Origin of the sequence: Pantoea agglomerans (assembly GCF_020149765.1) — a bacterium.
GTDB lineage: Bacteria > Pseudomonadota > Gammaproteobacteria > Enterobacterales > Enterobacteriaceae > Pantoea > Pantoea alvi.
The window spans coordinates 1,078,592-1,134,952 of the sequence record NZ_CP083809.1 but is presented as its reverse complement, the minus strand read 5'-3'; the positions used below and the strand labels follow the sequence as shown (position 1 = coordinate 1,134,952).

Here is a 56,361-nt window from a genome sequence, read left to right as displayed (position 1 = left end):
AGGCTGGCTTTCATTTTGCTGGTGGAAAAAGCCCAGTCATGGTTGGTCATTTCGACCCAGTCTTCCGTGATAGGGCAAGCAATGGCAATGCAGCCGTCTTTAACGTTCTGCAGCTGCTCGCCAAGATAGTGGCGGATGACGGCTTCGAGGCTGTCATAATCTGATGTTGAGAATGTTTGGGCCTGGGAGATGCTGCCGGTTTCCACCTCACACAGGGCGAGTCGGGCGTTGGTGCCGCCGACGTCGCCGACCAGGGCATAAGTTGTCATTCTTTTGTTGCTCCGCTTGGGGTCCCTAAGATGCAGGACACTATAAAAGTCTGCCGGTAAAACAACAACGCTCGCCGTGACAAAAGAGGAGCGTTGAAGGTGGTGAGCACAGCCTACCCGTCCGGCAAGCCGCTTGACAGCGGCAACACTCCGAATCTTATTCTCCGTTGCGCTGCGCCAGGCAAGCCGTCACCTTGTGCAACAGCGGCGGCAGATCGTCTTTGGGCATCACGACCTCGACCAGCGTCAGGTAGTCGGGCGCCTGCAGACGCGCCATCACCTCTTCCAGCTGCACGCATTCGGTGACGCGCCAGCTCTGCGCCTGCCCGTGCAGACAAAGCGCCTGCGGCAGCGCGGTCCAGTTCCACTGCGCAATATCATTATACCGCTGCGTCGCGCCGTGGATGGCGCGCTCCACCGTATAGCCCTCATTGTTCAACAGGAAAATAATCGGCGTTTGCCGGTCGCGCAGCATCGAGCCCAGCTCCTGGATCGTCAGCTGAGCCGAGCCGTCGCCGGTAATCAGGATCACCCGCTGCGCAGGCGCGGCGGTCTGCGCGCCGAAGGCTGCCGGAAGAGTATAGCCAATAGAGCCCCAGAGCGGCTGCACCAGCAGCTGTGCGCCGGACGGCAAGCGCAGCGCCGCCGCGCCAAAGGCGGCGGTGCCCTGATCGGCGAGGATAATATCGCCCGGCTGGAGAAAGCGCTGCATCGCCTGCCAGAAGGCGCTCTGGCTGATATCGGCGCGCGCATCCGCCGTTTCGACCGGCTGCGGCTGCGGCGCCAGCGCCCAGCCTGCGCCGTAGCGCCCAAACAGCGCCTCCAGCTCGCCCAGCGCATCCGCCATGTTGAGCGGCGCAAAGCGCTCGCCCGCAACGCTGGCGGCGAAAGGCTGCAGATCGATCAGCTGCGAAGCGGCAAAGTTTTGGGTAAAGCCCGCCGTCAGGGTATCGTTGAAGCGCACGCCGACGCAGACAGTGACGTCGGTCTGCTCAATCAGCTCGCAGATGCCGGGCTCGCTGCCCGCTGCGGCGTAGGTGCCGACGTAGCCAGGCTGGCGCTCGTCCAGCACGCCTTTGCCCATCAGCAGCGTGGCGCAGGGAACGGCGCGCAGCCGCCGTAGCTGCGCCAGCGCCGCCTGCTGCTGCCAGCGTCCGGCGAGAAAGTCCGCCAGCAGCGCGACCCGGCGCGCCGGCGCCAGCAGCTGTTCGGCGGCGGCGCGAAACGCGCGGCGCGCCTGCTCGCTGGATCCCGGCGCAGCGTCAAGCGGCGCGGCGGGCGGCGCCACCTCAGCCTCGGCGACATCAACCGCCAGCATCAGGTAGCCCGGCCGCTTTTCACGCATCGCGGTGGCCAGCACCCGATCGATTTCCGCCGCGGCGTTGCCCGCGCTGAGCTGCGCCGTCGCCGCGCTGACTTCGCCCGCCATGCGCAGAAAGTGACGGAAATCGCCATCCCCCAGCGAATGGTGTACGCAGTCGCCGCGCTTTTGCGCCCCGCTGGCGGGCGCGCCCACAATATGGATCACCGGCAGATATTCGGCGAAGCTGCCGGCAGTGCCGTTGATGGCGCTCAGCTCGCCGACGCCGAAGGTGGTCAGCAACGCCGCCGCGCCGCGACAGCGGGCGTAGCCGTCTGCGGCGTAGGCGGCGTTGAGTTCGTTGGCGCAGCCTACCCAGCCGATATCGCGATGGGCGATCACCCGATCAAGAAACTGCAGGTTATAGTCGCCCGGCACGCCAAACAGATGGCCGACGCCCATTTCCTGCAGACGCGTCAGCAGATAATCTCCTACGGTAAAGCGTTGCATATGCCACTCCTTTCACCCGATGTCTGGTTTGAGTATCCGCTATGCTGCAAAAGCGGCGAGAAAGCAGCGCAATCGGCTGAACAAAAAAGTGGCAACCCGGCGTTACGATGGGGGATTATTCTGTAAGTATGCGTTTTGCAGCCCAGTGTGACTGTGTGTAAGCGCATACACTGCTATTCTTGCGCTTTAAAATTCTTCCCTCTGACAGGAAAGCCGTATGACCTACCTTCCGCATCCCGGTCGTTATCAGCAAATGGAATATCGCCGAAGCGGCCGCAGCGGGCTAAAACTGCCCGCGATTTCGCTTGGCCTGTGGCATAACTTTGGCGACAACACGCGCGTCGACAACAGCCGCGAGCTGCTGCGCCACGCGTTCGATCGCGGCATTACCCATTTTGATCTGGCCAATAACTATGGCCCGCCGCCGGGCTCGGCGGAAGAGAACTTTGGCCGCATTCTGCGCGAAGATTTCCGCGCGTTTCGCGATGAGCTGGTGATCTCCACCAAAGCGGGTTACACCATGTGGGATGGCCCCTATGGCGACTGGGGCTCGCGCAAATACCTTATCTCCAGCCTCGATCAGAGCCTGAAGCGCATGGGGCTGGAGTATGTAGATATTTTTTATCACCACCGCCCCGACCCGGAAACGCCGCTGGAGGAGACCATGCGCGCGCTGGATCAGGTGGTACGTCAGGGTAAAGCGCTCTATGCCGCCATCTCCAACTATCCGGCGGAACGTGCGGCGGAAGCGATCGCCATTCTGCGCGATCTCGGCACGCCCTGTCTGATCCATCAGCCGCGCTATTCAATGTTTGAACGCGGCCCGGAAAATGGCCTGCTGGAAACCCTGGGCGACAACGGCGTCGGCTGCATCGCCTTCTCTCCGCTGGCGGGCGGCGTACTGACCGACCGCTATCTGCAGGGTATTCCCGAGGATTCGCGCGTGGCGAGCGGCAGCAAGTTCCTGCGCGAAGATCAGCTTACCGACGAGAAAATGGAAAAAGTGCGCAAGCTGAATGAGATTGCGCAGCAGCGCGGCCAGAAGCTGGCGCAGATGGCGCTGGCGTGGACGCTGCGCGACGCGCGCGTCACCTCGGTGCTGATCGGCGCAAGCAAAACCGCGCAGATCGACGACGCGGTGGAGATGCTGGCTAATCAGCATTTTACCATCGCCGAACTCTCCGCTATCGAAGGCGTACTGCTCTAATCCCTGCCCGCCCGGCCGCCGCGCCGGGCGTTTCTGCAGACAGAATTGTCTCAATCCCCTTTTTCTTCCAATTTTCCTCACAATTGTCAGCGACACTCTGAATCGCTACACAAGCAATGCGCGGGTATAACGCCTGCACCACAGCGGCGCTGTCGCTGATAAGGAGAAGAAGATGAAATTTGCTGTTTTTGCTGCTTTGCTGACCTGCCTGTCGCCATTGGCGATCCACAACGTTCAGGCTGCCGGCGCTTCTATCAGCCTGGCGCCGGGCGTGACCCTGAATCTGGGAGACCAGGATCGTCGCGGCTATTACTGGGACGGCGGCCGCTGGCGCGAGCCGCGCTGGTGGCACGACCGCTATCAGTATAATAACCATCGCTGGTGGCGCCATGAAGAGTGGCGCCGTCATCAGCAGTGGGAGCGCGAGCGACGCTGGCATGAGCGCGAGCGTCGCCACCACTGGCGCGAAGCGCAGCGCCATCACGATCGCCACGATCGCCATGACCACCACCATCACTGATGGCGCGGCTAAAGGCCGCTGCGCAATACCGGCGCTGAGCGGCCTTTAATCAGCAAACAGCCGACGTCCCGTTTGCCGCGCCGTTGCCAGACGGGCTTCCGGCGAGTCGGCGTCAGGCAGCAGGATCAGCTCCGAGGTTTTCACCGGCGCGCCGACATAGTCAAAAATGCCCTCGTCGATCTGCGTGCGCATCGCGGCATAGTAGCCGCGCCGCGCATAGGTGCGCAGATTTGCCCCGCCAATTCCCAGCAGATGCACCTGCAGGCGGCCCAGCTTCTTGTCGATTTTGCCGTCGGGACTCTCCTGATATGCCCAGCCGTGAGTAAAGACGCGATCGATCCAGCCCTTCAGCACGCCGGGAAATGACCACCAGTAAACGGGATAAACCAGCACCAGCGCGTCGGCGCCATCAATGCGCTTTTGCTCGGCCAGCACATCGGCGGGCGGCGCGGATTCATTGCGGAACAGCGCCAGATCGGCGGCGGCATAGCGCGGATCAAACCCCTCCGCTATCAGATCGGCTATTTCAAAGGTGTGCGGCGCGCGAATCTCGCTGGTTAGCGCCCGCGCGACGGCGTGAGTAAAAGAATCTTGATCGGGATGGGCGACCACTACCAGTGCATGCATAACCTGACTCCTGTGTGAAAAGAGAAAACGGCTGCATATCGAGAGTAAATGAGCTGAGGCGGGCCGCCAGCGCGGCAGCACAGGCGGTTAAAAGCGCGGCTGGCCCGGCATACGCGGGCCAGCCTGTGAATTACCTTTACAGGCCGAGGATTTCGCCAACAAGCAGATAGGCGTTGAGCGCGACTACCAGCACCACAATGGCGCGGCCAGCGTTCTGCATCAGGCGTGAATTGACCATCTCGCCCATAATCTCGCGATTGCCGGTAAAGGAGAGCAGCGGCATCAGCGCCAGCGCAATGCCGAAGCTCAGCAGCACCTGACTCATAACCAGAATGCGCGTCGGATCCCAGCCCGCCATAATCACGATAAACGAGGGCAGCATAGTCACCAGACGACGCACCCAGAGCGGAATATGAAAGCGGATAAAGCCCTGCATCACCACCTGACCCGCCAGCGTACCTACAACGGTAGAGGAGAGGCCCGCCGCCACCAGGCTGAGGCCGAACACCGTCGCCGCCGCATGGCCTAGCAGCGGCGTCAGCGTCAGATAGGCCTGATCCAGCTCGGCGATGCCGCTGTGGCCGCTAAAGTGAAACGCGGCGGCGGCGGTCGCCATCATCGCCAGATTAACAAAGCCGGCGATAGTCATAGCGATCGCCACGTCCAGCTTGGTCGACGAGTAGCGCTGGCTCTTATTGCCGCTCTCGCCGCCCTGCGTCAGCGCCGAATGCAGGTAGATAACGTGCGGCATAATCGTCGCGCCCAGCACGCCCGCTGCGAGGAAGACCGCATCCGACGTCGGCAGCGACGGCAGCGCCATGCCGGTCACCAGTTCGCTAACCTTCGGCTGCGAAAAGAACAGCTCAACGATATAGGCGGCCGCCACAAAGAGCAGCAGGCTGCCTATCACTACCTCCAGCGGCTTCTGACCCCGGTTTTGCAGCATCAGGATCAGGAAGGTCGCCACGCCGGTCAGCACGGCGCCCTGCAGCAGCGAAATGCCGAGCAGCAGCTTAAAACCGAGCGCTGCGCCGATAAACTCCGCCAGGTCGGTCGCCATGGCGATAATCTCCGCCTGCACCCAGTAGAACCAGACCGCCGGGCGCGGAAAGCGGTCACGAATATGCTCAGCGAGGTTTTTACCGGTGGCGATGCCGAGCTTGGCGGACATCAGCTGAATGATCATCGCCATGATATTGGCCCACACCACGACCCACAGCAGCTTATAGCCGTAGGCCGCACCGGCCTGGATATTGGTGGCGAAGTTACCTGGATCGATATAGCCGATGGCGGCGATAAAGGCCGGCCCCAGCAGCGCGAGCTTGATTTTTCTGACTCCGCGAGCGGCACGCTCGGCGGTACGGCTCTCAAACATATCTCTCTACCTGTCTGAACGCGTTTTTACCATGGCAGCTTATGGTCTGATCGCGGCAAGTGAAATGAGGTTATCGTTATCGTTGTGATAGATAGTGCTATAAAGTATAGCCATTGCTATACCTTACGGTAAAGCGAGACTTGCTAAAAAATGTGCAACGCACCTCACTCTACGCTTCGGACATATTATAGACAATGAATTTGTGGATATTAGGTGTGAACATTTTGTGAACAGGCTGTGACTGGTAAGAGTTTTCTGAGAAAAGGGGTGATAGCGAATCCTTATAATGTGGAATTGATCTCGTTTTTAAGTAACGCGTTACATAGAATACGCAGCAAATTACAACCCTCCTCAAATCTGGAGCAAGCATGTCCCATATTTTGCACTTCCTTTTAGCACTGGTGGTGGTAGGCGTGCTGGCGTTACTCGTCAGCCACGACCGTAAAAGTATTCGTATTCGCTACATTGTCCAGCTTCTGGTCATTGAAGTGCTGCTGGCGTGGTTCTTCCTCAACTCCGAGGCGGGCCTCGGGTTTGTAAAAGGCTTCGCCGGCCTGTTCGATCATCTGCTCAAGTATGCGGCCGAAGGCACTAACTTCGTGTTCGGCAACATGAATGAGAAAGGCCTGGCCTTCTTCTTCCTCAACGTGCTGTGCCCGATCGTCTTTATCTCCGCGCTGATCGGCATCCTGCAGCATTTCCGCATTCTGCCGTGGGTGATCCGCGGCATCGGCACCGTGCTCTCTAAAATCAACGGCATGGGCAAGCTGGAATCCTTTAACGCCGTCAGCTCTCTGATTCTGGGACAGTCAGAAAACTTTATCGCCTATAAGGATATCCTCGGCAAAATGTCGCAGCGCCGCATGTACACCATGGCCGCGACCGCGATGTCGACCGTATCCATGTCGATCGTCGGTGCCTATATGACCATGCTGCAGCCGAAGTATGTGGTCGCCGCGCTGGTGCTTAACATGTTCAGCACCTTTATCGTGCTGTCGCTGATCAACCCTTACCGCGTCGACAGCGAAGAGGATCTGCAGCTGCAGGATATTCATAAAGGCCAGAGCTTCTTTGAGATGCTGGGCGAATATATCCTCGCCGGCTTCCGCGTGGCGATTATCGTCGCGGCGATGCTGATCGGCTTTATCGCGCTGATTTCCGGCCTGAACGCGCTGTTCGATTTTATCTTCGGCATCAGCTTCCAGGGCGTGCTGGGCTACGTCTTCTATCCGTTCGCCTGGGTAATGGGCGTACCGGCGCACGAAGCGCTGCAGGTCGGCAGCATTATGGCTACCAAGCTGGTTTCCAATGAGTTTGTGGCGATGATGGATCTGCAGAAGCTGGCGGGCCAGCTGTCGCCGAACTCTGAAGGCATTCTGTCGGTCTTCCTGGTCTCTTTCGCTAACTTCTCCTCTATCGGCATCGTCGCTGGCGCGATCAAAGGCCTGAACGAAGAGCAAGGCAACGTGGTGTCGCGCTTCGGCCTGAAGCTGCTCTACGGTTCAACGCTGGTCAGCGTGCTCTCCGCCGCCATCGCCGGTCTGGTGCTGGCGTTCTGATAATAAGGGGCGAGACAGGTTCTCGCCCTGCAGACGGCACATAAATTCAGGACGTGAATGACACCTGCGCAAGGGAGTGCGCGGGACGAGCCGCCAGCGAGGGCGCGAGGGTTCCCTGTCATTCACGTCAGCACGGCTTCTCTCCGCTTATTCTTAATTATTCCTGACTGATATAACGCCTGTCGCACCGCCTCAGCCGCGCGGCGTCGCCCTTCCCCGATTCCCGCAAATCCTTTGCACAATATCGAATTTCATCTCAGGCCCGTCGCCCCGTAGTTTTTTCATTACTCAACATCGGGAGAAGCGCATGAGCATTCAATTTCTGGGTATGATCGGCCATCGTCTGGCCTCTGAAATCATTCCGGCCAGCGGGCCGTTATTCGATAAAAATTATATTGCTGATTTTGCCCGCGCCCACGAAGAGGCGGGATTTGACCGGATTCTGGTGGGCTACTGGTCCGATCAACCAGACGGTTTTCTGGTAACAGCGCACGCCGCCGCCAGCACGTCACGCATTAAGTTTCTGCTGGCGCACCGTCCCGGCTTTGTCTCGCCGACGCTGGCGGCGCGCAAGCTGGCGTCGCTCGATCACCTGACCGACGGACGCCTGGCGGTGCATATTATCAGCGGCGGCAGCGACAGCGAACAGCGCCGCGACGGCGACTTTCTCAACAAGGCGGAACGCTACGCGCGTACCGACGAATTTCTCCATGTACTGAACCAAAGCCTGACCTCCGCGCAGCCTTACGATCATCAGGGCGATTTTTATCAGGCCGAGCAGGCCTTCTCGGCGATCAAGCCGCTGCAAAGCAAACTGCCGATCTACTTCGGCGGCTCTTCGCCCGAGGCGATAGAGGTCGCCGCGCGCCACGCCGATGTCTTCGCGCTGTGGGGCGAGCCGCTGCAGGGCGCGGCGGAAACGGTGCAAACCGTGCGCGCCGCCGCGGCGAAAAGAGGACGCGACATTAAATTCAATATCTCTTTCCGCCCGATTATCGGTAAAACCGAGAAAGAGGCCTGGGAACGCGCGGAACATATTTACCAGACAGCGCAGAAGCAGCTGGCTGAATCGGGCTATACCTTCGGCCTGCCGAAGCCGCAAAGCGTCGGCGCGCAGCGCTTGCTGGCGGCGGCGAACGCCAGCGACCGCCACGATAAAGTGCTGTGGACCGGCGTGGCGAAGCTGGTCAGCGGCGGCTACAACTCCACCGCGCTGGTGGGAACGGCCGATCAGGTCTCTGACGCGCTGCTGGATTACTACAACCTTGGCATCGACAGCGTGCTGATCCGCGGCTTCGATCCCCTCAACGACGCGAAAGAGTATGGCCGCGAGCTGCTGCCGCTGACGCGCGAAAAAGTCGCCGCTCTGACGCGCGTCAAAAGGAGCGCCTGATGCGTCTCGCCGCCTTATTTGCCGGAATCGCGCTGGCGCTCACCCTTAACCACGCGCTGGCCGCTGAAAAAGTGTCGCTGCGCCTCGGCGATGTCAAAGGGGATCGCTTCGCCTCGCTGAAAGCGTCCGGCGAACTCGATAATCTGCCCTACGATTTGAAGCTCACCGCCTTTGACTCGGGCGCGCCGGTGCAGGAGGCGCTGAACGCGGGAGCGCTGGATGTCGGCTTTACCGGCGATCTGCCCTTTCTGTTTGTCTATGCCGCGGGCGCACCGGTAAAAGCGGTGGGTGCCTGGCAGAACAATCCCGACAGCATCGCGCTGCTGACGCGCCCTGACGCCGGCATCCACAGCCTGCAGGATCTGAAAGGCAAACAGATCGCCGTCAACCGCGGCGGCTGGGGCCATTATCTGATCCTGGGCCTGCTGGAGCGCGCCGGACTGAAACCGGACGAGGTGACGCTGCGCTTTCTCGGCCCGGTGGATGGCCGCGCGGCGCTGACCTCCGGCGCGGTTTCCGCCTGGGCGCCGTGGGAGCCCTATATCGCTACCTCAACCCAGGTTGACGGCACGGTGCGCGTGCCGCAGGGCGGCGGCAGCGGCATTATGTCGGGCTACTCCTATGCGCTGGCGCGCAAAGAGGCGCTGGCCGACCCGGCGAAACGCCAGGCCATCGCCGATCTGCTGACGCGGCTGGCGAAGGCGCAGGTCTGGGCGGCGCAGCATCCGCAGCCGTTCGCGCAGGCGCTGGGCAAATCGCTGAATATGCCGACCACCATCACCAGCAGCTGGATTGCCGACGCGCGCATTCGCCCGCTGGTGTTCGATTCCTCTCTTATCGCGACGCTGCAAAAATCCGCCGACTTCTTCCATCGCTATCAGGTGCTGCCAAAAGCGGTCGACGTCAGCGGCGCCTTCGATTTCAGCCTGGCCAGCGGTGCGAATCAGGTGGCGCGGCACTATCAGGAGAACAAATCGTGAGCGTTCTGAACTATCAGCGGCTGCGCGACTTTGTGGCGCAGCTCGCCGCCCTGCTCGATCGGCAGCCGGACGAGGCGACCATTCTGGCGCGCGGCAGCGAGCTGCTGCGTCCGCTGCTGCAGCACGACGACTGGCTGGATGAGGCGTTCGCCCAGCCGCATCCGCAGCATTATCAACAGTATCTGCTGCATGCCGACGCGCAGCAGCGCTTCTCGGTGGTGAGCTTTGTCTGGGGGCCGGGCCAGCAGACGCCGGTGCACGATCATCGCGTCTGGGGATTAATCGGCATGCTGCGCGGCGCAGAAGTGTCGCAGAGCTTCCGGCCGGCGCAGGGCGGGCTGGCGGCGGCGGGCGCACCGGTTCGTCTCGACCCCGGCCAGATCGAGGCAGTATCGCCGCGCGTCGGCGATATCCATCGCGTCAGCAACGCTTACGACGATCGCGTCTCTGTCAGCATCCACGTCTACGGCGCCAATATCGGCGCGGTAAAACGCGCGGTCTACCGCGATGACGGCAGCGAAAAGCCCTTTATCTCCGGTTACAGCAACCGCTACTTACCTAATATCTGGGATCTCTCACATGGCTAAAACTTTTCCTCTGCGCGACGCCGCAGAGATTCAGCAGGCGCTGCGCCAGCAGCAGGAAGTGGCGCTGGTCGACGTGCGCGACGAGGCGCGCTATGCGCAGGGGCATCCGCTGTTCGCGGTGAACATTCCGCTCTCGAAGCTGGAGCTGGAGTGGCTGGATCGCCTTCCTCGCCGCGATACGGCGATTACACTTTACGACAACGGCGAAGGGTTGGCGCAGGCGGCGGCGGAGCGCGTGGCGGCCTGGGGTTACACCGCTATCAGCCTGCTTAAAGATGACCTTGCCGGCTGGAAGGCGGCGGGCGGCGAGCTGTTTATCGATGTGAATTCGCCGAGCAAAGCGTTTGGCGAGCTGGTGGAACACCACAACCATACGCCATCGCTGGCGGCTGAAGAGGTCAACGCGCTGCTGCGCGACCAGGCTGACGTGGTGGTGCTCGACGCGCGCCGCTTTGATGAATACCACACCATGTCGATTCCCGGCGGCATCAGCGTGCCGGGCGGGGAACTGGTGCTGCGCGTGCGCGATCTCGCCCCCTCCCCCGATACCACGGTGATCGTCAACTGCGCGGGCCGCACGCGCAGCATTATCGGCACCCAGTCGCTGGTTAACGCCGGCATCCGTAATCCGGTTTATGCGCTGCGCAACGGCACCATCGGCTGGACGCTGGCGGGATTCGCTCTGGAGCAGCATCAGGCGCGCCGCTACGGCGAGACCAGCGAAACCGCCCGTCGTCATGCGGCAGCGGCAGCGCGGCAGGTGGCGGATCGCGCTGGCGTGGCGCGCATCGATAAGGCAACGCTGGCCCGCTGGCAGCAGGCGCCACGCACAACTTATCTGTTCGACACGCGCGACGCCGACGAGTACGCCGCCGGGCATCTGCCAGGCAGCCGTCACGTGCCGGGCGGCCAGCTGGTGCAGGAAACCGATCACTACGCCAGCGTGCGCGGCGCGCGAATCGTGCTGATTGACAACGACGGCGTGCGCGCCAGCATGACGGCCTCCTGGCTGGCGCAGATGGGCTGGGAAGCCGCCGTGCTGGAGGGGCTGCAACCCCAGGACTTCAGCGCCACGGGCGGCTGGTCACCGCAGCTGCCCGCAGCGCCTGCGGCCGAAGCGATCTCTCCCCAGCAGCTGAACGACTGGCTACAGCAGGGCGATACCCAGGTGCTGGATTTCACCACGCGCGCCAACTATATAAAAAGCCATATTCCTGGGGCCGCCTGGCTGCTGCGCTCAACGCTGCAGCAGCAGGGCAGCGCGTTACTGCCCGAGGCCGAACGCTATGTGCTGACCTGTGGCAGTAGTCTGCTGGCGGGCTATGCGGTGCAGCAGGTAGCAGCGCTAACCGGCAAGCCGGTCTGGCTGCTGCAGGGCGGCAATGCCGCCTGGCGCAACGCCGGGCTGCCGACGGAAGCTGGCGAACAGACGCTGCTCTCCCCCGCCATCGATCGCTATCGTCGCCCGTATGAAGGTACCGATATCGAACCGGCGGTGATGCAGGCCTATCTCGACTGGGAGTATGGGCTGGTGGCGCAGCTGGATCGCGACGGCACGCACGGCTTTCTCGTGCTGCAGCCGGAGAAGCAAAGCGTAACGGCGTAGGCAAACAGGGCGGCAGCAATGTCGCTCTTTTTTTGCGCGCGGCAAGGCTTTCGTTGATTTTTTGGGATTATTTGAGACGCTGCCTGAGGGATCAGGCGTGAGATAATGGTGGAGATAAGCGGGATCGAACCGCTGACCTCTTGCATGCCATGCAAGCGCTCTCCCAGCTGAGCTATACCCCCACATCTGGAATCGTTTTTTCAGTGCCAAATCGTTGGGATTCGATTTGGTGGAGCTAAGCGGGATCGAACCGCTGACCTCCTGCATGCCATGCAGGCGCTCTCCCAGCTGAGCTATAGCCCCGAACCGAAAAAACCGTCGGATGTTCTCGACGGACGGCATAATATGAAACCGCCCTCGGGGTGTCAACGGCAAAATCAAAAACTGCGTTTGATCGCTGAAAAAGGCGGCAAATACCGGATCGCGTTGTTTTCAGCGGCGTTTATTCAGCGTGAAAGAAGCGCTCAGCCGATACCGCGGCGTCGCCTTTTTTCTCCGCTGCGACAGGTTAAATTACGGTTAAACACCCTTTAGGATTTTTCTTGTTTTCCGTTAAAAGCCATGTAAAACTTAGCCCGCTAATCAAGTGGACATCGCTGCCCACGCCTTATAACAACACCATCCCTGTCACAGCTATCAATACTATTAGAGATACTATGTCGCTGCATTCACCTAAAGAGATCGCTCAACTGGCGATTCAGGCTGGCGTCACTAAAAGCCGCGCCTCCATTCCGACGTTATTAATTCTGGGTTTTATGGCTGGCGCCTTTATCGCTACCGGCTTCCTGCTTGACCTGCACGTGATTAACTCGCTGCCGGCCGACTGGGGCTCGTTCGGCGGTCTGCTGGGCGCTGCCGTTTTCCCGGTGGGCTTGATCCTGACCGTACTGGCGGGCGGCGAACTGCTGACCGGCAATATGATGACGATGCCGGTCGCCTGGTTTGCACGCCGTATCAGCGGTTTCGCCGTGCTGCGCAACTGGTTCTGGGTCACCATCGCCAACTTTATCGGCAGCCTGGCCATCGCCTGGTTTTTCGGCCATATGCTCGGCATGACCGAAGGCGACTACCTGAAGAAAACCGTGGCTATCGCCAGCGCGAAAGTGCATGCGGACTTCCTGCACGCCTTTATCTCCGGCATCGGCTGCAACTGGCTGGTCTGCCTGGCGGTGTGGCTCGCTTTCGCCAGTAAAGATGTGGTAGGGAAAATCTTCGGCATGTGGTTCCCGGTCATGGCCTTCGTCGCCATCGGCTTCCAGCACGTTGTTGCCAACATGTTTATCGTACCTGCGGCTATTTTTGCCGGTCAGCTGAGCTGGGCGGAGTATCTGCCGAACTTCGTCGCTGTCTTCCTGGGCAACGGCGTCGGCGGCGCAGTATTCGTCGGCCTTGCCTACTTCCTCGCTTTCCGTCCTTCCGCCGAAGCGGTAGGCACTGCGCAGTAATTTTTTATTGCCTTTTGTCGTGAGGCAAAAGGCAATTTGCCTTCCTGTTACTTTCACGCGTAACGATTTGCTGTAATATGTGGAACTAATGTATTTAACAGGGACAGCATCGTGAAAAAGGAATGGTTAACCCCAGAAGAACTCGCGAAAGAAACAGGCTACAGTCGGCAAACAGTTAATAAATGGATCAAGCGCGAAAACTGGACCACCACGCCGAAGCCCGGCGTACAGGGAGGTAAGGCGCGACTGATCCATATCGACGAACGTGTGAAAAGCTTTATCCAGTCCATGCGTAACCTGAGCGAGCCGAACGCTTCCTACACCGCACAACAAAATTCCTTACCTGCGTTACTATTAAGTTCTGTACAACAAATGACGCAGAATGAGCAGGATCAACTTGCCGCGATGATTTTACGCGAAGGGATTAAAGGCGTGCTGCAGCGGCTGGGAATCAGCGAAGAATAAAAAAACCGGAAGCCTCGCGCTTCCGGTTTTCGTTTATCAGGCCTGCGCGTCGCGCTCAGCGATCTCAGCCAGCGCCTTTTCACTACGCGCTACGCTACGGCGCTGTCCAATGGCTTCCACAGTTCCTGTAACTTTTACGCTTAACGATTTGCTGTAATATGTGGAACTAATGTATTAAACAGGGACAGCATCGTGAAAAAGGAATGGTTAACCCCGGAAGAACTCGCGAAAGAAACAGGTTACAGCCGGCAAACGGTGAATAAATGGATCAAGCGCGAAAACTGGACCACCATGCCGAAGCCCGGCGTACAGGGAGGTAAGGCGCGCGTGGTTCTTATTGATGAACGCGTGAAAAGCTTTATCCACTCCCTACGTAACCTGAACGAGCCGAACGCTTCCTACACTGCACAACAGAACGCCTTACCGGCGTTACTATTAAGTTCTGTACAGCAAATGACGCAGAATGAGCAGGATCAACTTGCCGCAATGATTTTGCGTGAAGGGATAAAAGGTGTGCTGCAGCGGTTGGGAATCAGCGAAGAATAAAAAAAACCGGAAGCCTTGCGCTTCCGGTTTTCGTTTATCAGGCCTGCGCTTCGCGCTCAGCGATGTAAGCCAGCGCCTTTTCAATACGCGCTACGCTACGGCGCTGTCCGATGGCTTCGACGGTAACGTCCAGGCCCGGCGACTGGCCGGCGCCGGTCACGGCGACGCGCAGCGGCATACCGACCTTGCCCATCCCCACTTCCAGCTCGTCTGCCGTGCTCTGAATCGCCTGGTGCACGTTTTCCGCCGTCCAGTCAGTAAGGCTGGCCAGTTTGTCACGCACCACTTCCAGCGGCTGGCGAGCCACCGGGCGCAGATGTTTTTTCGCCGCGTCGGCATCGAACGCGTCAAATTCCTCATAGAAGTAGCGGCAGGAAGCCGCCATCTCTTTCAGCGTCTTGCAGCGCTCGCCCAGCAGCGTCACCAGCTTCGCCAGTTCCGGGCCGGTGCGGGTGTCGATGTTCTGCTGTTCAATGTGCCACTGCAGATGCGTTGCCACATATTCTGGCGGCATGCTGTTGATATAGTGGTGGTTGAGCCACTGCAGCTTTTCGGTGTTGAAGGCGCTGGCGGATTTGCTCACGGCATCAAGCGTAAACAGCTCTTTCATCTCTGGCACAGAGAAGATCTCCTGATCGCCGTGGGACCAGCCCAGACGCACCAGATAGTTGAGCAGCGCTTCCGGCAGATAGCCGTCGTCGCGGTACTGCATGACGCCAACAGCGCCGTGACGTTTGGAGAGCTTTTTGCCGTCGTCGCCCAGGATCATGGAGACGTGCGCGTAGACCGGCACCTGTGCGCCGATCGCCTCCAGGATGTTGATCTGGCGCGGCGTATTGTTGATATGGTCTTCGCCGCGAATCACATGGGTGATACCCATATCCCAGTCGTCGACAACGACGCAGAAGTTATAGGTTGGCGAACCGTCGGTGCGGCGAATAATCAGGTCATCCAGCTCCTGGTTGCTGAACTCAATCGGGCCGCGGATCTGGTCGTCAAAAATGACCGAGCCTTCCTGCGGGTTGCGGAAGCGCACCACGCAAGGCTCATCCGCCGCGTGATGCTCATGGCTGTCGCGGCAGTGGCCGTCATAGCGCGGCTTTTCGCCGTTCGCCATCTGGGTTTCGCGCAGCTGTTCCAGGCGCTCTTTAGAGCAGTAGCATTTATAGGCGGAGCCCGCTTCCAGCATCTCGTCGATAACCGCGTTATAGCGGTCGAAGCGTTTGGTCTGATAGTACGGGCCTTCGTCCCAGTCCAGGTTCAGCCAGTTCATGCCGTCCATAATAGCTTCGATGGCTTCCGGCGTTGAACGCTCGAGATCGGTGTCTTCGATACGCAGGACGAATTCGCCCTGGTGATGGCGAGCGAAGAGCCAGGAGTAGAGCGCGGTACGTGCGCCGCCGACATGCAGGTAGCCGGTTGGGCTGGGCGCGAAGCGAGTTTTGATTTTCATTCAGCAGTGCCTTAGATGCGCAGGTTCTTTGTCTGGATGACAAAAAATGGGTTAGACGCGAAAAAACGGTGCGCACATTCTAGCACCTGGCGTTGAATCCTCAATGACTGTGCGCCAGCGCAAAGGGGGAATGCCCCGGGTTTCTGCTAATAAAACCAGCATATTGGCTAAAAGCAGCGCGTGATGTCTAATTTTAAAGCGAACGCGCATTTTAGTTTTAAAAAGCGTTGACTCACTTCGAAGGATCCCTATAATGCGACTCCACACAGCGGGGGTGATTAGCTCAGTTGGTAGAGCATCTCCCTTACAAGGAGGGGGTCGGCGGTTCGAGCCCGTCATCACCCACCACTCTAAAGGTGGCCCGCAGTGAACAAGAGATAAGATATGGGTGATTAGCTCAGTTGGTAGAGCATCTCCCTTACAAGGAGGGGGTCGGCGGTTCGAGCCCGTCATCACCCACCATATCTCAGTCAGATGACGCTCTTGTTAAGCAGTACCGAAGTGGGTGATTAGCTCAGTTGGTAGAGCATCTCCCTTACAAGGAGGGGGTCGGCGGTTCGAGCCCGTCATCACCCACCACTTCGGGTCGTTAGCTCAGTTGGTAGAGCAGTTGACTTTTAATCAATTGGTCGCAGGTTCGAATCCTGCACGACCCACCAATTCAGAGAAAAGCGCCTTATGGCGCTTTTTTCGTTTCTGTGCGTCGCGGCTTAGCGTGCAGGATGAGAACCTGCGCAGGTTCGACTGAATCGCTGGAGCGATTCAGGCTGATGCGCAGCATCACCCGCAGGGCGAGGCCCTGGATGGGCCGAGGCGTATCCTGCACGACCCACCAATTCAGAGAAAAGCGCCTTATGGGCGCTTTTTTCGTTTTTGTGCGCCGAGTGTTAACGTGCAGGATGAGAACCTGCGCAGGTTCGACTGAATCGCCGGAGCGATTCAAGCTGATGCGCAGCATCACCCGCAGGGCGAGGCCCTGGATGGGCCGAGGCGTATCCTGCACGACCCACCAATTCAGAGAAAAGCGCCTTATGGGCGCTTTTTTCGTTTTTGTGCGCCGAGGGTTAGCGTGCAGGATGAGAAACTGCGCAGGTTCGATTGAATCGCCGGAGCGATTCAGCGCCTTTATCTGGCATCGTGAGGCGTTTGAGAAAAATCAGGGGTAGTTTTCCCTGTCTTTTACAAACCTTAACGCTTTCCTGCCTCAAGGCTTTTTCTCCCCAACCGATAACGTTTTTGTCTACTTAAAAGGAGAAAACCGATGTCATCAATATCCGCTTTATTAGCCAGCACGGTTAGTAGCAGCGGCGGGAGCGACGGCAGCGTGTCGTCGCAGATTTCCGCGCTAAATAAACAGATCCAGAGCATCACCAGGCAGGTTAAAGAGCTTGCAGATAATCAGGAGCTGACCGACGAGCAGAAGTCGGAAATGGAACAGATGTACCAGTCACAGATCGCAATGCTCGAAGCGCAAATCGCCCAGCTTGAACAGAAACAAAACGAGCAGGCACAGCAGAAAAGCGAACCGGCGAATCAGATGAGCGACGCCCAGAGCGCCGACGGCATCAATCGCCCGACCGCAACCAATCAGCTAAACGTTTATATCTAAAACGGCGGATTACTCACACGTTGTTGCGTCAGCAGCATCGCCTGCTGACGCGCTTCCTGCCAGATGGCCTGCGCCGCCGGCGTCAGCGAACGGTTTTTGCGCTTGACCAGCATCAGGCTGCGGTTGATTTCGGGATAGAGTCGACGCACCGTCAGCGCCCTGCCCGCCGGGAGCGGCAGCGCCAGCGCCGGCAAGATACTGATGCCAATGCCCGCATCGACCATGGGAAACAGCGTTGCCGGATGCCCGATATCCTGCACCACCTTAATCTCCACCTGCTGCTGACGCAGCGCTGCGTCAATCAACACGCGACTGCCGGAGGCGTAATCCTGCAGCACCATGTCGCGTCCCGCCAGCATGCGCCACTGCGCCTTATCCACCGCGGCGAGCGGATCGTCGCTGCGGCACAGCAGTAAAAAAGGCTCTTCCAGGATCGGCTGGCAGTCGAGATCGCTGTCGCTAAGCGGGCCGATAACAATGCCAAAATCGACTTCGGCATTGCGTACGCTCTGCAAAACCACCTGCTGCATCCGGTCGTGCAGAATAACGTGAATATCTGGATAGCTTTTCTGGCTGGCAGCGAGGCATTGCGGCATCAGATGGGCAGAGATGGTCTGACTGGCGGCGATGCGCACCGTGCCGCTTCGCTGTTCGCCGTAGCTGCGGATATCGAGCAGCGTCGAGTCCATCTCCCCCAGCAGACCCGCCATGCGCGACGCCAGCTGCCGCCCCGCTTCCGTCAGCATCACTTCGCGCGTGGTGCGATCGAGCAGCCGCACGCCGATAACCGCCTCCAGCTCTTTAATGCTGTGGCTGACGGCCGACTGGCTGAGGCCGATCGCCTGTCCGGCCTGGCTGAATCCGCCGTGATGGGCGACGGCGACAAAGGTGCGCAGCTGGCGCAGGGTATAATTCATCTAAATCGCTCATAGATTGATGCAATAAATCAATTTTATTTCTAAACCCGCATCGCGCACAATCACAGCATGTAACTTTTAACCGGATTTTAACAATGGGATTTCTGCGACTCGATCCGATGATGATCAAACTGATCATCACGGTGCTGCTGGCCACCTTTCTGCCCGCCAAAGGCATTTTTGTCGATATCTTTGACTATCTGACCACGGCCGCTATCGCCCTGCTCTTTTTTATGCACGGTGCCAAGCTGTCGCGGGAAAAGATCATCGCAGGCAGCAGCCACTGGCGACTGCACCTGTGGATTATGTTCAGCACCTTTGTGCTCTTTCCGATCCTCGGCCTGCTGATCGTCTGGTGGCATCCGGTTAACGTCAGCGCCGAGATCTACACCGGCTTTCTCTATCTCTGCATTTTGCCCGCCACGGTGCAGTCCGCTATCGCCTTTACCTCGATGGCTGGCGGCAACGTTGCGGCGGCGGTATGCAGCGCCTCGGCGTCGAGCCTGCTGGGCGTCTTTATCTCCCCGCTGCTGGTGAACCTGGTAATGGATGTTCACAGCAGTACGCCCACCGACGGTTTTGAGCAGGTCGGCAAGATTATGCTGCAGCTGCTGGTGCCGTTTATCCTGGGTCATCTGTCGCGTCGCTGGATTGCGGGCTGGGTGGAGAGACATCGCAGCCTGATCGGTAAAACCGATCAGACCTCGATTCTGCTGGTGGTTTACTCCGCCTTTAGCGAAGCGGTGGTTAACGGTATCTGGCATCGCGTCGGCATCGATACCCTGCTGTGGATTCTGGCGGGCTGCATCCTGCTGCTGGCACTGGTGCTGGTGATTAACCTCTGCGCTTCGCGCCTGTTCGGCTTTAACCGCGCCGATGAAATCGTGGTGCTGTTCTGCGGCTCGAAAAAGAGCCTGGCGAACGGCGTGCCGATGGCCAATATTCTGTTCCCGGCCAGCGCGGTGGGCATTATCGTGTTGCCGCTGATGATCTTTCATCAGGTGCAGCTTATGGTCTGCTCCTGGATCGCCCAGCGCTATAAAGTCAGCCACGAGAAGAAGCTGGCGCAGCAGGTGAAGCCGACCGTTGTCGAGTCGCAAAAATAACGAAAAGCCCGCCGAAGCGGGCTTTTTTATGCGTTGCGTTTAAGCGGTTTAACCAGCCCTTCCAGGCCTTCGATCTTGATGGCGAGCGTCATCTGCATCAGCTCGCCCAGATGACCCGAGGGGAACTCCGCTTTGCGCGCGAACCACAGCAGGTAAGGCTCCGGCAGATCGATCAGCAGGCAGCCTTTATATTTGCCGAACGGCATCACCGTATTGGCGATCTCCACCAGGTGCGCTTTGTCCATATCAGGCATCCAGCCGCCGGATCATTTCGGCTTCGTCGATTACCTCAATGCCCAGCTCCTGCGCTTTGACCAGCTTGGAGCCTGCCGCTTCGCCTGCGATAACCAGATCGGTTTTCTTTGATACGCTGCCGCTGACTTTCGCGCCGAGGGCGGTCAGGCGATCTTTCGCCTCGTCGCGCGTGAGCTGGGTCAGCGAACCGGTCAGCACCACGGTTTTTCCGGCGAACGGGCTGTCGATCTCTTCCGCCTTAACCACGTCGATTTTCGGCCAGTGTACGCCTGTCTCCTCCACCAGCTGGCGAATGATTTCGCGGTTGCTCTCTTCTTCCATAAAGTTGCGTACGTGGGTGGCAACAACGGTACCGACGTCCTGCACTGCGATCAGCGCCTCCAGGTCGGCGTCCATCACTTTTTGCAGCTCGCCAAAGTGGTTAGCCAGGTTAGCGGCGGTCGCCTCGCCCACTTCGCGAATGCCGAGCGCGTAGAGAAAGCGCGCCAGGGTGGTCGACTTCGCTTTCTCCAGTGCGTTCACTACATTTTGCGCGGACTTCGGTCCCATGCGATCCAGACCGAGTAGCTTCTCCGGCGTCAGCCTGAACAGATCCGCCGGCGTTTTGACATATTCGGTTTCTACCAGCTGGTCGATGATTTTATCGCCCAGGCCGTCAACGTCCATGGCGCGACGCGAGACAAAGTGCTTTAGCGCCTCTTTGCGCTGCGCGCCGCAGATCAGCCCGCCGGTGCAGCGCGTTACGGCTTCCCCTTCGACGCGCTCAACGTCGGAGCCGCACACCGGACAGTGGGCAGGAAACACCACTTCACGCGCATCTGCCGGGCGTTCGGAGAGCACAACGTTAACCACCTGCGGAATAACGTCACCGGCGCGGCGGATAACCACTTTGTCGCCGATGCGCAGGCCGAGACGCTCGATTTCGTCCGCGTTGTGCAGGGTCGCGTTGCTGACCATGGCGCCCGCTACCAGCACCGGCTCAAGACGCGCTACCGGGGTAACGGCGCCGGTGCGGCCTACCTGAAATTCAACGTCGCGCACAAACGTCATCTGCTCCTGCGCCGGGAACTTAAAGGCGACCGCCCAACGCGGCGCGCGCGCCACAAACCCGAGGCGCTCCTGCAGTTCCTGCGAGTCAACTTTGATTACCACGCCGTCGATATCAAATCCCAGCTCTGGACGCGTCTCCTCAACCTGACGGTAGAAGGCCAGCGCCTCGTCCGCGCTGTGTACCAGCTTAATACGATCGCTGACCGGCAGTCCCCAGGCTTTAAACTGCTGCAGACGCGCATAGTGGCTGCCCGGCAGCTCGCCGCCTTCCAGCAGCCCGAAGCCGTAGCAGAAAAAAGTAAGCGGACGCTTCGCGGTGATGCGCGGATCGAGCTGGCGCAGCGAGCCGGCGGCGGCGTTGCGCGGGTTGGCGAAGATCTTGCCGTCGGTGCGGCGCGCTTCGGCGTTCAGCTTCTCAAAGCCGCGCTGCGTCATAAAGACTTCGCCGCGCACTTCCAGCCGCGCGGGAACATCGTCACCCTTCAGGCGCAGCGGGATGGCGCCGATGGTGCGAACGTTGGCGGTGATATTTTCGCCTGTGGTGCCGTCGCCGCGGGTGGCGGCACGCGTCAGCAGGCCGTTTTCATAAAGCAGGCTCACCGCCAGGCCATCCAGCTTGAGTTCGCAGCAGTAGGCGATATCGTCGCTGTTTTTCAGCCGATCCTGCACGCGCTTGTTAAAGGCGAGGAAACCGGCTTCGTCGAAGGTATTGTCCAGCGAGAGCATCGGCACCTCATGGCGCACCTGCTCGAATACCGTCAGCGGCGCGGCGCCGACGCGCTGGGTCGGCGAGTCAGGCGTGATAAGTTCGGGATGCTGCTCTTCCAGCGCGCGCAGCTCGCGCATCAGGCGGTCATATTCGGCGTCCGGTATTTCGGGCGCGTCCATGACGTGGTAAAGGTACTCATGATGGCGCAGCGTGGTGCGCAGTTCGGTGATCTGGTCCTGAACGGATTTCATATTGCCCCATCAGATAAAAAACCCCCGACAGGCGGGGGTTTGGTGAATCAGGATTAACGGTTTGCCCTATTCTCGCGATTCAATAACTTCGCGTATGCGGTTCTTGTAGGTTTCCAGCTTCTGCGGCGTCATCATGCGACGCTCGTCGTCGAGCACCACGCCGCCGACGTCATCGGCGATACGCTGCGCAGACTGCAGCATCAGCTTAAAGTTTTGGTTCGCGTCGCCGTAGGAAGGCACCATCATAAAGATTGAGATGCCAGGCGTGGAGAAGTCAGACATCTCATCCGGATTGAACGAGCCAGGCTTCACCATATTCGCCAGGCTGAAAAGCACCGGTCCGCTGCCCGCCGGGCTGAGATGGCGATGGAAAATATTCATTTCGCCAAACTGGAAGCCCGCCTGCAGAATGCCCTGCAGCAGCGCTTCCCCGTTCAGCGTACCGCCAGTATGGGCGGCGACGTGCAGCACCAGCACCGTCTCTTTCGGCTTGCCTGGCGCTTTAGGCGCTTCCTGGCGAACCGGCTCAACCTGCTGCGGCTCATGCTGCTCCGCCGGATGGCGTACAGGCTGCTGCGGCTGCGGCTGCGGCTCTGCCTGGAACTGCGGCTCGGGCTGCGCGGCTTCCAGCGGATCTAAATCGAGCAGCGGATCGGCCTGAATCGGCTGCGCTGGCGCAAAACGCGGCGCAGGTTCCTGCGGCGCTGGCGCCTGAACAGGCTGAGGTTGCGGACGCGGCGGCTGAGGACGCGACTGCTGCGGCGTCAGCAGCGGATCGTCTTCCTGCTGAGGCTGCGGGCGCGCGGCGGACTGACGCGGCTTCTCCGGCGTTGCGCTGAAGAGCGGCGCATCATCCTGCTGCTCGTCGCGGAAATTGTCGATACGCGGCTCCTGATGCGGCCGCTCATGGCGCACACGCACCTCGCCAACGCTCTCTTCATCGTCGGTCAGGCTGTCTTCATCGTCGCGCTGGTCGCGCTGTTTGAGCCGTTTGTGCGGGCGATCGCGAAACACGGACGAGCGCTCTTTACGGCTGGTCCACAGCCCGTGAAGAAGGAGCGCTATAATGGCGATCGCGCCAACAACGATTAATATCAGACGCAAATCCTGCATCATTGTATTCTCTGTTGTTCCAATACCTTGCCACCGCGGCAAACTTTATCCTCTAACTGTATTTGCCCAGCTAAACAAGTGCAAGCTCGTGCAGTATTTTCTGACAAATAAGATAGTCACCCCACGGTTTTTTGCTGTTTTTTCACACAATCGCCTCATAGTCAGGAGAAAAAGCCAGGTTATCATGGTCTCGCCTGATTATTTCCTGGAGAGTTGCCTGTATGGCCCACGAGAACACTGTCTCAAGTTTCAACGGCGTGCACTATTTTAGCGAAGGCTGGAGACTGATCCGTCTGCCAGGCATTCGGCGCTTTGTCATTATTCCGCTGCTGGTCAATATCCTGCTGCTGGGCGGTGCATTCGCCTGGCTGTTCACCCAGTTGGGCAGCTGGATCCCGCAGCTGATGGCGCATATTCCCGACTGGCTGCAGTGGCTAAGCTACCTGCTCTGGCCGCTGTCGGTCGTCTCCATTGTGCTGGTGTTTAGCTACTTCTTTTCTACTATTGCCAACTGGATCGCCGCGCCCTTTTGCGGCCTGCTGGCGGAGCAGCTGGAAGGTCGCCTGACGGGCAAGCCGCTGCCGGACAGCGGCTGGATGGCGATGCTGAAGGATGTGCCGCGCATTATGAAGCGCGAGCTGCAAAAGCTCGGCTACTATCTGCCGCGCGCACTCGGCCTGCTGCTGCTCTACTTTATTCCCGGCTTTGGCCAGACGGTGGCACCGGTGCTCTGGTTCCTGTTCAGCGCGTGGATGCTCTCGGTGCAGTATTGCGACTATCCGTTCGATAACCATAAAGTCAGCTTTCAGCAGATGCGCAGCGCCCTGCGCCAGCATAAAAGCGCCAATATGCAGTTCGGCGCGCTGGTCAGCCTGTTCACCATGATCCCTATTCTCAACCTGGCGATTATGCCGGTTGCAGTCTGCGGCGCGACGGCCATGTGGGTCGATCGCTATCGCGCGCAGCTGGCCCGTGCTGAGCTACGCTAGTACTTATCAGAGCGCCTTATGCATTTTTTAGCGAGGCTTATTGCGTGGGGACATATAGATATGCGTTTTCTTTCCTTCCGCGCGTAGACAGAAAGGGTATGCTCATTGGGTTCCCAATAATTCATACAGTTAAGGACAGGCTATGAGTAAGATCTATGAAGATAACTCGTTGACCATTGGTCATACGCCCCTGGTTCGACTGAACCGCATCGGTAACGGCCGCATTCTGGCGAAGGTAGAATCCCGTAACCCCAGCTTCAGCGTTAAATGCCGTATCGGTGCCAATATGATTTGGGACGCAGAGAAACGCGGCATTTTGAAACCGGGCATTGAGCTGGTCGAGCCGACCAGCGGCAATACCGGTATTGCGCTGGCCTACGTCGCCGCCGCGCGCGGCTACAAGCTGACGCTGACCATGCCAGAAACCATGTCCGTCGAGCGCCGCAAGCTGCTGAAAGCGCTGGGCGCCAATCTGGTCTTGACCGAAGGGCCGAAAGGCATGAAAGGCGCTATCGCCAAGGCGGAAGAGATCGTCGCCAGCAATCCCGATAAATATGTGCTGCTGCAGCAGTTCAGCAACCCGGCGAACCCGGAGATCCATGAAAAGACCACCGGCCCGGAAATCTGGGAAGATACCGACGGCGCGGTTGATGTGTTTATCGCGGGCGTCGGCACCGGCGGTACGCTCACCGGCGTTTCTCGCTATATCAAGAACACCAAAGGCAAGAAAGATCTGATTACCGTGGCGGTGGAGCCGACCGACTCCCCGGTTATCGCTCAGGCGATCGCGGGCGAAGAGATCAAACCTGGCCCGCATAAGATCCAGGGCATCGGCGCTGGCTTTATTCCTGGCAACCTCGATCTCAATCTGGTGGACCGCGTCGTAGCGATCACCAACGAAGAGGCGATCAGCACGGCGCGTCAGCTGATGGAAGAGGAAGGCATCCTCGCCGGTATCTCTTCCGGCGCAGCGGTCGCGGCGGCGCTGAAGCTGCAGGAAGATGAGGCGTTCGCCAATAAGAACATCGTGGTTATTCTCCCCTCCTCCGGCGAGCGCTATTTAAGTACCGCGCTGTTTGCCGATCTTTTCACCGAGAAAGAGCTTCAGCAGTAACGCCAGATTCCGAAAACGTCGAAAAAAGCACCCAAATGGGTGCTTTTTTGTGGTGCAGATCCCACTTTCGCCACCGGCCAGATTGATTTCAGTGACTCAGCTCTGGTATTTAAGCTGCCAATTATTTCGGTGCCTGAAATTAATCAGCCTTTGAAGTGGATCAAGCTGAATCGATTTACGCATTTGGCGATACGGCGAATCACGGCATAATTAGCAGCTGAAGCGCTCGACAGGGATTTTGACCCTTCAACTGGAATGACGCACTCATTCAAGCGCATTTAATGGTCAGCGTAACGCTATACCCGCGCACCTACACAGGCTAAAGTTACGGCTCCAGGCTAGACTTTAAGTCCATAACACCAAACCTGATAACGTTGGGGAAACAGAATGTTCCAGCAAGAAGTTACTATCACCGCGCCTAATGGTCTTCACACTCGTCCTGCTGCGCAGTTCGTTAAAGAAGCGAAAGCCTTCCAGTCAGAAATCACCGTTACCTCTAACGGTAAATCCGCCAGCGCCAAGAGCCTGTTCAAACTGCAGACGCTGGGCCTGACTCAGGGCACGGTTGTGACGCTCTCCGCAGAAGGTGAAGATGAGCAGCAGGCCGTGGAGCATCTGGTTAAACTGATGGCTGAACTGGAGTAATTCAGTCAGCTTTTGCTGTATACCGACTCCTTTGCTCCATTGAGTGCAAACATCTTGATCGCGGACAACTTGTCCGCGTTATCACATCCGTAGAGTACAGCTCCCGCGACAATGGCAACGCATTGGGTCTAAGAGCCATCGTGATTAAAAGGTAGGGTTATGATTTCAGGCATTTTAGCATCACCAGGTATCGCTTTCGGCAAAGCTCTGCTGTTGATTGAGGATGAGATCGTCATCAACCGCAAGAAAATTTCTGATGACCAGGTCGAGCAGGAAGTAAAACGCTTCCTCGACGGCCGTGCTCAGGCTGCGCAGCAGCTGGAAGCGATCAGAGTGAAAGCGGGTGAGACGTTTGGTGAAGAGAAAGCAGCTATCTTCGAAGGCCACATTATGTTGCTGGAAGATGAAGAGCTGGAGCAGGAAATCATCGACCTGATCAAGAAAGATCACGCTTCGGCCGACGCTGCTGCCTACTCCGTGATTGACGGTCAGGCGAAAGCGCTCGAAGAGCTGGACGACGAATACCTCAAAGAACGCGCCGCTGACGTTCGCGATATCGGTAAACGTCTGCTGCAAAACATTCTCGGTCTGCATATCGTCGACCTGAGCGCTATCCAGGAAGAGTCGATTCTGGTAGCCAAAGATTTAACGCCGTCGGAAACCGCACAGCTGAACCTGAAAAAGGTGCTGGGCTTTATCACCGACCTCGGCGGCCGCACCTCGCACACCTCGATTATGGCGCGCTCGCTGGAGCTGCCGGCGATTGTCGGTACCGGCAACGTCACCGCCACGGTGAAAAACGGCGATTTCCTGATTCTGGACGGCGTGAACAACAAAGTTTACGTTAATCCGTCAGAGAGCGAGCTGGAAGAGCTGAAAGCGGTGCAGACTCAGTATCTGAGCGAAAAACATGAGCTGGCCAAGCTGAAAGATCTGCCGGCGATTACCCTGGACGGACATCAGGTTGAAGTATGCGCCAACATCGGCACCGTGCGCGACGTCGCAGGCGCTGAGCGCAACGGCGCAGAAGGCGTCGGCCTCTACCGCACCGAGTTCCTGTTTATGGATCGCGACGCGCTGCCGACCGAAGAAGAGCAGTTCCAGGCCTACAAAGCCGTCGCTGAAGCTGTCGGCTCGCAGGCGGTAATCGTGCGTACTATGGATATCGGCGGCGACAAAGATCTGCCTTATATGAACCTGCCGAAGGAAGAGAACCCGTTCCTCGGCTGGCGCGCAATCCGTATCGCCATGGATCGCAAAGAGATCCTGCATGCTCAGCTGCGCGCTATTTTACGCGCCTCCGCCTTCGGCAAGCTGCGCATTATGTTCCCGATGATCATCTCTGTTGAAGAGGTGCGCATCCTGAAAGCCGAACTGGAAACCCTGAAAGCGCAGCTGCGCGAAGAAGGCAAAGCGTTCGACGAAACCATTGAAGTCGGCATTATGGTGGAAACCCCGGCTTCAGCGGTGATTGCGCGTCACCTGGCTAAAGAAGTCGACTTCTTCAGTATTGGGACAAACGACCTGACGCAGTATACTCTGGCGGTCGATCGTGGTAATGATTTGATTTCCCACCTGTATAACCCGATGACCCCGTCGGTGCTGAATTTGATCAAGCAGGTGATCGATGCTTCTCATGCCGAAGGTAAATGGACCGGCATGTGCGGTGAGCTGGCCGGTGATGAACGTGCTACACTACTGTTACTGGGTATGGGGCTGGACGAATTCAGCATGAGTGCCATTTCAATCCCAGGCATTAAGAAAATTATTCGCAATACTAATTTCGAAGATGCGAAGGCTCTGGCGGAGCAGGCTCTGGCTCAACCTACAGCGGAAGACCTGATGAACCTGGTTAACAAGTTCATCAAAGAGAAAACACTCTGCTGATCCACGAGACGCTGGCCCAACAATACTGTTTAGGAGAAGAATATGGGTTTTCTTGACAAGCTTTTTGGCAATAAATCAGAAAGCACATCTGGGACGATTGATATTGTTGCGCCTCTGTCAGGCGAAATCGTAAACATTGAAGACGTACCGGATGTGGTGTTTGCCGAGAAGATCGTCGGCGACGGTATCGCCATCAAGCCAACCGGCAACAAAATGGTTGCGCCGGTCGATGGCACCATCGGCAAGATTTTCGAAACCAACCACGCGTTTTCAATCGAGTCTGACAACGGCATTGAGTTGTTTGTGCACTTCGGTATCGACACCGTCGAGCTGAAAGGCGAAGGCTTCAAGCGCATCGCGGAAGAAGGCCAGAAGGTCAAGAAAGGCGATGTTGTGATCGAGTTTGATTTGCCGCTGCTGGAAGAGAAAGCGAAATCTACGCTGACGCCTGTTGTGATCTCCAACATGGACGAGATCAAAGAGCTGGTTAAGCTCTCTGGTCAGGTTACCGTTGGCGAGACGCCGGTGATCCGCATCAAGAAGTAACAGATTCAGCTAAGAAAAACGGCACCCACTGGGTGCCGTTTTTGTTTCTGTTCTCTGGCGCACAGCGTCAGGCCTTATCCTGCGCCTGCCAGCGCGGCAGACGAATGGTCAGCTCCAGCCCCCCCTCAGGGCGGTTCACCGCCTGCACCTCGCCGTGATGCGCCAGCACCACCTTGCGTACGATAGCCAGCCCCAGACCATAGCCTTTGCCCAGCAGCGGCGAGTTGACCCGCACAAAGGGATCGAAGATGCTGGAGAGCTTCTCCTCATCGACCCCAGGCCCCTGATCGCGTACGCGAATCGCCAGCCACTGCTGCTCCGCCTGAAGCCTGACCTGAATATGCTGACCGGGCAGCGAGAAACGCAGCGCGTTGCGCAGCACATTCTCAATGCCGCGGCGGATCAGCTCGGCGTTGCCGCGCACGGTGTAATCAGCGTTTTCATCAACCAGGAAATCGACCTGCACGCCGGGAATTTGCGCCTCGTAGCGTACGTCGGTTACCACCGCATGTACCAGACCGGTCAGATCGAAATACTGCTCGTCGGGCATGCACTCATGCTCGGCGCGCGACAGCGTCAGCAGCTCGCCAATCATCTTATCCAGCCGCCGCGCCTCTTCGTCGATGCGATCCAGAGAGGCGCTTACGCTGGCCGGCGTCTGACGCGCCAGGCCGGTGGCCAGCTGCAGGCGTGCCAGCGGCGAACGCAGTTCATGGGAAATATCATGCAGCAGCTCCTCACGCGCGCGCACCAGGGTATCGAGCCGCTCAACCATGGCGTCAAACGCCTCCGCTACGTTGGAAAGCTCATCATGGCGCTTACGCATCATGGGATAGAGCCGCACGCTGAGATCGCCGTTAGAGACGCGAGAAAAGCCCTCGCGCAGCTGACGCATCGGCCGCGTCAGGTTCCACGCCAGCAGCAGACTAAACAACAGCCCGACCGTCCCGGCGAAAATAAACATCGGCTCAGGAATATTAAGAATGCGGCGCGGCCCGTCCATGCCCATCGAACTGTCTTCGCGCAGCCCTTTGACGTTATAGCGCAGCTCATACTCTTTTCCGTCCGCGCCTTTTACCCAGCGTACGATCACATCAGGGAATTTGCCCTGAAACGGCGGGCTAAAGGTTGCCGGCAGCGTTTCAGAATGGGCCGGGCGCGCATGCTGGATCACCGAAAAGAACTGACGATCGTTAGGCTCCCAGTCCGCCATCATATCGTTCAGCGAGCCAGGCCCGCCCCGCTCCAGCACCGATACGGCGGAGGCCATCTGCAGATTAACGATGCGGCGCGTGGCAATAATCTCCGGCGGCTCGTGGCGATTGCCGGCGATGCTGAAGCCGAGCCAGAGCAGCTGGCTGATAATAACGAACACGATCCAGAAGCCGATTAAAATCTTCCAGAACATGCGCCCACGGTAGTTCTGCTTCATCGAATGCGGTAACCGATGCTGCGCACCGTTTCGATATTCACGCTGTCAGCCGTAAGCGCCGCCAGCTTCTGACGGATGTTGCTGATATGCACGTCAACGCTGCGATCGTAGGCTTCACGCGGACGGCCGAGCCCTTTCTCCGACAGCTCATCTTTCGACACCACGCGGTCCGGCGCGCGCATCAGCAGATCCAGCAGGTTAAATTCCGAGGCGGTAAGATCGAAGGTTTTACCCTGCCATTCAGTAATGCGCGTGGCGGGATTGAGGGTGAGTTCGCCCCAGCGCAGCAGCTCTTTTTTATCTGGCTGCGGCGTCTGCTCCTCAAAGCGGCGCAGCACGGCGCGCAGCCGCGCAACCAGCTCGCGCGGATAGCAGGGTTTGGGCATATAGTCGTCCGCGCCCATCTCCAGTCCAATAACGCGATCGATATTGTCCCCTTTGGCGGTCAGCATGATTACCGGCAGGCGACTGTTCTGTCGCACCTGCCGCAGCACATCGATGCCGCTCATATCGGGCAGCATAATATCGAGGATCATCGCGGTGTAGCGGCCGGAGAGCGCGCCTTCGATCCCGGCGCTGCCGGTGAGCACCAGCTGGGTTTCAAAGCCTTCAGCAATAAGGTACTGGCTGAGCATGGTGCCCAGCTCCGCATCGTCATCAACTAATAAAATTTTCATAGGGGTCTCTCGCCTGAATTGCCGCTATTTTCTCCTGAGCAGGCGTCGGACGCAGCCGGTTTTACGCGTTCCTTACAGATCAGACGTCAGACGATGCTCAGGATGACTATAGACAAAAACGGCCCGGCAGCAGCGGTCAGCTGCATCCGGGCCGTTTAAGAGAGAGATTAGCGATAGACGCCAGTCGAAAGGTAGCGGTCGCCGCGATCGCAGACAATAGCGACGATAATGCTGCCGGGACGCGCCTGAGCGATACGCAGCGCGCCCGCCACGGCGCCGCCCGAGCTGACGCCGCAGAAGATGCCTTCACGCCGCGCCAGCGCCCGCATCGTCTCTTCCGCCTCGGACTGCCCCATATCGATTACCTCATCCACCAGCTCGGGCCGATAGATGCCCGGCAGATAGGCCTGCGGCCAGCGGCGGATGCCGGGTATGGCGCTGCCCTCTTTCGGCTGCAGGCCAACAATGGCGACGCTGTCGCTTTGCTCTTTCAGATAGCGGCCAACGCCGGTAATGGTGCCGGTGGTGCCCATGCTGGAGACGAAGTGGGTCAGGCGGCCGGCGCTCTGCTGCCAGATTTCCGGGCCGGTGGTCTGGTAGTGGCCAAGCGGATTGTCGGGATTATTAAACTGGTCGAGCACATGCCCTTCGCCGCGCGCCATCATCGCCAGCGCCATATCGCGCGCCCCCTCCATGCCCTGCTCGCGGCTTACCAGCACCAGTTCGGCGCCGTAGGCGCGCATCGCGTCCTGCCGCTCCTGGCTCATATTCTCAGGCATCAGCAAGCGCAGCGCGTAGCCCTTCATCGCGGCGATCATCGCCAGCGCGATACCGGTATTGCCGCTGGTGGCCTCAATCAGGCGGTCGCCAGGGGCGATATCACCTCGCCGCTCCGCCTGATTGATCATCGACCAGGCCGCGCGATCCTTGACGGATCCAGCGGGATTATTGCCTTCCAGCTTGAGCCAGATTTCGCTGCCGTTGGCGGGCGTCAGGCGCTGGAGTTTGATCAGCGGCGTATTGCCGATGGTATTTTGCAGAGTGGTCAAGGTGCGTTTCCCGGCGAAGCTAAGCGAACAAAAAAAGGGCGGGATAATTCCCGCCCGCTGTCGCGTGAGAAAATATCAGGCGCTCTCGGCAAAGGCAACAGCGCGCAGCGGCGTTGCCCCCTGATAGAGGCGCGCCTGCTGTAGGCCGACGAACAGCCGTTCGCCGCGCACCGGCGCGCTTCTTTCGCCGTCAAACACCAGCGAAAACGGCTCGCTCTGCCAGCCGGTCGGCTGAACCACCAGCTGCCAGAAGTGGCCGCGCGGGCTCACCTCAAGGATCTGGACCGGCAGCGGCGTCTCCAGGCTGCTCTGACGGGAGACGTCAATTTCCCACGGGCGCAGGAAAAGTTCGACCGCGCCCTGATGAGCCGGGGTGTAGCCCAGCGGCCAGTGGTGCGCGCCAACGTGGAACTGCGAGCCGTGGACTTCGCCGTCGAAGCGGTTCACTTCGCCGAGGAACTCCAGCACAAAGCGGGTGGCGGGATCGCGCCACACCTCATCCGGCGTGCCTACCTGCTCGATATTGCCCTGGCTCATCACCACCACGCGGTCGGCCACTTCCATCGCCTCTTCCTGATCGTGGGTGACGAAGACGCTGGTGAACTTCAGCTCTTCATGCAGCTGACGCAGCCAGCGGCGCAGCTCTTTACGCACCTGCGCGTCCAGCGCGCCGAAAGGTTCGTCAAGCAGCAGGATCTGCGGTTCAACCGCCAGCGCACGCGCCAGCGCCACGCGCTGCTTCTGGCCGCCCGACAGCTGCGCCGGGAAGCGGTTCGCCAGATGCGCCAGCTGCACCATCTCCAGCAGGCGGGTGACGCGCTGTTTAATCTCTGCGGAAGAAGGACGTTCACGGCGCGGCAGCACCGTCAGGCCGAAGGCGATATTGTCAAACACCGTCATATGGCGGAACAGCGCATAGTGCTGAAACACGAAGCCGACCTGGCGGTCGCGGGCGTGCAGCGCGCTGACGTCTTTATTGTGAAAGCGGATCTGCCCGCTGTTCTGGTGCTCCAGCCCGGCGATAATACGCAACAGCGTGGTTTTCCCGGAGCCGGACGGGCCCAGCAGCGCCACCATCTGGCCAGAAGGAATATCCAGAGAGATATCGTTCAACACCGGGGTGCGGCCGAAAGATTTGTTGATCTGTTTAATCTCAATGCTCATGATTTTCCTCCTGTTGCAGGCGATGCTGCTGTTGTTCTAAACGCCACTGCAGCATGCTTTTCAGAAACAGCGTCACAATTGCCATCAGCGTCAGCAGCGCGGCGGCGGTAAAAGCGCCCACCACGTTGTAATCCTGATGCAGTAATTCAATTTGCAGCGGCAGCGTATAGGTTTCGCCGCGAATCGATCCCGACACCACCGAGACCGCGCCGAACTCGCCCAGGGTGCGCGCGTTGGTCAGCACCACGCCGTAGAGCATCGCCCAGCGAATGTTCGGCAGCGTTACGCGGCGGAACATCTGCCAGCCGGAGGCGCCGAGCAGGATCGCCGCCTCATCTTCCTGGCTGCCCTGGCTCAGCATCACCGGCACCAGCTCGCGCACCACAAAAGGACAGGTTACGAACACGGTGGCCAGCACCATGCCGGGCCAGGCGAACATCACCTGAATGTTATGCGCGTCGAGCCAGCTGCCTGCCGGGCCGTTGACGCCCCAGAACAGCAGATACATCAGCCCTGCCACCACCGGCGACACGGCGAACGGGATATCAAACAGCGTCAGCAGCAGCTGGCGGCCGGGAAAGTTAAAGCGCGTAACCAGCCAGGCGAGCAGCGTACCGAACACCAGATTGACCGGCACGGTAATCAGCGCCACCAGCACCGTCAGCCAGATGGCGTGCAGCATGTCGCTGTCGCCGAGGTTCTGGAAGGCGACGCCCAGTCCCATCTTCAGGGCTTCGTAGAAGATAGAGATCATCGGCACCACCAGCAGCAGCAGCGATACCAGCACGCCGATGCCGATCAGTAGCCATTTGCTCCAGTTAAACGGCTGGCGGTCGGTGGCGTTGATGTGCGAAATATGCGCCATTAGTGACCTCCCAGTCGGCGGCCGAAGCGGCTCTGCAGGGTGTTAATGGCAAACAGCAGCACCAGCGACGCGGCCAGAATCACCGAGGCGATAGCGCTGGCGGCCGGATAGTCGAACTCCTGCAAACGCACGAAAATCATTAGCGAGGTGACCTCGGTTTTCCAGGCGATATTACCGGCGATAAAAATCACCGCGCCGAACTCGCCGATGCTGCGGGTAAAGGAGAGCGCGGTGCCCGCCAGCAGCGCAGGCGCCACTTCCGGCAGCACCACGCGGCGGAAGCTCTGCCAGGGAGTCGCACCCAGCGTCTGCGCCGCCTCTTCATATTCCGGCCCCAGCTCTTCCAGCACCGGCTGAACGGTGCGCACCACGAAGGGAATGCTGGTAAAGGCCATGGCGACGGCGATGCCGAGCCAGGTATAGGAAACTTTGATGCCGAAGGCGTTATAGATCCACTCGCCGTACCAGCCGTTCACCGAGAAGAGACCGGCCAGCGTCAGGCCCGCCACCGCCGTAGGCAGCGCGAACGGCAGATCCACCAGGCCATCCAGCAGCGTGCGGCCGGGAAAGCGATAGCGCGTCAGGATCCACGCCATAATCATGCCGAACACCGCGTTAAACAGCGACGCGACGCCCGCCGATAGCAGCGTCACTTTATAGGCCGCTACCAGCTGCGGATTGCTGATCACTTCCCAGTACTGCGCCAGCGTCATCTTCGACAGCTGCATCAGCAGCGCGCTGATCGGCAGCAGGAGAATTAAACAGGTAAACAGCAGGCTGGTGCCGAGGCTAAGACCAAATCCCGGCAGGACGCGCTTCTGAGTTAAGGCAAACATTATCCACGCCCCGCTGATAACAGTTGATCCAGCTCGCCACCGCTGGCGAAGTGGGTTTTCATCGCCTTATCCCAGCCGCCAAACTGATCTTCTACGCGAAACAGCTGCGTCTGCGGGAAGCGATCCTGATGCTCGCCCATCAGCTGCGGGTTGTTCACGCGGTAGTAGAAATCAGTGACGATTTGCTGCGCCTGGGGCGAGTAGAGGTAGTTGAGATAGGCTTTCGCCGCGTCGGCGGTGTGATTATGCTCGACGTTTTTATCGACCCAGGCCACCGGAAACTCAGCGAGAATATCCGTTTTCGGCACCACGACTTCATACTCATCTTTGCCGTACTGGTTACGGATATTGTTAACCTCAGATTCAAAGCTGATCAGCACGTCGCCGAGGCCGCGTTCGGCGAAGGTCGTGGTCGCGCCGCGTCCGCCGGTGTCGAACACCTCGACGTTCTTCAGAAACTGCGCCATAAAGGCGCGGGTTTTCGCTTCGTCTCCGCCGTTGGCTTTGCTGGTCGCGCCCCAGGCCGCCAGCCAGGTATAGCGGCCGTTGCCGGAGGTTTTTGGATTCGGGAAGACCAGCTTCACGCCGTCGCGGCCCAGATCGGCCCAGTCGTGAATCTGCTTCGGATTGCCCTTGCGCACCAGAAACGCCATGGTGGAGTAAAAGGGGGAGCTGTTGTTCGGCAGGCGGCTTTGCCAGTCGGCCGCGACCAGATTGCCTTTATCGTGCAGCACCTGCACGTCGGTAACCTGGTTATAGGTGACGACGTCAGCGCGCAGCCCCTGCAGGATCGCCAGCGCCTGTTTCGACGAACCGGCGTGTGACATTTTAATGGTGAGTTTATCATCGGGATGGCTGGCATCCCACTCTTTCTGGAACGGTGCATTCAGGGCGACAAACAGCTCGCGCGCAACGTCATACGAGCTATTAAGCAGTTCGGTGGCACCGGCCGCGCCCGCAAGGCTAAGCGACAAGGCGATACCGCCAACGATATTTTTCATCGTTCTTTTGGTCATTGGGCACCCTGAGAAAACAAGAGATCCGGCTTATGCCAGCCGTTCGCCCAGTGTATTTATAACCCCATGAAAAGCAGTAGCGGTTTTATATATCGTTTGATGATTTCAAAGTCGAAAATGGCATAAGCGGGCGCAAGAGTTTATGCGTCAGGCGGGAAAGCGCTGACGCTCAGGACGTTAGCGCTGCCAGATAATTTTACTCAACTTCCAGCTTTTCAGCACGTCGTCTGACGGCATCAAACCGTCCGGGCCGTGCCAGTCGCCGCTGTATACGTAGGAGAGATGCTGGCTGCCCGGCGCGCGGCACTCTACGTCGTGATTGCCAGCGCCGCCCGCCAGCCTGCAGTTGTTAAAGGCCTTACTGAAACGGTCGCTAAAAGCGTCGCCGATTTTAGCGCCGTCCTGCGCGCTGATATCGCTGTCGGTTACCTCAATACGCTCTACGCTGCTGCCGCCGCTGATCTGGAGTTTCACCTGTCCGTCGTCGAGCGCCTGCCAGAAAGCGATAACGTCGCCGTTCTCGCTGCGCATGCCCTGACGCAGCTTGTAGTTGCCTTTCAGGCCGTCGCTGATGGCGCTTTCGCTCATCGCGGTGGCGCTGCCGACGCCGCCGACGCCCTGCTCGGTGGCGGTCAGCGATGAACCAAACCAGTTCCACGGCAGCGCCGACGACCAGTGATAGCTCAGCGGGTTGTACCAGCTTACGTCGGATGCGGAGGCGGAACCCGACCCTGAACTGGCGCAGCCGCTAAGCAGCGCGGCGGCCGCCAGCAGCGAAATAGGTAAAACTTTCATGAAAACTCCTGTTAACACTGTGCCAAACGGCAGAACTCATTGGAGTCGCCAGCAGCAAAAAAGTTTATTCCGCCAGCTGATGTTCCGGCAGAAAGCAGTCGCGCAGCCGGACGTTGACCAGCAGCCACAGCAGCGCCAGGCCGTCGAACAGCGTCAGCAGCAGCGGCCAGGGCGACGCGAGCAGATCGCCAGACGCAAACGTTGCCCCCTGCCACGCCAGGTTTACCGCCAGCGACAGCGACAGCACCCAGCGCCACGCCTGCCAGAGCCGCGGCCAGCGCGCGCGATAGCCGGTCAGCAGCAGGCCGATCAGCGCGGGCGCGCCGAGCGCCAGCCCGAGCCAGAACGCCTGGCGATCGGGATAGAACAGCCCCAGCAGATCGCTGCCCTGCTGGCGCGACGCGCCCGCCATCACCAGCAGGATCCAGGTGCGCGCCAGCAGCAGCAGGGTCAGCCAAAAAAGAAACGGCAGCCGCAGCTGCCCTTTCCCGTCATATTCATCCGGCAGATACTTCACCGCATCAATACTCCCGATCTTCAATCAGGCGTTTGCCAAGCAGCACCGAATCCACCGGTTCGTAATCCAGCTTTTCGTAGAACGCCACCACCTGATCGTTCTCTTCGCGCACCATCAGGTTGATTTTGGGACAGCCGCGCGCGATCAGCTTTTTCTCCAGCCGGTTCATCAGCGCGTTGGCGAAGCCGCGGCCCTGATAGTCGGGATGCACCGCCAGATAGTAGGCGGAGCCGCGGTGGCCGTCATAGCCGCCCATTAGCGTACCGACCACTTCGCCGCCCACTTCCGCAACCAAAAAGAGGTCCGCGTCGTGGTTCATCTTGCGTTCGATATCCAGCTCTGGATCGTTCCACGGACGTAACAAATCGCAACGCTCCCAGAGCGTAATGACCTCTTCAAAATCTTCCTGGCGGAAGGGGCGGATTTCCATCTTCTTTACCTTGCAAATAAGCACAATTTGCTGATTATCACGCATTCGGCGCCGCGTGCAACCCCGGCTAGCGCAGCGCGGAACAAAAACCGGCAATTTTTCTGTTAGCAACCTGACATACAAAGTAATGGGCTGAAAGGGTTCCGCCCTCGCCGCGAGCATACTGTTACGATATAACACTGTGCACATCATCCGCTAATGGACCAGCCTATGCCCACACTTTCTCTGCTCAAGCGCCTTACCAATCGCCGTCAGCTGCTGCTCTCCGGCCTGGCGCTGGCCGTACTCTCTCCACGCGCGATTCAGGCGAAAGAGGAGAACGCCCCGCTGCGCGTCAGCCCGCGCCATGCGCAGCCTGCGCCGCCGCAGAAAAACGGCAAACGCATCGTGATGATCGATCCCGGTCACGGCGGCATCGACTCCGGCGCCGTCGGCAGTGAAGGCTCGGAAGAGAAACATATCGTGCTGGCGATTGCCAACCGGGTGCGCGAGCTGCTGCAGGCGCATCCGCGCATTGAGGTGCGGCTGACGCGCGACAGCGACCACTTTATTCCGCTCTACCAGCGGGTCGAGATCGCCCACCAGCACGGCGCGAACCTGTTTATGTCGATTCACGCCGACGGCTTTACCAGCCCCGAGGCCAGCGGCGCTTCGGTGTTCGCCCTCTCTAACCGCGGCGCCAGCAGCGCCATGGCGCGCTATCTCTCCGATAAAGAGAACGCGGCAGATAAAGTGGGCGGCGCGAAAGTCGAGGAGCAGGATCACTATCTGAACCAGATTCTGTTCGATCTGGTGCAGACCGACACCATCCGCAACAGCCTGACGCTGGGCAAACATGTGCTGGATCAGATCCGCCCGGTGCATCGTCTGCACAGCGAACACACCGAGCAGGCGGCCTTCGCCGTGCTGAAATCGCCGTCGATACCGTCAGTGCTGGTAGAGACCTCCTTTATTACCAATCCGCGCGAAGAGCAGCTGCTCGGTACCGACGCTTTCCGCCGCAAAATCGCCACGGCGATCGCCGACGGCATTACCCGCTACTTTGATGAGTACGATCGCCGCAATGGTCAGGTATAATTGCGCCACTTTTTTGTAATGAGTCCAGTGCCATGCCCGATATTTCCCGCGTTAAAGCCTTTCTGCTGAACCTGCAGGAGACAATCTGTAATCAACTGGCGGCAGCTGACGGCGGCGCACAGTTTATTGAAGACAGCTGGCAGCGTCCGGGCGGCGGCGGCGGACGCAGCCGCGTGCTGCGCGACGGTGCGGTGTTTGAGCAGGCAGGGGTTAACTTTTCCCACGTACACGGCGATCAAATGCCCGCCTCGGCGACGGCGCACCGTCCAGAGCTGGCGGGCCGCAGCTTTGAGGCGATGGGCGTCTCGCTGGTGATCCATCCGCACAGCCCCTACGTGCCGACCAGCCACGCCAACGTACGCTTTTTTATCGCCGAAAAGCCGGGTGCCGATCCGGTGTGGTGGTTCGGCGGCGGTTTCGACCTGACGCCCTACTACGGCTTCGAGGAGGATGCGGTACACTGGCATCAGACCGCCTTCGACCTCTGTCAGCCCTTTGGCGACGAGGTTTATCCGCGCTATAAAAAATGGTGCGACGACTACTTCTACCTGAAACACCGCGACGAGCAGCGCGGCATCGGCGGCCTCTTCTTTGACGATCTCAATACGCCGGACTTCGACACCAGCTTCGCCTTTATGCAGGCGGTGGGCCGCGGCTTCCTCGACGGCTACCTGCCAATCGTTGAACGCCGTAAGGCGCTCACCTGGGGCGAGCGCGAGCGTCAGTTTCAGCTCTATCGTCGCGGACGCTACGTCGAGTTCAATCTGGTATGGGATCGCGGCACGCTCTTCGGTTTGCAGACCGGCGGCCGCACGGAGTCCATTCTGATGTCGATGCCGCCGCTGGTGCGCTGGGAGTATGACTACCAGCCAAAGCCTGACTCGCCGGAAGCCGCGCTGACGCGCGACTTTTTGCCGGTGCGCGACTGGCTATAACGGCGCGGTTTGCGCCTCGACGACCGCCAGCGCCACCATATTCACGATTCGCCTGACCGACACGATGCGCGTCAGCACATGCACCGGCTTGCTGATGCCCATCAGCACCGGGCCGACGGTGACGCCCTCCGAGCTGGAGACGCGAAGCAGGTTGTAACTAATGCGCGCTGCTTCGACGTTGGGCATAATCAGCAGGTTCGCCGCCCCTTTCAGCGGGCTGTCCGGCATCAGCTCGCGGCGAATGCTCTCGACCAGCGCCGCATCGCCGTGCATCTCGCCATCCACTTCCAGTTCCGGCGCGCGGCGCTGAATAATCGCCAGCGCCTCGCGCATCTTACGCGCCCCCGGCGCGTTCGAGGTGCCGAAGCTGGAGTGCGACAGCAGCGCGACGCGCGGCTCGATGCCAAAGCGACGCACCGTTTCCGCCGCCAGCAGCGTCAAATCGGCCAGCTGTTCCGCCGTGGGGTCTTCGTTGACGTAGGTGTCGGTGATAAAGGTATTGCCGCTGGGCAGCAGCAGCGCGTTCATCGCGCCCGCAACCTTGACGTCGTCGCGCAGGCCGAACACTTTTTCCACTACGTCATAGTGCTCACGGTAGTCGCCGATGGTGCCGCAGATCAGCGCGTCCGCCTCGCCGCGATGTACCATAATGGCGCCGATTAGCGTCGGATTGCCAATCACCGCGCGCTGCGCCTGCTCGGGCGTAACCCCGCGCCGCTTCATTATCTGGTAATACTCGTTCCAGTAGGCCTTGAAGCGCGGATCCGATTCGTTGTTGACCACGTCGAAATCTCTGCCCGCCTCGATCTTCAGCCCCTGCTTCTGCAAACGCATTGCGATAACGTTGGGGCGGCCGATCAGAATCGGGCGCGCCAGCCCGAGCGTCACCAGCTCCTGGGTGGCGTGCAGCACGCGCGCCTCTTCACCTTCCGCCAGCACCACGCGCTTCGGCGCTTTGCGCGCCTGAGAGAAGATCGGCTTCATAAACAGATTGGTTTTATAGACGAACTCGGTCAGCTTCTCGCGGTAGGCGTCGAAATCCTCGACGGGACGGGTCGCCACACCCGACTCCATCGCGGCGCGCGCCACCGCCGGGGCAATCTCCACGATCAAGCGCGGATCGAAAGGTTTAGGTATCAGATAGTCCGGGCCGAAGCTGAGATCCTGATCGTCATAGGCGGAGGCGACCACATCGCTCTGCTCCGCCTGCGCCAGCGCGGCGATGGCGTGTACCGCCGCCAGCTTCATCTCCTCGTTAATGCTGGTCGCCCCGACGTCGAGCGCGCCGCGAAAGATAAAGGGGAAGCAGAGCACGTTGTTAACCTGATTAGGAAAGTCGGAGCGGCCGGTGCAGATAATGGCGTCGGGGCGCACCGCCTTCGCCAGCGGCGGCATAATTTCCGGCTCGGGGTTGGCCAGCGCCAGAATCAGCGGATCGCGCGCCATCTTTTGCACCATCTCCGGCGTCAGCACGCGCGGCCCGGAGCAGCCGAGGAAAATATCCGCGTCCGCTATCACCTCCTCCAGCCTGCGCGCGCCGCTATCCTCGACGGCGTAGGCGGCTTTAGTGGGCGTCATGCCCGCATCGCGATCGCGGTAGATCACCCCTTTCGAATCGCAGACCACAATGTTGCGCTTCTGCATGCCGAGCGCCACCAGCAGATTGAGACAGGCGATGGCCGAGGCGCCTGCGCCTGAGACCACCAGCCGCACCTCGCTAATCGCTTTCTTTACGATGCGCAGCCCGTTGAGCACGGCGGCGGTGCAGATAATCGCCGTGCCGTGCTGGTCGTCATGGAATACCGGGATCTTCATGCGCTGGCGCAGCTGCTGCTCAATATAGAAGCACTCCGGCGCCTTGATATCCTCGAGGTTGATGCCGCCAAAGGTCGGCTCCAGCGCGGCGATAACGTCGATTAGCCGATCGGGGTCCTGCTCGTCGATTTCGATATCGAAGACGTCGATACCGGCGAACTTCTTGAACAGCACCCCCTTGCCTTCCATTACCGGCTTGCCCGCCAGCGCGCCGATATTGCCCAGCCCCAGCACCGCGCTGCCGTTGGAGATCACCGCCACCAGATTGCCGCGCGCGGTATATTTATGCGCCGCCAGCGGATCCTGTGCGATCTCGAGGCAAGGGGCCGCGACGCCGGGCGAATAGGCCAGTGCCAGATCGCGCTGGGTGGCGAGCGGTTTGGTGGGGGAAACCTGGATTTTGCCCGGGGTGGGAAACTGATGAAAATCGAGCGCGCTCTGCTTGAGTTGGTCGTCCATTGTCGGTTCCTTTTTCAGCTTCGGTGCGCTGGCAGTATAAAAGGCTGGCTGAAAGGAAAACGTTGGGGCGATCGCGATAAGAGAGTTCGGTGCGTAAAGGTGGCACAGGGCGGAAAGTGCGGTTAACCCGGCAGAACCCGTCAGTTCTGCTAACCTTTGTGATGCGCGATTTTCGCCCCCCGGCTGGCTGACAGGATGTTGCAGCAGGCTCTCCCTGTTTGACGTCACGCTGTTTTCGTCGCGCGGGGCCCCGATGAGTTCAACCCATCGCAATAATCAGAAAAAGAGTATTTTCATCATCGAACGCCTGATGCACTGTGTTGCAGGGTGAAATCATTCGCAATAAAGAATTGCTCATCAAGGAGTTAAAAGATGAACCAGCTAGAGGCATTAAAACAGTTTACAACCGTTGTGGCGGACAGCGGCGATATCGAATCCATTCGCAACTACCATCCTGAAGATGCGACCACCAACCCTTCCCTGATCCTGAAAGCTGCCGGCCTCGAAGGCTACAAGCACCTGATCGACGACGCCATCGACTATGCGAAAAAGCAGGGCGGCAGCAAAGAGACGCAGATTATCAACGCCAGCGACAAAGTCGCTATTAACCTCGGTATGGAGATCCTGAAAAGCGTACCGGGCCGTGTTTCGACCGAAGTAGATGCGCGCCTCTCTTTCGATCGTGGCATGTGCGTGACCAAAGCGGAAAAACTGGTTCGCCTGTATGAAGAGCACGGCATTGACCGTTCGCGCATTCTGATCAAGCTGGCGTCTACCTGGGAAGGCATTAAAGCGGCCGAAGAGCTGGAGAAAAACGGCATCCACTGCAACCTGACGCTGCTCTTCTCCTTTGCCCAGGCGCGCGCCTGCGCGGAAGCGGGCGTCTTCCTGATTTCGCCGTTCGTTGGCCGTATCTATGACTGGTACAACAGCCGCAAGCCGCTCGATCCCTATGTGGTCGATGAAGACCCGGGCGTGAAATCTGTGCGCCGCATCTACGACTACTACAAAAAGCACCGTTACAGCACCATCATCATGGGCGCGAGCTTCCGTAAAGTAGAGCAGATTATCGCGCTGGCGGGCTGCGACCGTCTGACCATCTCCCCGAACCTGCTGGAAGAGCTGCAGAACAGCGATGCGCCGGTTGAGCGCAAGCTGGAGCCCTCCACCGAAGGCTTCCACCAGCCCGCCTCGCTCTCCGAAGCGGAGTTCCGCTGGGAGCACAACCAGGATCCGATGGCGGTCGAAAAACTTTCCGACGGCATCCGTCAGTTTGCCGTCGATCAGCAAAAACTCGAAGACGTGCTGGCCGCGCGCCTGTAGTTTTTGTCTGTTTCATTTCGTCGGGCGGGTTTCCCGCCCGCACTTCCGCTCAATGAAGGGAGAACCCTATGTCATCACGCAGAGAGCTGGCGAACGCAATTCGTGCGTTAAGTATGGATGCGGTACAGAAAGCGAACTCAGGTCACCCGGGCATGCCGATGGGCATGGCGGACATCGCCGAAGTGCTGTGGCGCGACTACCTGAAACACAACCCGACTAACCCGGCATGGGCCGACCGCGACCGTTTTATTCTCTCTAACGGCCACGGCTCGATGCTGCTCTATAGCCTGCTGCACCTCACCGGCTACGATCTGCCGATGGAAGAGCTGAAGAACTTCCGTCAGCTGCACTCTAAAACCCCAGGCCACCCGGAAATCGGCTATACGCCAGGCGTGGAGACCACCACCGGCCCGCTGGGCCAGGGGCTGGCTAACGCCGTGGGTCTGGCAATTGCCGAACGCACGCTGGGCGCGCAGTTTAACCGTCCGGGTCACGATATTGTCGACCACTTTACCTATGTGTTTATGGGCGACGGCTGCCTGATGGAGGGGATCTCCCACGAAGTCTGCTCGCTGGCGGGCACGCTGGGTCTCGGCAAGCTGATCGGCTTCTACGACCACAACGGCATCTCAATCGACGGCGAAACCGAAGGCTGGTTCACCGACGACACCCATAAGCGCTTCGAAGCCTATAACTGGCACGTCGTCGGCGAGATCGACGGTCACGACGCCGAGGCGGTAAGCCGCGCCATTAAAGAGGCGCAGAGCGTTACCGACAAGCCGTCGCTGATTATCTGCCGCACCATTATCGGGTTTGGTTCCCCGAACAAAGCCGGTAAAGAGGAGTCGCACGGCGCGGCGCTGGGCGACGCGGAAGTGGCGCTGGCGCGTAAAGAGCTGGGCTGGACCTCTGCTCCCTTTGAAATCCCGCAGGAGATCTACCAGCAGTGGGACGCCAAAGAGGCGGGTGCCGAGCGCGAGCGCGCCTGGAACGACAAGCTGGCAGCCTATAAACAGGCGCATCCGGAGCTGGCTGAAGAGTATCAGCGCCGCATGAACGGCGAAATGCCGTCGACGTGGGAAAAAGAAACCCACAAATTTATCACCGAGCTGCAGGCTAATCCGCAGAAGATCGCCAGCCGCAAAGCGTCGCAAAATACGCTGGAGCATCTCGGCTCGCTGCTGCCGGAGCTGCTGGGCGGTTCAGCGGACCTTGCGCCAAGCAACCTCACCATCTGGTCAGGTTCGAAGCCGATTAAAGAGGATCCGGCGGGCAACTATATTCACTACGGCGTGCGCGAGTTCGGGATGACCGCTATCGCCAACGGCATCGCGCACCACGGCGGCTTCGTTCCCTATACCGCAACCTTCCTGATGTTCGTGGAGTATGCGCGCAACGCCGCGCGTATGGCGGCGCTGATGAAGGCGCGCCAGATTATGGTCTATACCCATGACTCCATCGGCCTCGGCGAAGATGGCCCGACGCACCAGCCGGTTGAACAGCTCGCCAGCCTGCGCCTGACGCCGAACTTCAGCACCTGGCGGCCCTGCGACCAGGTAGAGACGGCGGTGGCGTGGAAAGCCGCGATTGAGCGCCATCACGGCCCGACCGCGCTGATCCTGTCGCGCCAGAACCTGCTGCAGCCGGAACGCAGCCCGGCGCAGGTGGAGAATATCGCCCGCGGCGGCTACGTGCTGAAAGACAGCGACGGCACGCCGGATATCATCCTGATCGCCACCGGTTCCGAAGTGGAGATCACCCTGGGCGCGGCGGAGAAGCTGACCGCCGACGGGCACAAGGTACGCGTGGTATCGCTGCCGAGCACCGACGTATTCGACAAGCAGGATATCGCCTATCGCGAATCGGTGCTGCCGTCGACGGTGCGCGCGCGCGTGGCGGTTGAGGCGGGCATCGCCGATTACTGGTTTAAATATGTCGGCATCGACGGCAAAATCGTCGGCATGACCACCTTTGGCGAATCCGCGCCGGCGGGCAAACTCTTCCCTGCCTTCGGCTTCACGGTGGAAAACGTCGTGGCGCAGGCGGAGTCGTTACTCAAGCCAGCGTAATGCTTCAGGCCCTTCCTCTCCTGCGGGAAGGGCCATTCTCTTTTATAGCCTGAAACGGAAAAAAATCTTTCTCGCCCCCTTCACCGCTTGCGTAAACCCATTACTATAGGATCTTTCCCTTTTTCCTCTCGCTGGATGCTTCTCCGTTGAAAAAACGTACGCCCTATTTACTCGCCTTAATGGTTTCGCTGATGCCACTGGCAGGCAAGGCGCAGATCGCGCCCGATCCTCTGCTCTCTTCCCAGATCGTCGATCGCTACGCTGAACATATTTTTTACGGCAGCGGCGCGACCGGCATGGCGCTGGTGGCTATCGACGGCAACCAGCGCGTTTTCGCCAGCTTTGGCGAAACTCGCCCCGGCAACAACGTCCGGCCGCAGAAAGATTCCCTGATCCGCATCGCCTCGCTCAGCAAGCTGCTGACCAGCGAAGTGATGGTGAAGATGGCGGAACGCGGGCAGATCCGCCTTGACGATCCGCTGAGCAAATATGCGCCGGCTGGCGCGCGCGTGCCGAGCTACGCCGGGCAGCCGATTCGCCTGATCAACCTCTCAACCCACACCAGCGGCCTGCCGCGCGAGCAGCCCGGCGGCAAAGCGCATCGTCCGGTGTTTGTCTGGCCGACGCGCAGCGACCGCTGGGCGTGGCTGTCGGGTGCGAAGCTGAAAGCGGCGCCGGGCACCAACGCCTCCTATTCGAATCTGGGCTACGATCTGCTGGGCGATGCGCTGGCGCGCGCCGCCGGTATGCCCTATCCGGCCCTGCTGCAGCAGCTGATCACCCGCCCGCTCGGCATGAAAGACACCACCTTTACCCCCTCGCCAGAGCAGTGCGATCGCCTGATGGTGGCGGAGAAAGGCGCCAGCCCGTGCAATAACACGCTCGCCGCTATCGGCAGCGGCGGCGTCTACTCGACGCCGGAGGATATGGGCCGCTGGATGCAGCAGTTCCTCGACTCGGCTATTAACCCGCGTTCGCCGCAGGTCGACCGCATGCAGACGCTGATCTATCGCCGCGATCAGCTGGCGAAGGTAGAAGGCATGGACGTGCCGGGCAGAGCCGACGCCATTGGCATGGGCTGGGTCTATATGGGGCCGAAAAACGGTCGCCCCGGCATTATTCAGAAAACCGGCGGCGGCGGCGGGTTCATCACCTATATGGCGATGGTGCCGCAGCATAACGTTGGGGTATTTGTGGTGATCACCCGCTCGCCGCTGACGCGCTTTACCGCGATGAGCGACGGCGTCAACGATATGCTGGCGGAGCTGGTCGGCAACCAGAACGGCTCGCCGATGATGGTGCAGGCGATTCGCTAAGGCGCGGGCGGCGGCTGGGAGACCCACAGGGTCGGCCAGTCGTCGCTGCTGTGCCAGGCGTCACAGGTGGACTCCTCAGCATATTCCGCCAGCGTGAAGCTGGTGCCGTTAAAGCGCCAGCGCGTGGCGGAGCCGCAGTCGCCCAGCCCGCGCCCTTTGCTGAAGGTGTAGAGCTGGCCGGTGCTGGCGTCGTAGTCGGCGTTGATCAGCTCCAGCTGACGCTCGCCGCGCGGCGGCGTAAAGGGCAGCGTCAGCGTGATGCCGCGTGCGACATAGGGCGCAGCGCGCGTCACTTCAAACGCCAGATCGATCACGTTATAGGCCCCCATCTCACAGCTCACCATCAGCAGCGCTTTGCTGTCGGTCAGCGGCGCGACGTTGACTTCGCGCCGCATCGGGTCGAGCGAGCAGGCGTCGCTGTTAAGCCGCCAGGTGCCGTAATCGAGCAGTCCGCTGGTTTCCTCACGCGTCAGCGCGGCGGGCAGCGGGCCCATATCGGGCAGCGGCGGCAGCGGCGGCTGCGGCGGCACATCCCACAGCGCGCGCGAACCGCGCTTTATCCACGCGCTCATGCCGTTGACCCTGCCCTGCACGTCATCCACCAGCAGCAGCGCCGCTTTCAGCCCGTGCAGTGAAATAGCCGCCTGCGCGTTATAGGTCAGCTGGATCGCGTCCGCGTCGAGGATTTGCGCCAGGAATTCGTCAATGGCAATGGCGTTGCTGGTGGCAAGATGGTGCGGTTCAACCGTCCAGTGTTTGAAGTCGGGACGCAGACGGCGCTGGTCGAGCAGTAAATTATCCTGCAGCGGCCCGCCGGGCAGCTCGCCGCTGTAGGCGCTGCCGTAGTCGATGCGCAGCAGCGGGCGATCGTTGACGCCGGCATGGCGAGCGATAGTCATTACCAGTCCCTTGTCGCCAGGTATATTGCGCGCCACGCAGAACCCGGCGTTATTACAGGTCACCTGCCAGTCGGAAAACGACTTTTGCAGTGGATCGGCTTTAACGCAGGCGATAAAAAAGAGTGGCAATACCAGCAGTGACTTCGTCCAGGTCGGCATCAGGAAAAACGGTCCCCAAAATCTCAGAGTGAAGATGATAGCGCAACGGCCGGAGATCGGCTGGACCTAAACTGTGACCACGTCCGGAAAGCGCACTTAACTGCTGAAAAAGCATACTATAATGCGATGCGGTGCCACAGAAATCACCTTTTTCATCATCGGGAGCGCCCGGATTTATCTCAATCAGATTTATCGGACAATAGGCGGCGACGCCTCGCCCGGGGCTCCATCCTGATGCGTCGCGTCAGGCTTTCAGCCAGCCCGCCAGTCGGGCATGCTGCAGCAGCATAATGGTTTTGCCGTCGCGGATACGGCCATCCTTCACCATCGCCAGCGCCTCGGGAAAAGGGATCTCCAGCACGTCGATATCCTCATCCTCTACGCCGCCGCCAGCGTTATCGCGCAGCGACTCATTATATTCAGCGGCGAAAAAGTGAATCAGCTCGGTGACGCCACCCGGCGACATATAGGCTTCGTAGAGCTTCTCGACCTCGCCCACCGCATAGCCCGTCTCTTCAATCGCCTCTTTGCGAATGCAGTCTTCCGGCGTGTCGTTATCCAGCAGCCCGGCGCAGGCCTCGATCAGCATGCCACTGGCGTTGCCGTTAACCCAGGTGGCGATACGAAACTGGCGCGTCAGCACCACGCTGTTTTTCTCGCGGTTATAGAGCAGGATAGTGGCGCCGTTGCCGCGGTCATACACCTCGCGCTTGTGGCGCACCACCTCGCCGTTTTTGGTGGCAAGCTCATAGGTGAAGTTGCGCAGGATAAAGTAGTTGTCGGAGAGAAGTTTGTCTTTGATGATATTGATCTTGAACGACATAGTGGCTCCACTGCCGATTTAGGGGAGCCTGCCATCATAGGGGGAAGCGCGCGGGAAAACTATAAGCGGCGGGAATAAAAAAGCCTGCCGTCAGCGGGCAGGCTTTTTCAGTGCGGGATAATCAGCTTAGCGCGCGGCGTCATCAGCCAGCGCGTGCGGCTTTTCGTCGTCGTGCAGATGATCGTGCTCGGTCTGCGCCACAGCGGCAACGCGCTTGCGCACGCCGAACCAGCCCAGCACCAGAATCACCGCCAGAACCGGAATAGCGGCGATGGTGTAAGTACCATTCGGGTAATCAAACGCCATCAGCCCCAGCACGCTCAGCAGGAACAGCAGCGTCAGCCAGGAGGTGACCGGCGCGCCCGGCAGCTTAAAGCTGACATCGTCCGCTTTGCCCTCTTTGATCGCTTTGCGCAGACGCATCTGGCAGATCACGATAAAGCCCCAGGAGGCGATAATGCCCAGCGATGCAACGTTAAGCACGATCTCAAACACCTGCGAAGGCACGTAGTAGTTGAGCACCACGCCGATCACATAGACCGCGATGGTGACCAGAATCCCGGCGTAGGGCACCTGCTGACCGTTCATCTTCGACATAAACTTCGGTGCAGAACCGCCCATCGCCATGGAGCGCAGAATACGACCGGTGGAGTAGAGACCGGAGTTCAGGCTGGAGAGCGCCGCGCTCAGCACCACGATATTCATGATGCTGCCGACATAGGGCACGCCCAGCTTCGAGAAGAAGGTCACGAACGGGCTCTGGCCCGCCTGATAGGCGTTCCACGGCAGCAGCAGGACCAGCAGCACAACAGAGCCAACGTAAAACAGGCCGATACGCCAGATAACGCTGTTGATCGCTTTCGGTAGCATGGTTTCCGGATCTTTACACTCCCCTGCCGCCGTTCCCACCAGCTCGATAGAGGCAAAGGCGAACACCACGCCCTGCACCAGCACCAGCGCCGGCAGCAGGCCGTGCGGGAAGAGGCCGCCGTTATCGGTCACCAGGTGGAAGCCGGTGGCGTTGCCGTCCAGCGGCTTACCGGTGCCGAGGAACACCACGCCGACCACCAGGAAAATCACAATCGCCAGCACCTTCACCAGCGCAAACCAGAACTCCATTTCGGCAAACCACTTCACGCCGATCATGTTCATGGTGCCGACAATCGCCAGTGCGCCCAGCGCAAACACCCACTGCGGCACGTCACCGAAGGCCCCCCAGTAATGCATGTAGAGCGCCACGGCGGTGATATCAACGATGCCGGTCATGGCCCAGTTGACAAAGTACATCCAGCCCGCGACATAGGCGGCTTTTTCGCCAAGAAACTCGCGCGCATAGGAGACGAAGCTGCCGCTGGTGGGACGGTGCAGAACCAGCTCACCGAGCGCGCGCAGGATAAAGAACGAGAAGATACCGCATACCAGATAGATCAGCGCCAGCGCCGGTCCTGCCGCCTGTAAGCGTCCGCCTGCGCCGAGGAACAGGCCGGTGCCGATGGCGCCGCCGATAGCAATCATCTGAACGTGACGATTGCCCATCGCCTTGTGGTAGCCGGTGTCATGTGAGTTCAGCCAGCGTCTTTTCGCAGCACGCATTTCGGCTGCGGTTTTTTTAGTAGATTTCATAGCCTTCCTGTTTGTCCTGACCATCAATCACGGCGATCACAAACGATTGCGTACGCCATGTGAAATGGGGTAATTATCCGCTTAATCTGCCTGTGAGTTATAGGTAAAGCGGCAGGGGAAATTACGGCGATGAATCCTACCCGTTCTGCCTGAACGAAGCAAAAGATACCGATAAGGTGCACAAAGTGTTTTGTAAGAATCGGGTTTAATGCACAAAAAAACCGGCCATTGGCAGACCGGTAAGCGCTACAGGGATGGAAAGCGTGGCGTGAGGGTTAGCGGTAGATCTCTGCGGTGCCGCGCCACAGGCTGGAGTCGCCTGGGTTCTCGACGCCGATAACGCGGTAGTGGCTGGCGCCCATCTCTTCAGCTTTTTGCGAAAGCTGACGCGTGGCGTCATCCAGCGAGCCGCGCGCGTTTGAAACGGATACGCTGCCGAGGCTTTGCAGACCCTGCGCCTGCTCCTGGTCAACCGGCGTGGCCGCCAGCGTAGAGAACGAAGCGGTTGCCAACAGGGCGCCAGCCAGAATCAGAATACCTTTTTTCATAGCATGCTCCTTCAAGGGGGTTGCAGGTGAGTTGTTTAATACTGCTAAGAATTATTAGCGTCGTAATGAAAACCAACATCTGGCCGATGTAAACCTGTCTGCTTTTTACACGCTGCGCCGCGTGCTCTCCTGGGTTATGTCAGCAGAGTTCATTTTTTGTGCAGAGTGTAAGCCGGCGTATCGATGAGCTGCGCGGCCCTGGCGGCTACGCGCTCGCTCCTTTATAATGCCCACACCTGAAACAGGGATATTGCCGTGATTGTGAAACGTTCTGTGACTCGCAGTATCGCCCAGGCGCTGAGCGCCATTGTGCTGCTGGCGCTGCTGACCACCGGACTGGCGCTGATGACGCTCTCCAGCAGCCTGCGCGACGCCGAGGCGATTAACCTGGCGGGCTCGCTGCGCATGCAGAGCTACCGGCTGGCCTGGGACAGCACCAGCGCGCCGCAGCAGCTGCGGCAGCATCTGCTGGAGTATGAAGAGACGCTCAACAGATCTGCGCTGCGCGACCTCGATCGCCCCTGGGTGCCGCGGGAGGTCGTCAGCCGCTATCACCATCTGCGCACCGCCTGGCCCACGCTACAGCAGCAGCTGCAGCGCGGCGAGGCTGCGCTTTATCAGCAGCAGGTGGCGAACTACGTCGGCGAGATCGATCGCTTTGTGATGGGGCTGCAGCGCTACAGCGAAAGAAAAATGGAGCTGGTGGCGGCCAGCAGCCTGCTGGGCGTGGTGTTAATTGTGGCGCTGGCGCTGACCACCATTCGCTTTAGCCGCCGCCAGGTGGTGCGTCCGCTCAATGCGCTGGTCACCGCCAGCCGCTACGTCGAAAGCGGCAACTTCGCCTTTCCGCCGCTGGTGGTAGAGCAGAATAACGAACTGCGCGTGCTGGCGCAGACCTTTAGCGCCATGGCGGCGCGTCTGCATTCGCACCATCAGGCGCTGGCCAGCGCGGTTGAAGAGAAGACGCGCGATTTGCAGGAGGCGAACCGTACGCTGTCGCTGCTCTATGAAAGCTCGCAAATGCTGACCGCCCGCCCCCTCAGCGCGGCGCTGTTCGAAAGCGTAATGGCACAGGTACGCGAGCGCGAAAACCTGCGCGCGCTGGTGCTGGAGAGCGAGCATGGCCGCTTCAGCGTCGGCGAAAGCGATGAGCGTGCAGGCTGGCACAGCGTCGTGCTGCAGCAGGATGACGAGCAGACCGGCGCGCTGCGCTGGCAAAGCGAACAGGCTCAGCCGCGTCAGGCGCTGATGCAGAGTTTAGGCAATATGCTGTCGCGCGCCGTCTGGATCTGGCAGACGCAAAAGCAGGTGCAGCAGATGCTGTTAATTGAAGAGCGCGCCACTATCGCGCGCGAGCTGCACGATTCGCTGGCGCAGGCGCTCTCGTTTCTGCGTATTCAGTTTACGCTACTGCGCCGCACGTTCGGCACCTCCAGCCCCGAGACGCAAAGCATCATCGCCGACGTCGACCGCACGCTTTCCGACGCCTATCGTCAGCTGCGCGAGCTGCTGGCGACCTTCCGCCTGACCATTGAGCAGGCCGATCTGGTGGCGGCGATGCAGGCGATGATTACATCGTTGCAGGAGCAGGTTACGGCTAAAATTAACTTTAGCTTCCAGCCCGGACTGGAAACGCTGGATGCGCAGCAGCAGGTGCATTTGTTGCAGATTGCCCGCGAGGCGGTGCTCAACGCCATTCGTCACGCCGATGCCGCCACGATTAGCGTACGCTACGAGCGCAATGCGGAAGGTGAGCATTTACTTACGGTGACGGACGACGGCGTCGGCATCGCCAGCACCGAAGAGCCGCAGGGCCACTACGGCCTGACCACCATGTCGGAGCGCGCGGCGCGGCTGGGGGGCGAGCTGAAGATACAGGCGCAGGCGCGCGGTACGCAGGTCGCGCTGCGTTTTCCACCGCGGCCCGCCACGCCGCCGACGTAATATTATCGCGTTGACGCACAACGCCTCTTTTTAACCTTTTCAGACGCGCTTTTTCGCGTTATTCGCCGGGAGTTAATATGCAACAACCTACGCTGACGGTAATGATTGTGGATGACCATCCGCTAATGCGTCGCGGTATTCGCCAGCTGCTGGCGCTGGAGCCCCGGCTGGAGGTGATTGCCGAGGCGAACAACGGCACCGAAGCGCTGGCTGAGGCGCGCCGCCTGGCGCCAGATATCATTCTGCTCGATCTCAATATGAAAGGCATGTCGGGCCTCGACACGCTGAAGGCGCTGCGTCATGAGGGGATCAGTTCGCGCATTTTGATCTTTACCGTGTCGGATGCGCGCAGCGATATCGACGCGATGGTGGATGCCGGCGCGGATGGCTACCTGCTTAAAGACAGCGATCCGGAACTGCTGCCCGGTCAGATCCTGCAGGCGGCGCGCGGCGAGAAAATCTTCAGCGACGCGGTGCACGACTATCTCGCCACGCGCCAGCACAGCGCCAGTCCGTTTCGCCTGCTCACCGAGCGTGAGCGCGACGTGCTGCAGGAGGTAGCGCGCGGCCTGTCGAACAAAGAGATCGCCGCCGCGCTGCATATTTCGGAAGAGACGGTTAAGGTGCATATCCGCAATCTGCTGAAAAAACTCGACGTGCGCTCGCGCGTCGCCGCAACCGTTATGTGGCTGGAAAATCGCCACGGCTGACCTGACGAGGGTTTTACACTTTCTCCACAATTTCTCCACGCTTTCCTGATTTGCAGCACGTAGAGTAAGTTTCAGCGAAAGAGTGACTTTTCCCTGCCCGCACGGCCTGCGTGAAGCGTGGGCCGCATTCTGAGAATAAAAGCGAAACGCTGCTGAGGAGTGTCGATTCGATGTCGAATTTTTTCATCGACCGTCCCGTTTTTGCCTGGGTGCTGGCAATTTTAATCAGCCTGTGCGGCACGCTGGCGATTATCTCTTTGCCCATTGAGCAATATCCCGACCTTGCGCCGCCCAACGTGCGCATAACCGCCAACTATCCGGGCGCCTCAGCGGAAACGCTGGAAAACACCGTCACCCAGGTTATCGAGCAGAACATGACCGGCATCGACAACCTGATGTATATGTCGTCCAACAGCAGCAATACCGGCCAGGCGCAGATCACCCTCACCTTCTCGGCCGGCACCAATCCCGACGAAGCGCGCCAGCAGGTGCAGAACCAGCTGCAGTCCGCGCTGCGCAAGCTGCCGCAGGCGGTGCAGTCCCAGGGCGTGACGGTCAATAAAACCGGCGACAGCAATATCCTGATGCTTGCGTTCGTCTCTACCGACGGCAGTATGGATAAACAGGATATTGCAGACTATGTCGCCAGTAATATTCAGGATCCGCTGAGCCGCATCGACGGCGTTGGTCAGGTGGACGCCTACGGCTCACAGTATGCGATGCGTATCTGGCTCGATCCCGCCAGATTGATCGCCTACTCGCTGACCACCGACGACGTGGTCAGCGCTATTGAAGCGCAAAACGCGCAGGTCGCCGTGGGTCAGGTCGGTGGCCTGCCCTCTGTGGACAAGCAGGCGCTGAACGCCACGGTCAATGCGCAGTCGCTGCTGCAGACGCCGGAGCAGTTCCGGGCGATCACCCTGAAGACCAATCCCGACGGTTCGGTGGTGACGCTGGGCGACGTGGCGCAGGTGGTGCTGGGCGCCGAGAAATATGATTACCTGAGCCGCTATAACGGCCAGCCGGCGTCGGGCCTCGGCATTAAGCTCGCCTCCGGCGCCAACGAGATGAACACCGATAAGCTGGTGCGTCAGCGCGTGGAAGAGCTGTCGCACTTTTTCCCCCACGGGCTGGAAGCCAAAATCGCCTATGAAACCACGCCGTTCGTTAAAGCCTCGATTCACGACGTGGTAAAAACGCTGCTGGAAGCGATCGTACTGGTGTTCGGCGTGATGTATCTGTTTATGCAGAACTTTCGCGCCACGCTGATCCCCACCATCGCCGTGCCGGTAGTGCTGCTGGGCACCTTCTCTGTGCTCTACGTCTGCGGCTTCAGCATCAATACCCTTACTATGTTCGCGATGGTGCTCGCTATCGGCCTGCTGGTGGACGACGCCATCGTGGTGGTGGAGAACGTCGAACGCATTATGAGCGAGGAGGGTCTCTCGCCGCGCGCGGCAACGCGTAAGTCGATGGGGCAAATTCAGGGCGCGCTGGTGGGGATCGCGCTGGTGCTGTCGGCGGTATTCGTGCCGATGGCCTTTTTCGGCGGCACGGTGGGCGCCATCTACCGCCAGTTCTCCATCACCATCGTATCGGCGATGGTGCTGTCGGTGCTGGTGGCGATGATCCTGACGCCTGCCCTGTGCGCCACGCTGCTGAAGCCACTGGCGCAGGGAGAACATCACGGCCGCCGCGGCTTTTTCGGCTGGTTCAACCGCCACTTTAACCACAACGCTGACCGCTACCAGCGCGGCGTTGCGCGCATCCTGGGTAAAGGCGGCCGCTGGCTGCTGCTCTACCTGGCTCTTATTGCCCTGATGGCGTTCCTGTTTATCCGGCTGCCCACCTCGTTTCTGCCGCTGGAGGATCGCGGCGTCTTTCTGACGCAGGTGCAGCTGCCGCCAGGTGCGACGCTGCAGCAAACCTCTGCGGTGGTGGCGAAGGTCGAGAACTACTATATGACGCAGGAGAAAGAGAACGTGGTGTCGGTCTTCTCGACTATCGGCTCGGGGCCGGGCGGCAACGGCCAGAACGTGGCGCGGCTGTTTGTGCGCCTGAAAGAGTGGGAAGCGCGCCCCGGCGCGGATCGCAGCTCATTCGCCATTATCGAACGCGCCACAAAAGCCTTCCGCGACATCAAAGAGGCCCGCGTTATCGCCAGCAGCCCGCCAGTCATTACCGGCATGGGCAGTTCATCTGGTTTTGATCTGCAGCTGCAGGATCACGCCGGAATCGGCCACACGCAGCTAATGGCGATGCGCGATAAACTGTTAGAAATGGCGGGGGCCGATCCTGCACTGTCGCGCGTGCGCCACAACGGCCTGGACGACAGCCCGCAGCTGCAGATCGATGTCGATCAGCGCAAAGCGCAGGCGCTGGGCCTCTCTATCGACACCATCAACGACACCCTGACCACCGCGTGGGGATCGACCTACGTTAATGACTTCCTCGATCGCGGGCGGGTGAAAAAGGTCTACGTGCAGGCCGCGCCAGCCTTCCGCATGCTGCCGGACGATATCAACAAGTGGTACGTGCGCAACGCCAGCGGCGGCATGGTGCCCTTCTCCGCCTTCGCCACCAGCCGCTGGGAAACCGGCTCGCCGCGTCTGGAGCGCTATAACGGCTACTCCTCGCTCGAAATCGTCGGCGAGGCGGCGCAGGGGGTCAGCAGCGGCGCGGCGATGGACGCCATGGAACGTCTGGTGGCGAAGCTGCCGCTCGGCGTCGGCTTTGAGTGGACCGGCGCCTCATATCAGGAGCGGCTGTCGGGCTCGCAGGCGCCTGCCCTCTATGCGCTTTCGCTGCTGGTGGTGTTCCTCTGCCTGGCGGCGCTCTATGAGAGCTGGTCGATTCCCTTCTCGGTCATGCTGGTGGTGCCGCTCGGCGTGGTTGGCGCGCTGGTCGCTACCTGGCTGCGCGGGCTGGAGAACGATGTCTATTTTCAGGTCGGGCTGCTGACGGTGGTGGGACTCTCCGCGAAGAACGCCATTCTGATTGTGGAGTTCGCCAACGAGATCAACAGCAAGGGCGGCGAGCTGGTCGAGGCGACGCTCTCCGCTTCGCGCCAGCGTCTGCGCCCGATTCTGATGACCTCGCTGGCCTTTATTTTCGGCGTGCTGCCGATGGCCATCAGCGCAGGCGCCGGTTCCGGCAGCCAGCACGCGGTCGGCACCGGCGTAATGGGCGGCATGATCTCCGCCACCGTGCTAGCGATATTTTTTGTGCCGCTGTTCTTCGTGCTGGTGCGCCGCCGCTTTCCGCTAAAGGCGAAGCCGCACGACTGATGGAAAAAGTAAAGGCAGCCACCGGGGTGGCTGCCTTATTGCTATGTGTGGTCCGAATCAGAGCAAGGGGGAGATCTCCTGCCTTTTCCGCCGCGCGTTACTTGTTGCGTAACATCGCCGCGATGAATTCTTTCCAGTTCCCCATTTCAGCGTCGATCATATAAACCCTCTCTTATTGTGCTGACGATTTTACGCGTAAATTTCCGTCAGGTGAATACGGTTACACCTGTTTTCACTATCGGCAGAGTCGATTAATTACTGTAGTTTTTTCGTTCTGCTAGCTGACGCACATTTCAGCAACTTACTATAAACACGAAAGAAACAGTAAAAAGATTCGGACCAGCGGGTCTGGAACGTCACTAAGATAATTCTTAACAGGATCATGATAAACTGCGTGACAATAACCCGGCAAATGAAAGCGGTTACTAAGACAAATCCTAATGATTTTGTTCGCGTTATTTCGCCGCTTTTCCTGCGACACCGCTTAGCACCCCGGCTCACTGTGTTAAACTGACCTCCTTATTTTCAGACGAGGAATCCTGATGACAGCGCAGTGGGTG

At 59.5% G+C, this 56,361-nt stretch carries 52 protein-coding genes, 6 tRNA genes and 2 other RNA genes (2 of these 60 only partly in view); 33 read left to right on the top strand and 27 right to left on the bottom strand.

The genetic code is table 11. The features are described 5' to 3' along the window. Positions 1–269, bottom strand: partial view of a glucokinase gene (gene glk / locus LB453_RS07975; protein WP_033753641.1) — the start only. Its footprint begins 697 nt before the window's first position; 269 of the gene's 966 nt are visible here — the first part of the coding sequence; its start codon is at positions 267–269; its stop codon lies off the left edge, out of view. Between the two features lie 157 nt (positions 270–426). Then, the gene (locus LB453_RS07970) at positions 427–2,079 is read right to left on the bottom strand and encodes a thiamine pyrophosphate-binding protein (RefSeq protein WP_103794267.1); all 1,653 of its coding nucleotides are present in this window, start codon (positions 2,077–2,079) and stop codon (positions 427–429) included. Between the two features lie 217 nt (positions 2,080–2,296). Between LB453_RS07970 and mgrA the strand changes: the two genes are divergently transcribed. Further along, positions 2,297–3,286 (top strand): L-glyceraldehyde 3-phosphate reductase, encoded by a 990-nt coding sequence (gene mgrA, locus LB453_RS07965; protein WP_103794268.1) that lies wholly within the window; start codon positions 2,297–2,299, stop codon positions 3,284–3,286. A 172-nt stretch (positions 3,287–3,458) separates the two neighbouring features. Next, positions 3,459–3,806 (top strand): DUF2502 domain-containing protein, encoded by a 348-nt coding sequence (locus LB453_RS07960; RefSeq protein WP_103794269.1) that lies wholly within the window; start codon positions 3,459–3,461, stop codon positions 3,804–3,806. Positions 3,807–3,851: 45 nt separating this feature from the next. Here the strand turns inward: LB453_RS07960 and LB453_RS07955 are convergent, their stop codons facing one another. Beyond that, on the bottom strand, positions 3,852–4,433 hold the full coding sequence (locus tag LB453_RS07955; protein WP_103794270.1) for an NAD(P)H-dependent oxidoreductase: 582 nt from the start codon (positions 4,431–4,433) through the stop codon (positions 3,852–3,854). 136 nt (positions 4,434–4,569) lie between these two features. Further along, entirely contained in the window at positions 4,570–5,808 is a 1,239-nt protein-coding gene (locus tag LB453_RS07950) for an Nramp family divalent metal transporter (protein WP_103794271.1), read from the bottom strand. 368 nt (positions 5,809–6,176) lie between these two features. On the opposite strand from LB453_RS07950, the gene LB453_RS07945 reads away from it, so the two are divergent. The 5 genes from LB453_RS07945 to LB453_RS07925 all read left to right on the top strand — a co-directional run bounded on the left by LB453_RS07945 (position 6,177) and on the right by LB453_RS07925 (position 11,933). Further along, a complete protein-coding gene (locus LB453_RS07945; protein ID WP_103794272.1) occupies positions 6,177–7,367 on the top strand; it encodes a NupC/NupG family nucleoside CNT transporter in 1,191 nt (396 codons plus the stop codon). A gap of 307 nt (positions 7,368–7,674) precedes the next feature. Continuing rightward, a complete protein-coding gene (locus LB453_RS07940; RefSeq protein ID WP_103794273.1) occupies positions 7,675–8,760 on the top strand; it encodes an LLM class flavin-dependent oxidoreductase in 1,086 nt (361 codons plus the stop codon). Further along, positions 8,760–9,740: an ABC transporter substrate-binding protein gene (locus LB453_RS07935; RefSeq protein WP_103794274.1), complete on the top strand. Its 981-nt coding sequence runs from the start codon at positions 8,760–8,762 to the stop codon at positions 9,738–9,740. The genes LB453_RS07940 and LB453_RS07935 overlap by 1 nt, the downstream gene beginning before the upstream one ends. Then, positions 9,737–10,327, top strand: coding sequence for a cysteine dioxygenase (locus LB453_RS07930; RefSeq protein ID WP_103794275.1), 591 nt, complete (start codon positions 9,737–9,739; stop codon positions 10,325–10,327). The genes LB453_RS07935 and LB453_RS07930 overlap by 4 nt, the downstream gene beginning before the upstream one ends. After that, positions 10,320–11,933, top strand: a complete 1,614-nt coding sequence (locus LB453_RS07925) for a rhodanese homology domain-containing protein (RefSeq protein WP_103794276.1) — start codon at positions 10,320–10,322, stop codon at positions 11,931–11,933. The genes LB453_RS07930 and LB453_RS07925 overlap by 8 nt, the downstream gene beginning before the upstream one ends. Positions 11,934–12,039: 106 nt before the next feature. Here the strand turns inward: LB453_RS07925 and LB453_RS07920 are convergent. Together LB453_RS07920 and LB453_RS07915 are read right to left on the bottom strand one after the other, a co-directional pair. Beyond that, a tRNA-Ala gene (locus LB453_RS07920) sits at positions 12,040–12,115 on the bottom strand. Positions 12,116–12,160: 45 nt separating this feature from the next. Then, positions 12,161–12,236: transfer RNA gene (locus LB453_RS07915), tRNA-Ala, on the bottom strand. Between LB453_RS07915 and LB453_RS07910 the strand changes: the two genes are divergently transcribed. The 4 genes from LB453_RS07910 (at position 12,204) to LB453_RS07895 (ending at position 14,389) form a co-directional block, all read left to right on the top strand. Next, positions 12,204–12,467 carry a hypothetical protein gene (locus LB453_RS07910; RefSeq protein WP_224481683.1) on the top strand — a complete coding sequence of 88 codons (264 nt, stop codon included), beginning with the start codon at positions 12,204–12,206 and terminating at the stop codon, positions 12,465–12,467. The two genes, LB453_RS07915 and LB453_RS07910, sit on opposite strands and share 33 nt — an antisense overlap. A gap of 122 nt (positions 12,468–12,589) precedes the next feature. Continuing rightward, entirely contained in the window at positions 12,590–13,378 is a 789-nt protein-coding gene (locus tag LB453_RS07905; protein ID WP_033753670.1) for a formate/nitrite transporter family protein, read from the top strand. A gap of 111 nt (positions 13,379–13,489) precedes the next feature. Then, positions 13,490–13,843, top strand: coding sequence for a YfeC-like transcriptional regulator (locus LB453_RS07900; protein WP_103794277.1), 354 nt, complete (start codon positions 13,490–13,492; stop codon positions 13,841–13,843). A 192-nt stretch (positions 13,844–14,035) separates the two neighbouring features. Then, complete coding sequence (locus LB453_RS07895) at positions 14,036–14,389, top strand: YfeC-like transcriptional regulator (RefSeq protein WP_103794278.1); 354 nt, start codon at positions 14,036–14,038, stop codon at positions 14,387–14,389. A 37-nt stretch (positions 14,390–14,426) separates the two neighbouring features. Here the strand turns inward: LB453_RS07895 and gltX are convergent, their stop codons facing one another. Continuing rightward, positions 14,427–15,842 (bottom strand): glutamate--tRNA ligase, encoded by a 1,416-nt coding sequence (gene gltX, locus LB453_RS07890; RefSeq protein ID WP_103794279.1) that lies wholly within the window; start codon positions 15,840–15,842, stop codon positions 14,427–14,429. A gap of 272 nt (positions 15,843–16,114) precedes the next feature. On the opposite strand from gltX, the gene LB453_RS07885 reads away from it, so the two are divergent. The 7 genes from LB453_RS07885 to LB453_RS07855 all read left to right on the top strand — a co-directional run bounded on the left by LB453_RS07885 (position 16,115) and on the right by LB453_RS07855 (position 17,451). Further along, positions 16,115–16,190, top strand: a tRNA-Val gene (locus LB453_RS07885). 38 nt (positions 16,191–16,228) lie between these two features. Then, positions 16,229–16,304 (top strand) — tRNA-Val (locus LB453_RS07880). A gap of 41 nt (positions 16,305–16,345) precedes the next feature. After that, a tRNA-Val gene (locus LB453_RS07875) sits at positions 16,346–16,421 on the top strand. Positions 16,422–16,425: 4 nt separating this feature from the next. After that, a tRNA-Lys gene (locus LB453_RS07870) sits at positions 16,426–16,501 on the top strand. A gap of 42 nt (positions 16,502–16,543) precedes the next feature. Continuing rightward, positions 16,544–16,677: non-coding RNA, RtT sRNA (locus tag LB453_RS07865), on the top strand. A gap of 43 nt (positions 16,678–16,720) precedes the next feature. Beyond that, positions 16,721–16,854: non-coding RNA, RtT sRNA (locus tag LB453_RS07860), on the top strand. A gap of 249 nt (positions 16,855–17,103) precedes the next feature. After that, entirely contained in the window at positions 17,104–17,451 is a 348-nt protein-coding gene (locus tag LB453_RS07855) for a FlxA-like family protein (protein ID WP_103794280.1), read from the top strand. Here LB453_RS07855 and LB453_RS07850 read toward each other — a convergent pair. Then, a complete protein-coding gene (locus LB453_RS07850; RefSeq protein ID WP_103794281.1) occupies positions 17,448–18,368 on the bottom strand; it encodes a LysR family transcriptional regulator in 921 nt (306 codons plus the stop codon). The genes LB453_RS07855 and LB453_RS07850 overlap by 4 nt on opposite strands. A 95-nt stretch (positions 18,369–18,463) precedes the next feature. On the opposite strand from LB453_RS07850, the gene LB453_RS07845 reads away from it, so the two are divergent. Beyond that, positions 18,464–19,474 carry a bile acid:sodium symporter family protein gene (locus LB453_RS07845; protein WP_103794282.1) on the top strand — a complete coding sequence of 337 codons (1,011 nt, stop codon included), beginning with the start codon at positions 18,464–18,466 and terminating at the stop codon, positions 19,472–19,474. Positions 19,475–19,500: 26 nt separating this feature from the next. On the opposite strand, the gene LB453_RS07840 is transcribed toward LB453_RS07845, so the two are convergent. The 3 genes from LB453_RS07840 to zipA all read right to left on the bottom strand — a co-directional run bounded on the left by LB453_RS07840 (position 19,501) and on the right by zipA (position 22,855). Further along, on the bottom strand, positions 19,501–19,719 hold the full coding sequence (locus tag LB453_RS07840) for a DUF3820 family protein (protein ID WP_103794283.1): 219 nt from the start codon (positions 19,717–19,719) through the stop codon (positions 19,501–19,503). Position 19,720: 1 nt separating this feature from the next. Continuing rightward, positions 19,721–21,739 carry an NAD-dependent DNA ligase LigA gene (gene ligA / locus LB453_RS07835; protein ID WP_103794284.1) on the bottom strand — a complete coding sequence of 673 codons (2,019 nt, stop codon included), beginning with the start codon at positions 21,737–21,739 and terminating at the stop codon, positions 19,721–19,723. Between the two features lie 66 nt (positions 21,740–21,805). Beyond that, positions 21,806–22,855, bottom strand: coding sequence for a cell division protein ZipA (gene zipA, locus LB453_RS07830; RefSeq protein ID WP_103794285.1), 1,050 nt, complete (start codon positions 22,853–22,855; stop codon positions 21,806–21,808). Between the two features lie 218 nt (positions 22,856–23,073). Between zipA and cysZ the strand changes: the two genes are divergently transcribed. The 5 genes from cysZ to crr all read left to right on the top strand — a co-directional run bounded on the left by cysZ (position 23,074) and on the right by crr (position 28,033). Continuing rightward, entirely contained in the window at positions 23,074–23,841 is a 768-nt protein-coding gene (gene cysZ, locus LB453_RS07825; RefSeq protein WP_103794286.1) for a sulfate transporter CysZ, read from the top strand. 142 nt (positions 23,842–23,983) lie between these two features. Further along, entirely contained in the window at positions 23,984–24,955 is a 972-nt protein-coding gene (cysK, locus tag LB453_RS07820) for a cysteine synthase A (protein ID WP_103794287.1), read from the top strand. Positions 24,956–25,342: 387 nt separating this feature from the next. Further along, positions 25,343–25,600 carry a phosphocarrier protein Hpr gene (ptsH, locus tag LB453_RS07815; protein ID WP_007889063.1) on the top strand — a complete coding sequence of 86 codons (258 nt, stop codon included), beginning with the start codon at positions 25,343–25,345 and terminating at the stop codon, positions 25,598–25,600. Between the two features lie 159 nt (positions 25,601–25,759). Further along, complete coding sequence (gene ptsI, locus LB453_RS07810; protein ID WP_103794289.1) at positions 25,760–27,487, top strand: phosphoenolpyruvate-protein phosphotransferase PtsI; 1,728 nt, start codon at positions 25,760–25,762, stop codon at positions 27,485–27,487. 42 nt (positions 27,488–27,529) lie between these two features. Then, a complete protein-coding gene (gene crr / locus LB453_RS07805) occupies positions 27,530–28,033 on the top strand; it encodes a PTS glucose transporter subunit IIA (RefSeq protein ID WP_033753703.1) in 504 nt (167 codons plus the stop codon). Positions 28,034–28,100: 67 nt separating this feature from the next. On the opposite strand, the gene LB453_RS07800 is transcribed toward crr, so the two are convergent. From LB453_RS07800 to LB453_RS07755, 10 genes are all read right to left on the bottom strand, one after another. Beyond that, positions 28,101–29,465: an ATP-binding protein gene (locus tag LB453_RS07800; RefSeq protein WP_103794290.1), complete on the bottom strand. Its 1,365-nt coding sequence runs from the start codon at positions 29,463–29,465 to the stop codon at positions 28,101–28,103. Next, a complete protein-coding gene (locus LB453_RS07795; protein ID WP_103794291.1) occupies positions 29,462–30,142 on the bottom strand; it encodes a response regulator transcription factor in 681 nt (226 codons plus the stop codon). Before LB453_RS07795 ends, LB453_RS07800 begins: the two co-directional genes overlap by 4 nt. A 167-nt stretch (positions 30,143–30,309) precedes the next feature. Then, positions 30,310–31,191: a cysteine synthase CysM gene (cysM, locus tag LB453_RS07790; RefSeq protein WP_103794292.1), complete on the bottom strand. Its 882-nt coding sequence runs from the start codon at positions 31,189–31,191 to the stop codon at positions 30,310–30,312. A gap of 75 nt (positions 31,192–31,266) precedes the next feature. Continuing rightward, positions 31,267–32,355, bottom strand: coding sequence for a sulfate/thiosulfate ABC transporter ATP-binding protein CysA (gene cysA, locus LB453_RS07785; RefSeq protein WP_103794293.1), 1,089 nt, complete (start codon positions 32,353–32,355; stop codon positions 31,267–31,269). Beyond that, the gene (gene cysW / locus LB453_RS07780) at positions 32,345–33,220 is read right to left on the bottom strand and encodes a sulfate/thiosulfate ABC transporter permease CysW (protein WP_103794294.1); all 876 of its coding nucleotides are present in this window, start codon (positions 33,218–33,220) and stop codon (positions 32,345–32,347) included. Before cysW ends, cysA begins: the two co-directional genes overlap by 11 nt. Next, a complete protein-coding gene (gene cysT / locus LB453_RS07775; protein ID WP_103794295.1) occupies positions 33,220–34,056 on the bottom strand; it encodes a sulfate/thiosulfate ABC transporter permease CysT in 837 nt (278 codons plus the stop codon). The genes cysW and cysT overlap by 1 nt, the downstream gene beginning before the upstream one ends. Then, entirely contained in the window at positions 34,056–35,072 is a 1,017-nt protein-coding gene (locus tag LB453_RS07770) for a sulfate ABC transporter substrate-binding protein (protein WP_103794296.1), read from the bottom strand. The genes cysT and LB453_RS07770 overlap by 1 nt, the downstream gene beginning before the upstream one ends. Before the next feature lie 177 nt (positions 35,073–35,249). Then, positions 35,250–35,867, bottom strand: a complete 618-nt coding sequence (locus LB453_RS07765; protein ID WP_103794297.1) for an RpoE-regulated lipoprotein — start codon at positions 35,865–35,867, stop codon at positions 35,250–35,252. A 64-nt stretch (positions 35,868–35,931) separates the two neighbouring features. Then, positions 35,932–36,402, bottom strand: coding sequence for a DUF2919 domain-containing protein (locus LB453_RS07760; protein ID WP_411970221.1), 471 nt, complete (start codon positions 36,400–36,402; stop codon positions 35,932–35,934). Next, positions 36,389–36,814, bottom strand: a complete 426-nt coding sequence (locus tag LB453_RS07755) for a GNAT family acetyltransferase (RefSeq protein WP_103794298.1) — start codon at positions 36,812–36,814, stop codon at positions 36,389–36,391. The genes LB453_RS07760 and LB453_RS07755 overlap by 14 nt, the downstream gene beginning before the upstream one ends. Positions 36,815–37,024: 210 nt before the next feature. On the opposite strand from LB453_RS07755, the gene amiA reads away from it, so the two are divergent. Further along, positions 37,025–37,891, top strand: coding sequence for an N-acetylmuramoyl-L-alanine amidase AmiA (gene amiA, locus LB453_RS07750; RefSeq protein ID WP_103794299.1), 867 nt, complete (start codon positions 37,025–37,027; stop codon positions 37,889–37,891). 32 nt (positions 37,892–37,923) lie between these two features. Further along, complete coding sequence (gene hemF / locus LB453_RS07745) at positions 37,924–38,826, top strand: oxygen-dependent coproporphyrinogen oxidase (RefSeq protein ID WP_103794300.1); 903 nt, start codon at positions 37,924–37,926, stop codon at positions 38,824–38,826. Here hemF and maeB read toward each other — a convergent pair. After that, complete coding sequence (gene maeB / locus LB453_RS07740; RefSeq protein WP_103794301.1) at positions 38,821–41,100, bottom strand: NADP-dependent oxaloacetate-decarboxylating malate dehydrogenase; 2,280 nt, start codon at positions 41,098–41,100, stop codon at positions 38,821–38,823. The two genes, hemF and maeB, sit on opposite strands and share 6 nt — an antisense overlap. Positions 41,101–41,472: 372 nt before the next feature. Here maeB and tal point away from each other — a divergent pair, with 372 nt between their 5' ends. The 3 genes from tal to ampH all read left to right on the top strand — a co-directional run bounded on the left by tal (position 41,473) and on the right by ampH (position 45,808). Beyond that, complete coding sequence (gene tal, locus LB453_RS07735; RefSeq protein ID WP_033753764.1) at positions 41,473–42,423, top strand: transaldolase; 951 nt, start codon at positions 41,473–41,475, stop codon at positions 42,421–42,423. 68 nt (positions 42,424–42,491) lie between these two features. Beyond that, the gene (gene tkt / locus LB453_RS07730; protein WP_103794302.1) at positions 42,492–44,492 is read left to right on the top strand and encodes a transketolase; all 2,001 of its coding nucleotides are present in this window, start codon (positions 42,492–42,494) and stop codon (positions 44,490–44,492) included. Between the two features lie 146 nt (positions 44,493–44,638). Then, the gene (gene ampH / locus LB453_RS07725) at positions 44,639–45,808 is read left to right on the top strand and encodes a D-alanyl-D-alanine-carboxypeptidase/endopeptidase AmpH (RefSeq protein WP_103794303.1); all 1,170 of its coding nucleotides are present in this window, start codon (positions 44,639–44,641) and stop codon (positions 45,806–45,808) included. Here ampH and LB453_RS07720 read toward each other — a convergent pair. The 4 genes from LB453_RS07720 to LB453_RS07705 all read right to left on the bottom strand — a co-directional run bounded on the left by LB453_RS07720 (position 45,805) and on the right by LB453_RS07705 (position 49,860). Continuing rightward, the gene (locus tag LB453_RS07720) at positions 45,805–46,866 is read right to left on the bottom strand and encodes a DUF1176 domain-containing protein (protein WP_103794304.1); all 1,062 of its coding nucleotides are present in this window, start codon (positions 46,864–46,866) and stop codon (positions 45,805–45,807) included. The genes ampH and LB453_RS07720 overlap by 4 nt on opposite strands. A 244-nt stretch (positions 46,867–47,110) precedes the next feature. Beyond that, positions 47,111–47,689, bottom strand: coding sequence for a GDP-mannose pyrophosphatase NudK (gene nudK / locus LB453_RS07715; protein WP_103794305.1), 579 nt, complete (start codon positions 47,687–47,689; stop codon positions 47,111–47,113). 126 nt (positions 47,690–47,815) lie between these two features. After that, positions 47,816–49,312, bottom strand: coding sequence for an L-asparagine permease (gene ansP, locus LB453_RS07710; RefSeq protein WP_103794306.1), 1,497 nt, complete (start codon positions 49,310–49,312; stop codon positions 47,816–47,818). Positions 49,313–49,587: 275 nt separating this feature from the next. Continuing rightward, positions 49,588–49,860, bottom strand: coding sequence for a YdgH/BhsA/McbA-like domain containing protein (locus LB453_RS07705; protein ID WP_103794307.1), 273 nt, complete (start codon positions 49,858–49,860; stop codon positions 49,588–49,590). A 255-nt stretch (positions 49,861–50,115) separates the two neighbouring features. Between LB453_RS07705 and narQ the strand changes: the two genes are divergently transcribed. The 3 genes from narQ to acrD all read left to right on the top strand — a co-directional run bounded on the left by narQ (position 50,116) and on the right by acrD (position 55,801). Next, complete coding sequence (gene narQ / locus LB453_RS07700; protein WP_103794308.1) at positions 50,116–51,804, top strand: nitrate/nitrite two-component system sensor histidine kinase NarQ; 1,689 nt, start codon at positions 50,116–50,118, stop codon at positions 51,802–51,804. 77 nt (positions 51,805–51,881) lie between these two features. Beyond that, positions 51,882–52,514, top strand: coding sequence for a response regulator (locus LB453_RS07695; protein ID WP_103794309.1), 633 nt, complete (start codon positions 51,882–51,884; stop codon positions 52,512–52,514). A gap of 170 nt (positions 52,515–52,684) precedes the next feature. After that, a complete protein-coding gene (gene acrD, locus LB453_RS07690; RefSeq protein WP_224481682.1) occupies positions 52,685–55,801 on the top strand; it encodes a multidrug efflux RND transporter permease AcrD in 3,117 nt (1,038 codons plus the stop codon). Positions 55,802–55,898: 97 nt separating this feature from the next. Here the strand turns inward: acrD and LB453_RS23420 are convergent, their stop codons facing one another. Beyond that, positions 55,899–55,946 carry a hypothetical protein gene (locus LB453_RS23420; protein ID WP_224481767.1) on the bottom strand — a complete coding sequence of 16 codons (48 nt, stop codon included), beginning with the start codon at positions 55,944–55,946 and terminating at the stop codon, positions 55,899–55,901. A gap of 397 nt (positions 55,947–56,343) precedes the next feature. Here LB453_RS23420 and LB453_RS07680 point away from each other — a divergent pair, with 397 nt between their 5' ends. Beyond that, positions 56,344–56,361, top strand: partial view of an ArsC family reductase gene (locus LB453_RS07680; protein WP_103794311.1) — the 5' end (the start) only. 351 nt of this gene lie beyond the right edge of the window; the window shows 18 of its 369 coding nt (coding positions 1–18); it begins with the start codon at positions 56,344–56,346; the stop codon falls past the right edge of the window.

Coding starts and splice junctions, on each gene's coding strand:
- LB453_RS07970 (WP_103794267.1), bottom strand. CDS start 2,079: ATGCAACGCTTTACCGTAGGAGATTATCTGCTGACGCGTCTGCAGGAA.
- mgrA (WP_103794268.1), top strand. CDS start 2,297: ATGACCTACCTTCCGCATCCCGGTCGTTATCAGCAAATGGAATATCGC.
- LB453_RS07960 (WP_103794269.1), top strand. CDS start 3,459: ATGAAATTTGCTGTTTTTGCTGCTTTGCTGACCTGCCTGTCGCCATTG.
- LB453_RS07955 (WP_103794270.1), bottom strand. CDS start 4,433: ATGCATGCACTGGTAGTGGTCGCCCATCCCGATCAAGATTCTTTTACT.
- LB453_RS07950 (WP_103794271.1), bottom strand. CDS start 5,808: ATGTTTGAGAGCCGTACCGCCGAGCGTGCCGCTCGCGGAGTCAGAAAA.
- LB453_RS07945 (WP_103794272.1), top strand. CDS start 6,177: ATGTCCCATATTTTGCACTTCCTTTTAGCACTGGTGGTGGTAGGCGTG.
- LB453_RS07940 (WP_103794273.1), top strand. CDS start 7,675: ATGAGCATTCAATTTCTGGGTATGATCGGCCATCGTCTGGCCTCTGAA.
- LB453_RS07935 (WP_103794274.1), top strand. CDS start 8,760: ATGCGTCTCGCCGCCTTATTTGCCGGAATCGCGCTGGCGCTCACCCTT.
- LB453_RS07925 (WP_103794276.1), top strand. CDS start 10,320: ATGGCTAAAACTTTTCCTCTGCGCGACGCCGCAGAGATTCAGCAGGCG.
- LB453_RS07910 (WP_224481683.1), top strand. CDS start 12,204: ATGCAGGCGCTCTCCCAGCTGAGCTATAGCCCCGAACCGAAAAAACCG.
- LB453_RS07905 (WP_033753670.1), top strand. CDS start 12,590: ATGTCGCTGCATTCACCTAAAGAGATCGCTCAACTGGCGATTCAGGCT.
- gltX (WP_103794279.1), bottom strand. CDS start 15,842: ATGAAAATCAAAACTCGCTTCGCGCCCAGCCCAACCGGCTACCTGCAT.
- LB453_RS07855 (WP_103794280.1), top strand. CDS start 17,104: ATGTCATCAATATCCGCTTTATTAGCCAGCACGGTTAGTAGCAGCGGC.
- LB453_RS07850 (WP_103794281.1), bottom strand. CDS start 18,368: ATGAATTATACCCTGCGCCAGCTGCGCACCTTTGTCGCCGTCGCCCAT.
- LB453_RS07845 (WP_103794282.1), top strand. CDS start 18,464: ATGGGATTTCTGCGACTCGATCCGATGATGATCAAACTGATCATCACG.
- LB453_RS07840 (WP_103794283.1), bottom strand. CDS start 19,719: ATGGACAAAGCGCACCTGGTGGAGATCGCCAATACGGTGATGCCGTTC.
- ligA (WP_103794284.1), bottom strand. CDS start 21,739: ATGAAATCCGTTCAGGACCAGATCACCGAACTGCGCACCACGCTGCGC.
- zipA (WP_103794285.1), bottom strand. CDS start 22,855: ATGATGCAGGATTTGCGTCTGATATTAATCGTTGTTGGCGCGATCGCC.
- cysZ (WP_103794286.1), top strand. CDS start 23,074: ATGGCCCACGAGAACACTGTCTCAAGTTTCAACGGCGTGCACTATTTT.
- cysK (WP_103794287.1), top strand. CDS start 23,984: ATGAGTAAGATCTATGAAGATAACTCGTTGACCATTGGTCATACGCCC.
- ptsH (WP_007889063.1), top strand. CDS start 25,343: ATGTTCCAGCAAGAAGTTACTATCACCGCGCCTAATGGTCTTCACACT.
- ptsI (WP_103794289.1), top strand. CDS start 25,760: ATGATTTCAGGCATTTTAGCATCACCAGGTATCGCTTTCGGCAAAGCT.
- crr (WP_033753703.1), top strand. CDS start 27,530: ATGGGTTTTCTTGACAAGCTTTTTGGCAATAAATCAGAAAGCACATCT.
- LB453_RS07800 (WP_103794290.1), bottom strand. CDS start 29,465: ATGAAGCAGAACTACCGTGGGCGCATGTTCTGGAAGATTTTAATCGGC.
- LB453_RS07795 (WP_103794291.1), bottom strand. CDS start 30,142: ATGAAAATTTTATTAGTTGATGACGATGCGGAGCTGGGCACCATGCTC.
- cysA (WP_103794293.1), bottom strand. CDS start 32,355: ATGAGCATTGAGATTAAACAGATCAACAAATCTTTCGGCCGCACCCCG.
- cysW (WP_103794294.1), bottom strand. CDS start 33,220: ATGGCGCATATTTCGCACATCAACGCCACCGACCGCCAGCCGTTTAAC.
- cysT (WP_103794295.1), bottom strand. CDS start 34,056: ATGTTTGCCTTAACTCAGAAGCGCGTCCTGCCGGGATTTGGTCTTAGC.
- LB453_RS07770 (WP_103794296.1), bottom strand. CDS start 35,072: ATGACCAAAAGAACGATGAAAAATATCGTTGGCGGTATCGCCTTGTCG.
- LB453_RS07765 (WP_103794297.1), bottom strand. CDS start 35,867: ATGAAAGTTTTACCTATTTCGCTGCTGGCGGCCGCCGCGCTGCTTAGC.
- LB453_RS07755 (WP_103794298.1), bottom strand. CDS start 36,814: ATGGAAATCCGCCCCTTCCGCCAGGAAGATTTTGAAGAGGTCATTACG.
- amiA (WP_103794299.1), top strand. CDS start 37,025: ATGCCCACACTTTCTCTGCTCAAGCGCCTTACCAATCGCCGTCAGCTG.
- hemF (WP_103794300.1), top strand. CDS start 37,924: ATGCCCGATATTTCCCGCGTTAAAGCCTTTCTGCTGAACCTGCAGGAG.
- maeB (WP_103794301.1), bottom strand. CDS start 41,100: ATGGACGACCAACTCAAGCAGAGCGCGCTCGATTTTCATCAGTTTCCC.
- tal (WP_033753764.1), top strand. CDS start 41,473: ATGAACCAGCTAGAGGCATTAAAACAGTTTACAACCGTTGTGGCGGAC.
- tkt (WP_103794302.1), top strand. CDS start 42,492: ATGTCATCACGCAGAGAGCTGGCGAACGCAATTCGTGCGTTAAGTATG.
- LB453_RS07720 (WP_103794304.1), bottom strand. CDS start 46,866: ATGCCGACCTGGACGAAGTCACTGCTGGTATTGCCACTCTTTTTTATC.
- nudK (WP_103794305.1), bottom strand. CDS start 47,689: ATGTCGTTCAAGATCAATATCATCAAAGACAAACTTCTCTCCGACAAC.
- ansP (WP_103794306.1), bottom strand. CDS start 49,312: ATGAAATCTACTAAAAAAACCGCAGCCGAAATGCGTGCTGCGAAAAGA.
- LB453_RS07705 (WP_103794307.1), bottom strand. CDS start 49,860: ATGAAAAAAGGTATTCTGATTCTGGCTGGCGCCCTGTTGGCAACCGCT.
- LB453_RS07695 (WP_103794309.1), top strand. CDS start 51,882: ATGCAACAACCTACGCTGACGGTAATGATTGTGGATGACCATCCGCTA.
- acrD (WP_224481682.1), top strand. CDS start 52,685: ATGTCGAATTTTTTCATCGACCGTCCCGTTTTTGCCTGGGTGCTGGCA.